Source organism: Sphingobium mellinum (assembly GCF_037860795.1).
GTDB classification, from domain to species: Bacteria; Pseudomonadota; Alphaproteobacteria; order Sphingomonadales; family Sphingomonadaceae; genus Sphingobium; species Sphingobium mellinum.
On sequence record NZ_JBANRK010000012.1, the window covers coordinates 1 to 56,742 of the forward strand.

At 63.2% G+C, this 56,742-nt stretch carries 53 protein-coding genes, 1 tRNA gene and 2 pseudogenes (1 of these 56 only partly in view); 24 read left to right on the forward strand and 32 right to left on the reverse strand.

From position 1 onward, the window contains the following. The first annotated feature begins 110 nt into the window (after positions 1 to 110). Positions 111 to 581: a nickel-responsive transcriptional regulator NikR gene (nikR, locus tag AAC640_RS12665; RefSeq protein WP_340266810.1), complete on the forward strand. Its 471-nt coding sequence runs from the start codon at positions 111 to 113 to the stop codon at positions 579 to 581. A 208-nt stretch (positions 582 to 789) separates the two neighbouring features. Here nikR and AAC640_RS12670 read toward each other — a convergent pair whose 3' ends face one another. Further along, the gene (locus tag AAC640_RS12670) at positions 790 to 1,818 is read right to left on the reverse strand and encodes an IS110 family RNA-guided transposase (protein ID WP_340266813.1); all 1,029 of its coding nucleotides are present in this window, start codon (positions 1,816 to 1,818) and stop codon (positions 790 to 792) included. Positions 1,819 to 2,514: 696 nt separating this feature from the next. On the opposite strand from AAC640_RS12670, the gene AAC640_RS12675 reads away from it, so the two are divergent. The 3 genes from AAC640_RS12675 to AAC640_RS12685 are packed head-to-tail and all read left to right on the forward strand — an operon-like array spanning position 2,515 to position 4,353. Then, the gene (locus AAC640_RS12675; protein WP_340266815.1) at positions 2,515 to 2,982 is read left to right on the forward strand and encodes a reverse transcriptase domain-containing protein; all 468 of its coding nucleotides are present in this window, start codon (positions 2,515 to 2,517) and stop codon (positions 2,980 to 2,982) included. Beyond that, on the forward strand, positions 2,973 to 4,061 hold the full coding sequence (locus AAC640_RS12680) for a reverse transcriptase/maturase family protein (protein WP_340266817.1): 1,089 nt from the start codon (positions 2,973 to 2,975) through the stop codon (positions 4,059 to 4,061). Before AAC640_RS12675 ends, AAC640_RS12680 begins: the two co-directional genes overlap by 10 nt. Positions 4,062 to 4,071: 10 nt before the next feature. Continuing rightward, complete coding sequence (locus AAC640_RS12685; RefSeq protein WP_340266819.1) at positions 4,072 to 4,353, forward strand: HNH endonuclease; 282 nt, start codon at positions 4,072 to 4,074, stop codon at positions 4,351 to 4,353. Positions 4,354 to 4,509: 156 nt separating this feature from the next. Here AAC640_RS12685 and AAC640_RS12690 read toward each other — a convergent pair whose 3' ends face one another. Further along, positions 4,510 to 4,797, reverse strand: a complete 288-nt coding sequence (locus AAC640_RS12690) for a hypothetical protein (RefSeq protein WP_340266821.1) — start codon at positions 4,795 to 4,797, stop codon at positions 4,510 to 4,512. 78 nt (positions 4,798 to 4,875) lie between these two features. On the opposite strand from AAC640_RS12690, the gene AAC640_RS12695 reads away from it, so the two are divergent. After that, positions 4,876 to 5,085 carry a helix-turn-helix domain-containing protein gene (locus AAC640_RS12695; RefSeq protein ID WP_243451920.1) on the forward strand — a complete coding sequence of 70 codons (210 nt, stop codon included), beginning with the start codon at positions 4,876 to 4,878 and terminating at the stop codon, positions 5,083 to 5,085. On the opposite strand, the gene AAC640_RS12700 is transcribed toward AAC640_RS12695, so the two are convergent. The 8 genes and pseudogenes from AAC640_RS12700 to AAC640_RS12735 form a co-directional block, all read right to left on the reverse strand. Continuing rightward, complete coding sequence (locus AAC640_RS12700; protein WP_340266825.1) at positions 5,034 to 5,531, reverse strand: DNA -binding domain-containing protein; 498 nt, start codon at positions 5,529 to 5,531, stop codon at positions 5,034 to 5,036. The two genes, AAC640_RS12695 and AAC640_RS12700, sit on opposite strands and share 52 nt — an antisense overlap. 94 nt (positions 5,532 to 5,625) lie before the next feature. Beyond that, complete coding sequence (locus AAC640_RS12705; protein WP_340266827.1) at positions 5,626 to 5,811, reverse strand: transcriptional regulator domain-containing protein; 186 nt, start codon at positions 5,809 to 5,811, stop codon at positions 5,626 to 5,628. 11 nt (positions 5,812 to 5,822) lie between these two features. Then, the gene (locus AAC640_RS12710) at positions 5,823 to 6,689 is read right to left on the reverse strand and encodes a phytanoyl-CoA dioxygenase family protein (protein WP_340266829.1); all 867 of its coding nucleotides are present in this window, start codon (positions 6,687 to 6,689) and stop codon (positions 5,823 to 5,825) included. After that, on the reverse strand, positions 6,686 to 7,291 hold the full coding sequence (locus tag AAC640_RS12715) for an acyl-homoserine-lactone synthase (protein WP_340266831.1): 606 nt from the start codon (positions 7,289 to 7,291) through the stop codon (positions 6,686 to 6,688). The genes AAC640_RS12710 and AAC640_RS12715 overlap by 4 nt, the downstream gene beginning before the upstream one ends. Before the next feature lie 70 nt (positions 7,292 to 7,361). Beyond that, positions 7,362 to 8,120 carry a LuxR family transcriptional regulator gene (locus AAC640_RS12720; RefSeq protein ID WP_340266833.1) on the reverse strand — a complete coding sequence of 253 codons (759 nt, stop codon included), beginning with the start codon at positions 8,118 to 8,120 and terminating at the stop codon, positions 7,362 to 7,364. Between the two features lie 53 nt (positions 8,121 to 8,173). Continuing rightward, positions 8,174 to 8,341: pseudogene (locus AAC640_RS12725) on the reverse strand (IS256 family transposase); the annotation flags it as partial. 225 nt (positions 8,342 to 8,566) lie between these two features. Beyond that, positions 8,567 to 10,909, reverse strand: a complete 2,343-nt coding sequence (locus tag AAC640_RS12730) for a TonB-dependent receptor (RefSeq protein ID WP_340266835.1) — start codon at positions 10,907 to 10,909, stop codon at positions 8,567 to 8,569. A 91-nt stretch (positions 10,910 to 11,000) separates the two neighbouring features. Next, a complete protein-coding gene (locus tag AAC640_RS12735; RefSeq protein WP_340266836.1) occupies positions 11,001 to 12,968 on the reverse strand; it encodes an oxidoreductase in 1,968 nt (655 codons plus the stop codon). 84 nt (positions 12,969 to 13,052) lie between these two features. On the opposite strand from AAC640_RS12735, the gene AAC640_RS12740 reads away from it, so the two are divergent. Beyond that, positions 13,053 to 13,670: a TetR/AcrR family transcriptional regulator gene (locus tag AAC640_RS12740; RefSeq protein WP_340266837.1), complete on the forward strand. Its 618-nt coding sequence runs from the start codon at positions 13,053 to 13,055 to the stop codon at positions 13,668 to 13,670. 214 nt (positions 13,671 to 13,884) lie between these two features. Here the strand turns inward: AAC640_RS12740 and AAC640_RS12745 are convergent, their stop codons facing one another. Next, positions 13,885 to 14,667 (reverse strand): nuclear transport factor 2 family protein, encoded by a 783-nt coding sequence (locus tag AAC640_RS12745; protein ID WP_340266838.1) that lies wholly within the window; start codon positions 14,665 to 14,667, stop codon positions 13,885 to 13,887. A gap of 14 nt (positions 14,668 to 14,681) precedes the next feature. Then, on the reverse strand, positions 14,682 to 16,649 hold the full coding sequence (locus AAC640_RS12750; RefSeq protein ID WP_340266839.1) for an oxidoreductase: 1,968 nt from the start codon (positions 16,647 to 16,649) through the stop codon (positions 14,682 to 14,684). A gap of 588 nt (positions 16,650 to 17,237) precedes the next feature. Here AAC640_RS12750 and rlxS point away from each other — a divergent pair. The 3 genes from rlxS to AAC640_RS12765 all read left to right on the forward strand — a co-directional run bounded on the left by rlxS (position 17,238) and on the right by AAC640_RS12765 (position 19,960). Beyond that, positions 17,238 to 19,163 carry a relaxase/mobilization nuclease RlxS gene (gene rlxS, locus AAC640_RS12755; RefSeq protein WP_340266840.1) on the forward strand — a complete coding sequence of 642 codons (1,926 nt, stop codon included), beginning with the start codon at positions 17,238 to 17,240 and terminating at the stop codon, positions 19,161 to 19,163. A gap of 153 nt (positions 19,164 to 19,316) precedes the next feature. Then, positions 19,317 to 19,736, forward strand: coding sequence for a hypothetical protein (locus tag AAC640_RS12760; RefSeq protein ID WP_340266841.1), 420 nt, complete (start codon positions 19,317 to 19,319; stop codon positions 19,734 to 19,736). After that, the gene (locus AAC640_RS12765; protein ID WP_340266843.1) at positions 19,733 to 19,960 is read left to right on the forward strand and encodes a helix-turn-helix domain-containing protein; all 228 of its coding nucleotides are present in this window, start codon (positions 19,733 to 19,735) and stop codon (positions 19,958 to 19,960) included. Before AAC640_RS12760 ends, AAC640_RS12765 begins: the two co-directional genes overlap by 4 nt. Positions 19,961 to 20,136: 176 nt before the next feature. Here the strand turns inward: AAC640_RS12765 and AAC640_RS12770 are convergent. The 3 genes and pseudogenes from AAC640_RS12770 to AAC640_RS12780 form a co-directional block, all read right to left on the reverse strand. After that, positions 20,137 to 20,304, reverse strand: a pseudogene (locus tag AAC640_RS12770) (IS481 family transposase); the annotation flags it as partial. A gap of 239 nt (positions 20,305 to 20,543) precedes the next feature. Further along, positions 20,544 to 21,689, reverse strand: a complete 1,146-nt coding sequence (locus AAC640_RS12775; RefSeq protein ID WP_340266845.1) for a tyrosine-type recombinase/integrase — start codon at positions 21,687 to 21,689, stop codon at positions 20,544 to 20,546. A gap of 144 nt (positions 21,690 to 21,833) precedes the next feature. Next, positions 21,834 to 21,923, reverse strand: a tRNA-Ser gene (locus AAC640_RS12780). 135 nt (positions 21,924 to 22,058) lie between these two features. Here AAC640_RS12780 and hspQ point away from each other — a divergent pair. From hspQ to AAC640_RS12795, 3 genes are all read left to right on the forward strand, one after another. Beyond that, entirely contained in the window at positions 22,059 to 22,430 is a 372-nt protein-coding gene (gene hspQ / locus AAC640_RS12785) for a heat shock protein HspQ (RefSeq protein WP_340266847.1), read from the forward strand. Next, positions 22,387 to 23,187, forward strand: coding sequence for a GDSL-type esterase/lipase family protein (locus AAC640_RS12790; RefSeq protein ID WP_340266849.1), 801 nt, complete (start codon positions 22,387 to 22,389; stop codon positions 23,185 to 23,187). The genes hspQ and AAC640_RS12790 overlap by 44 nt, the downstream gene beginning before the upstream one ends. 106 nt (positions 23,188 to 23,293) lie before the next feature. Then, entirely contained in the window at positions 23,294 to 25,264 is a 1,971-nt protein-coding gene (locus AAC640_RS12795; RefSeq protein WP_340266851.1) for an OPT family oligopeptide transporter, read from the forward strand. Between the two features lie 54 nt (positions 25,265 to 25,318). On the opposite strand, the gene AAC640_RS12800 is transcribed toward AAC640_RS12795, so the two are convergent. Then, positions 25,319 to 27,949: a M1 family metallopeptidase gene (locus AAC640_RS12800; protein WP_340266853.1), complete on the reverse strand. Its 2,631-nt coding sequence runs from the start codon at positions 27,947 to 27,949 to the stop codon at positions 25,319 to 25,321. A gap of 214 nt (positions 27,950 to 28,163) precedes the next feature. Next, positions 28,164 to 28,631, reverse strand: coding sequence for a preQ(1) synthase (gene queF, locus AAC640_RS12805; RefSeq protein ID WP_340266855.1), 468 nt, complete (start codon positions 28,629 to 28,631; stop codon positions 28,164 to 28,166). 101 nt (positions 28,632 to 28,732) lie between these two features. Here queF and AAC640_RS12810 point away from each other — a divergent pair, with 101 nt between their 5' ends. From AAC640_RS12810 to AAC640_RS12835, 6 genes are all read left to right on the forward strand, one after another. After that, the gene (locus tag AAC640_RS12810) at positions 28,733 to 30,001 is read left to right on the forward strand and encodes a hypothetical protein (protein WP_340266856.1); all 1,269 of its coding nucleotides are present in this window, start codon (positions 28,733 to 28,735) and stop codon (positions 29,999 to 30,001) included. Between the two features lie 120 nt (positions 30,002 to 30,121). Beyond that, positions 30,122 to 30,967, forward strand: coding sequence for a 3-mercaptopyruvate sulfurtransferase (gene sseA / locus AAC640_RS12815; RefSeq protein WP_340266857.1), 846 nt, complete (start codon positions 30,122 to 30,124; stop codon positions 30,965 to 30,967). After that, entirely contained in the window at positions 30,964 to 32,190 is a 1,227-nt protein-coding gene (gene metC / locus AAC640_RS12820; protein WP_340266859.1) for a cystathionine beta-lyase, read from the forward strand. Before sseA ends, metC begins: the two co-directional genes overlap by 4 nt. Then, positions 32,187 to 33,443, forward strand: coding sequence for a mechanosensitive ion channel family protein (locus tag AAC640_RS12825; protein ID WP_340266861.1), 1,257 nt, complete (start codon positions 32,187 to 32,189; stop codon positions 33,441 to 33,443). The genes metC and AAC640_RS12825 overlap by 4 nt, the downstream gene beginning before the upstream one ends. A 251-nt stretch (positions 33,444 to 33,694) precedes the next feature. Further along, positions 33,695 to 34,465: a TorF family putative porin gene (locus AAC640_RS12830; RefSeq protein ID WP_340266863.1), complete on the forward strand. Its 771-nt coding sequence runs from the start codon at positions 33,695 to 33,697 to the stop codon at positions 34,463 to 34,465. Positions 34,466 to 34,585: 120 nt separating this feature from the next. Continuing rightward, positions 34,586 to 35,095, forward strand: a complete 510-nt coding sequence (locus tag AAC640_RS12835) for a sterol desaturase family protein (RefSeq protein ID WP_340266865.1) — start codon at positions 34,586 to 34,588, stop codon at positions 35,093 to 35,095. A 30-nt stretch (positions 35,096 to 35,125) separates the two neighbouring features. On the opposite strand, the gene AAC640_RS12840 is transcribed toward AAC640_RS12835, so the two are convergent. Next, positions 35,126 to 35,542: a BLUF domain-containing protein gene (locus tag AAC640_RS12840; protein WP_340266866.1), complete on the reverse strand. Its 417-nt coding sequence runs from the start codon at positions 35,540 to 35,542 to the stop codon at positions 35,126 to 35,128. Positions 35,543 to 35,789: 247 nt separating this feature from the next. Between AAC640_RS12840 and AAC640_RS12845 the strand changes: the two genes are divergently transcribed. Both AAC640_RS12845 and AAC640_RS12850 read left to right on the forward strand, forming a co-directional pair. Then, positions 35,790 to 36,359, forward strand: a complete 570-nt coding sequence (locus tag AAC640_RS12845) for a PilZ domain-containing protein (protein ID WP_340266868.1) — start codon at positions 35,790 to 35,792, stop codon at positions 36,357 to 36,359. A 65-nt stretch (positions 36,360 to 36,424) separates the two neighbouring features. Then, complete coding sequence (locus AAC640_RS12850) at positions 36,425 to 37,054, forward strand: response regulator transcription factor (RefSeq protein WP_340266870.1); 630 nt, start codon at positions 36,425 to 36,427, stop codon at positions 37,052 to 37,054. Positions 37,055 to 37,244: 190 nt separating this feature from the next. Here the strand turns inward: AAC640_RS12850 and recA are convergent, their stop codons facing one another. The 6 genes from recA to dapA form a co-directional block, all read right to left on the reverse strand. Next, positions 37,245 to 38,318 (reverse strand): recombinase RecA, encoded by a 1,074-nt coding sequence (gene recA / locus AAC640_RS12855; protein ID WP_340266872.1) that lies wholly within the window; start codon positions 38,316 to 38,318, stop codon positions 37,245 to 37,247. Positions 38,319 to 38,417: 99 nt separating this feature from the next. After that, a complete protein-coding gene (locus tag AAC640_RS12860) occupies positions 38,418 to 38,777 on the reverse strand; it encodes a response regulator (protein ID WP_340266873.1) in 360 nt (119 codons plus the stop codon). 82 nt (positions 38,778 to 38,859) lie between these two features. Then, entirely contained in the window at positions 38,860 to 41,250 is a 2,391-nt protein-coding gene (locus AAC640_RS12865; RefSeq protein WP_340266875.1) for an ATP-binding protein, read from the reverse strand. 184 nt (positions 41,251 to 41,434) lie between these two features. Beyond that, positions 41,435 to 42,028, reverse strand: a complete 594-nt coding sequence (locus AAC640_RS12870) for a DUF2062 domain-containing protein (protein WP_340266877.1) — start codon at positions 42,026 to 42,028, stop codon at positions 41,435 to 41,437. After that, positions 42,028 to 42,510 (reverse strand): SsrA-binding protein SmpB, encoded by a 483-nt coding sequence (smpB, locus tag AAC640_RS12875; RefSeq protein WP_340266879.1) that lies wholly within the window; start codon positions 42,508 to 42,510, stop codon positions 42,028 to 42,030. Before smpB ends, AAC640_RS12870 begins: the two co-directional genes overlap by 1 nt. 43 nt (positions 42,511 to 42,553) lie before the next feature. Continuing rightward, positions 42,554 to 43,432, reverse strand: a complete 879-nt coding sequence (gene dapA / locus AAC640_RS12880) for a 4-hydroxy-tetrahydrodipicolinate synthase (protein WP_340266881.1) — start codon at positions 43,430 to 43,432, stop codon at positions 42,554 to 42,556. Between the two features lie 107 nt (positions 43,433 to 43,539). Here dapA and AAC640_RS12885 point away from each other — a divergent pair, with 107 nt between their 5' ends. Together AAC640_RS12885 and greB are read left to right on the forward strand one after the other, a co-directional pair. Continuing rightward, positions 43,540 to 45,642, forward strand: a complete 2,103-nt coding sequence (locus tag AAC640_RS12885; protein WP_340266976.1) for a lytic transglycosylase domain-containing protein — start codon at positions 43,540 to 43,542, stop codon at positions 45,640 to 45,642. A 20-nt stretch (positions 45,643 to 45,662) separates the two neighbouring features. Further along, positions 45,663 to 46,148, forward strand: coding sequence for a transcription elongation factor GreB (greB, locus tag AAC640_RS12890; protein WP_340266883.1), 486 nt, complete (start codon positions 45,663 to 45,665; stop codon positions 46,146 to 46,148). 9 nt (positions 46,149 to 46,157) lie between these two features. Here greB and AAC640_RS12895 read toward each other — a convergent pair whose 3' ends face one another. The 4 genes from AAC640_RS12895 to aspS form a co-directional block, all read right to left on the reverse strand. After that, positions 46,158 to 46,343 carry a hypothetical protein gene (locus AAC640_RS12895; protein ID WP_340266885.1) on the reverse strand — a complete coding sequence of 62 codons (186 nt, stop codon included), beginning with the start codon at positions 46,341 to 46,343 and terminating at the stop codon, positions 46,158 to 46,160. 78 nt (positions 46,344 to 46,421) lie between these two features. After that, the gene (locus AAC640_RS12900) at positions 46,422 to 47,744 is read right to left on the reverse strand and encodes a methyl-accepting chemotaxis protein (protein ID WP_340266887.1); all 1,323 of its coding nucleotides are present in this window, start codon (positions 47,742 to 47,744) and stop codon (positions 46,422 to 46,424) included. Positions 47,745 to 47,827: 83 nt separating this feature from the next. Then, positions 47,828 to 48,610, reverse strand: coding sequence for a polyphosphate kinase 2 family protein (locus tag AAC640_RS12905; protein ID WP_340266889.1), 783 nt, complete (start codon positions 48,608 to 48,610; stop codon positions 47,828 to 47,830). Between the two features lie 91 nt (positions 48,611 to 48,701). Further along, entirely contained in the window at positions 48,702 to 50,486 is a 1,785-nt protein-coding gene (gene aspS / locus AAC640_RS12910; protein WP_340266890.1) for an aspartate--tRNA ligase, read from the reverse strand. A gap of 128 nt (positions 50,487 to 50,614) precedes the next feature. Between aspS and rnd the strand changes: the two genes are divergently transcribed. After that, positions 50,615 to 51,781, forward strand: coding sequence for a ribonuclease D (gene rnd, locus AAC640_RS12915; protein WP_340266892.1), 1,167 nt, complete (start codon positions 50,615 to 50,617; stop codon positions 51,779 to 51,781). A gap of 171 nt (positions 51,782 to 51,952) precedes the next feature. Here rnd and AAC640_RS12920 read toward each other — a convergent pair whose 3' ends face one another. The 3 genes from AAC640_RS12920 to lepA all read right to left on the reverse strand — a co-directional run bounded on the left by AAC640_RS12920 (position 51,953) and on the right by lepA (position 55,144). Beyond that, positions 51,953 to 52,651: a hypothetical protein gene (locus AAC640_RS12920; RefSeq protein ID WP_422794993.1), complete on the reverse strand. Its 699-nt coding sequence runs from the start codon at positions 52,649 to 52,651 to the stop codon at positions 51,953 to 51,955. 151 nt (positions 52,652 to 52,802) lie between these two features. Next, on the reverse strand, positions 52,803 to 53,189 hold the full coding sequence (locus AAC640_RS12925; RefSeq protein WP_340266893.1) for a PH domain-containing protein: 387 nt from the start codon (positions 53,187 to 53,189) through the stop codon (positions 52,803 to 52,805). Positions 53,190 to 53,338: 149 nt separating this feature from the next. Further along, positions 53,339 to 55,144: a translation elongation factor 4 gene (gene lepA / locus AAC640_RS12930; RefSeq protein ID WP_340266895.1), complete on the reverse strand. Its 1,806-nt coding sequence runs from the start codon at positions 55,142 to 55,144 to the stop codon at positions 53,339 to 53,341. 184 nt (positions 55,145 to 55,328) lie between these two features. Here lepA and AAC640_RS12935 point away from each other — a divergent pair, with 184 nt between their 5' ends. After that, positions 55,329 to 56,099 carry a CsgG/HfaB family protein gene (locus tag AAC640_RS12935; RefSeq protein ID WP_340266896.1) on the forward strand — a complete coding sequence of 257 codons (771 nt, stop codon included), beginning with the start codon at positions 55,329 to 55,331 and terminating at the stop codon, positions 56,097 to 56,099. A gap of 52 nt (positions 56,100 to 56,151) precedes the next feature. On the opposite strand, the gene AAC640_RS12940 is transcribed toward AAC640_RS12935, so the two are convergent. Then, positions 56,152 to 56,742, reverse strand: the 3' portion of a protein-coding gene (locus AAC640_RS12940; protein WP_340266897.1) for an acyltransferase family protein. Its footprint extends 447 nt past the window's final position; the window shows 591 of its 1,038 coding nt (coding positions 448-1,038); its start codon lies off the right edge, out of view; it ends in the stop codon at positions 56,152 to 56,154.

Below are 56,742 nucleotides of genomic sequence, written 5' to 3' on the forward strand. Positions count from 1 at the left end.
CAAACCTCCACGCTTGCACTCGCGCTAACTCCGACGCCGGACACTTCAGAACAAGGCGGCCCCTATCGGATGCGTACTTATCAAATCACCGAACATGGCTTGAGGATCTGATGCAGAGAGTAACGATCTCGATCGATGACACGTTGAGCAACGCGCTCGATGAAATCGCGCGCGAGCGGCTTTACGGTAGCCGATCCGAAGCGGTGCGTGATCTGGTCCGCGACGGCATCGAGAGATGGCGCGCCGACGCCAGCGGTGATGGCCATTGCGTCGCCAATCTTTCCTACATGTTCGATCGACGCGTCAGAGCATTACCGCAGCGGATCGCCGAGATGCAGCACGCTCATCACGATATTGTCGGGGCGAGCACCGTCCTTCGCCTCGATCATTTCCACTCGTTCGAGACGATCATCCTGAAAGGCGCCGTTTCCGACGTCCGGTCATTTGCGAACCGCATCTGCGCCGAACGAGGAGTCCGATTTGGATCGCTCAACATGCTATCGGTTTCGCCAACCGACGAGCACACCGAAGACGACCAGCACGTCCACGAGGGTCATCAGCATTTCTCCCCGCTCGCGTAATTCCCCCTGCGCTACGCGGCGAATTGTCTAGCCAGGCTCATCGTTCTTTCCGAGGTCGGCATAGCCGCCTCATCATGGGCTTCGTCGGATAGGCGCCTCAGTGTTACCGGCGCGGTGCAGAGCCCGCTACGATCGCTGCAAGGTTACCGTCCCCATCGTCCTGGCCGGACGATCCGTTCGCGTGAACGGAGCTGCTGAACCTAGAGACTTAGGCCGTGACCGGATCGGTCCATTCAAACTCGGTGCCGTCGACCCAGATACAATGAAGAATGATCGCCATTTTTCGAGCCACTGCGATCCGTGCCTTGCCATGACCGGACGCTTTCGCAAGTCGGACGCCCCATTCCTTCAGCTTCGACCAGCGTGTAATTTTGCTGATGAGCACGGACGCAGCTTCATAGAGATAGGTTCGCACCAGGCCATCACCCTGCTTTGATATTCGACCCGACCAATCCATTTCTCCAGACTGATGGCGACGCGGGGTCAGGCCGAGAAATGCTCCAACATCGGATGACCTTCTGAAACGGGTAGGATCGTCGATGGTGCTGATGAATGCCAACGCCGTCATTACACCGACACCGGGAACCGTCATCATGCGACGAGCCGTCAGGTCTTGGCGGGCCAGAGAACGAAGCAGCCGGTCATATTCGGCGGCCTGCGCGCGAGCGGTCGCGATGACCGTCATCAAGGGCCGGCAGATAAGCTCAAGTGAAGGATCCTTTTCGCAGGCAGCTTCAACTTTTTTCAAAAGGCCGCGACCGGCCGTACTGCCCAATATTGCGCCCGCCGTTTTGATGATGTTGCGCAACTGATTTTCCATGTGCCGGCGGATGTCGATCAGACGTTTGCGCGATAGAAGCGCAGATCGCAGGCGGTGGCTCTCGGCGGTTTTGGCATGTGCTGGCTTAAACCAGCCGACGCGCATCAAGTCGGCGAGGCCCCGGGCATCGTTCCGGTCCGTCTTGTTGATGCGCATCGACAATGCTCGATGCGCATGGCGCGCTTCCATATGGATGACGGGCAACCCCGCATCGGCGAGCTCTCGGCAGAGCCAGTTACTCGCCCCGCCGGCCTTCAGGCCGACGCGTCTCGCGTCCGGCGCATGTTTCCTCACGGCACCGGCTATCGCGGCCGGCGTCGAGCGAACCTTCGATTCATGCAGTACGTTCCCAGCATCGTCGACGACGCAAACGCTCGTCTCTCTCACCGACACATCTAGACCTACGAATTGTCCCATTCCTGCCTCCTTACCAGACAGGGCGAGATTATCCGAGGCGATCGAATCAGCGACCCCGCTGTTACCCCATGTCACCGTGAGGCGTGCGCCGCTGTGGCGCGAAGAAGGAAGAAGGAGTGTTCGTATGAACTGAGCTTGCTGACGTAGCTTATGCCCAACCGACTTACCGGTGCCGGTGATGAACCGGCTGAGATTCCGAAAGGGAAACGGGACCATAGCATGTCGGGGAATGGATCGAAGTCGGGCGCCGCAGCCCGGCAGTTGACCAACGGGCAAGGTGCGCATGGTGAAGACTGGATGGTCTGAATCCCAGGTTCCAGTGGCCAATAGGTGGGCGATGGTGAATGCGGCTGTCACACCATCCCGAGCGGAGCGAGGAGCACGGCCGAGCGAATCGCTGTCAGTCCGCGCGGCACAGCCCCGGTAAGGGGATCAAGGAAACGAACGGGGCACCTACACCCACCGCGACTCCTCACTCGCGCAACTGCGGGATCGCCTAAACAGGACGGCTTGTTCGGACCTGCATGGCGACGGAGCCGTCATAGTAGTCGAATGCCCGGTGTAATGGCCGGGACAGCCGCCGCGAGGCGGACGGGACAGCGGTATAAGCGGGAGCGATCCTCGTCGAAATCCGCTGCATCCGGGCGAAGGACGGCAGTTCTGTGAACTCGATGGATCAACGGAAAGGGACTGCTGATGCAGACCGCTACTATCCTGAGACGGATCGAGAAGCTTCCGGCCCTGTCGCGGGCGGGCAAGCGGATCAATGGTCTCCACCGCCTCATGCGGACCCGCTGCCTCTATGAGCGGGCCTATAACAGGGTATCCCGGAACCGGGGTGCCATGACGCCGGGAGTGGACGGTCAGACCTTCGACGGCATGACGCTGGCGAGGCTTGATCGTTTGGTCGAACGCGTGGCGGAAGGCCGTTACCGCCCTCGTCCGGTGCGGCGGGTCTATATCCCCAAGGGTAATGGTAAGATGCGCCCATTGGGCATTCCTACGGCGGATGATCGTATCGTTCAGGAGGCGGCGAGAATGATCCTCGCGGCGATCTATGAGCCTGTGTTCTCGCAGCACAGCCATGGGTTCCTCGCGGGTCGCTCCTGCCACACGGCTCTCGAAGAGATCCGCAATACCTGGACGGGCGTGAAATGGCTCTGATCGAAGTGGATGTTCGCGGGTTCTTCGATAACATCGACCATGACATCCTGCTCAGCCTCTTGGCCCGGCGGATCGATGATCCAGTGTTCATCGGTCTGATCGGGACGATGCTCAAGGCAGGCTGCATGGACGACTGGAAGTTCGAGCGAACCTACAGCGGCACGCCACAGGGCGGGGTCATCTCGCCTCTGCTCGCCAACATCTATCTTCATGAGCTGGACCTGTTCATGGAGGAAATGCGGGCGGGCTTCGACAAGGGCGGCAAACGGCGGGCCAACCCCGCCTATGTCGCCCGATCCAACCAGATCGCCGTTCTTCGCAAGAAGATCGATGCAATCCGTGCCAATGGTGCGGATGAGGCGGAGGTCCGGGCCTGTCTGGCTCGGATCGAAGCCATCAAAGAAGATCGACGGAAGCTACCGTCCGTCGATAACATGGACCCCGACTTCCGCCGCCTGCGCTATTGCCGTTATGCCGACGACTTCCTCATCGGTGTGATCGGCAGCAAGGCGGACGCCGTCCGGATCATGGCCGATATACAGCACTTCCTCGCTGAGCGGCTTAATCTGGCGGTGTCACCGGAGAAAACCGGGGTTCGTGATGCGTCGAAGGGATCGCCGTTCCTTGGCTTCCATGTATGCGCCTTCACGTTGCGTTCCGCCGGCACGCTGGCGGGACGTCCGAAGGTCGGGGGTGGGACGCGTCGCGTCCTTCGTCGGCCGAGGCGGGGGAATATCAAGCTGTGGGTGCCACGGGATCGGGTCTATGCGTTCTGCAGGCGGAAAAAGCTCGGCAACCTCGACAAGAGGAATGGCCGGGCGCGTCCGCAGTTCCTCGACTCCAGTGTCGCGGAGATCATCATTGCCTACAACTCGGAGTTCTGTGGCTTCGCCAACTATTATGCGATCGCCGATGGCGTAAAATCGTCGCTCGACAAGCTTGAGCTGGTCATTCTGAGAAGCTTGTTGGCGACAGTAGCGTCCCGGCGGCGCACAAGCCGAAGGCGCCCTGAAATATCTGAAAATGGGATCGGACTATGGCGTCACAACCGTGGTCCGGGGCGAACCGCGCGTCCATAGGATGTGGAAGTTGAAGCATCTGGTCGTGAAGACATGGGACAATCCCATCGTCGATACCATGACGATCGGCTCGCGCATCGCGCAAAGTCCAGAAGAATGCGAGGCGTGCGGGGATACCGAGGGTCCGTTCGAGATGCATCATCCCAACCGCCTGAAAGACAAACGGCGCGACCAGTTGACATCGTGGAAGCAATCGGCGCGGCGACGCAGGACAATCGTCCTTTGCCGCAAATGCCATGTTGCTCATCACGGTGGTCGGATGCCCGGCAGGATGGAGAGCCGTGTGCATTGAAAGGTGCAAGCACGGTTCGGGGGGAGGCGCTGGGGCGTCCTCGAAAGAGGCATCTCGCGCCCACCCTACCGAGACCCATCAGGGGCTCGGCGGAGACCGGCGCGTCAGCGATGGTCGGAGTAGAGCGCGGTCGCACGAACGTGCGAGGCGCCCGCTCTATTCTGCTATGATTGCGGACCTGCGCTCGCTGAACGCATCAATCGCGATACCGAGACCGTCACCGACGATCCAGCGCCCCCGCTCGAGATGCGAACGCCAGCAGGCCTCGGCGTCGGAGTCGGTGACATCAAGCTGCATCAACGAGGACGCGGCGTCCCGCCAGTCGCCGCCGGCATCATCGGCTTCGAGCAATGCGGCATAAAGCGCCAGATGGTGTCGATCATAGTCGACGGCCATATCGCCAGACGGCGCCAAACGATCAATTGTCCCCATCTCGCTACTCACGCAGGTCGTCGTCTCCAGGAATATTAAATATAATGAATAACCGGCGGAAGGCAATTCCTCGACCGTAGGTCGATGGACATGCGGAAGGTGATTGGGAGCAATTTCGCTCGACTGAGGAAGAGCAAAGGGCTGACTCAGGAAGCCGTCGCCGAGAAATCAGGATTTTCGCAGAGCTATATCGGTTGGCTCGAGCGCGGACAGCGCAACCCAACCGCCATTTCGATCTGGATGCTGGCTCAGTCGGTCGATGCGATGCCCGCTGATCTGGTGCAGCCGATCACGGAATAGCGGTCGGATCCTGAAAGGATCGCACGCGGCCCCGCGCGGACCATCTTTTCGCCGGTGATGATCAGTCGCCGCACATGTGATTTTCGATGTTCACCCTCTCCAGGCCAGTCGCCAGGTCCGAGCAGAAAATCGGCCGTCTCTTTCAGGCTTATGCCCGCATTGCGGGCATCCACCGCCTGCAGGGCGAACAGCCTTCGGGCCAGTCGCATATGCCGGGGGCCGGCCGGCGCCGTAGCGCGAAGCGCGCGGATCGCGGCGACCCGAGCATCGAGACGGTCGTCATTGGCGAGATCGAAGTGAAGCTTGACCGGCCCCGCCGCCGTTGTGCCATCGACCACGTCCAGCCGAATAAATTCGCCGCCACGGTCAATCAGCAAATGTTCCCCGCCGGGTCCCTTCAACATCCACGTGTCGGCTGATAGTGCGTCGAAGAGCGGTGCACCCATGCCATCAGGCTTCACAGCACGCACCGCGAGCACGCGCGGGTCAACGGCCGCCGACCATATCGGCAGCACGGAGGCGCACGTCCGGGCCGGATCCTCAGGGAAAGTGCAGCCCCCAGTGCGCGACGAAGTCGGCATCGGCCGCCGCCCCGGTCGGCGGCAGGGCCGGCAGACCGGCGTAGGCCGCACGGTAGGCCGGGTCGCGCCGAAGCACTTCCCAGGCCAGCGCGCCGCGTCCCCTTCGGAGAATGGCCTCATGGGCGGCGGGATCGGACAGGCTCACCCCCAACGACCTCAGCCGAGCTCGCCCATCTGCGACCGGACGAACATCGCCGCCGCGTCGGCCTGGTCAGGCCGAAGCGCATCGATCGCCGGAAGATGGTCGGGCACATGGTCGCCGAGCAGGATGGACGGGCATTGCCCTTCCACATTACCAAGGTTGGGCCGATGCTGTGAGTAGCCGACAAGCGCGGCCAGTTCCGGCGAGAAGTGGCGTGCCACCTCTGGCGGATAGACTAGCCATTGCAGCTCGAAGGGCTTCAGCCAGCCGAGACAATAGCTGATGACGATACCGCGCCTTGGCTCAGTGCTGGCGTTGCCGCCGCCACCGTGAAGGGTCGAGCCGAGGAAAATCAATGCGTCACCCGGCAGCACGGTCGGCACGACCGATTCTTCTTCAGGAAGGGCAGGAACGTCCTGGTCGAACTGGCTTCCGGCCCATAGCCGGGTGCCGCCATTTGCCCCCGTAAACGCAGTCAACGGCCACATGACGTTCACGAGATATTCGAGACCGCCCTTCGGACCCTGCCACATATCCTGGTCGCGATGTGGCAGCTGTGGCAGCGCGCCGGGATGGATCTCGATAGCCTGGGTGAGATTGAGCGCGATCCGCTCGCACCATGGCAGGAGCATCTGCTCGACGATCTCGAGTATCAGCGGATGTATCGCCAGGCGTTCGATCGCGGGCGAGCGGGTCAGCAACGACCCGAAGCGCTTCGTCCGCTCGCCATAGAAGACACCCTGGCACAGCGGCGTCGCCGCGAAGCGGGGGTTCAGATCCACCTCGATACCGGTGATCAGGGCTGGCTCGACGGCGCGCCCGAACACGCACCAGCCATCGCGCGCCAGCATCGCGGCGTGGCGATCGACCGCGGCGCTCACGCCGGCATCCGATCGGCGGCGTCCGCATAGACCCCCGTCCAGCGAAGCCGCTCGGGCGTGTCCGGACGGATGTGGATGAGGAAGGCGCCGATCGGTCCGCCCGGAATGCGCACGGCGGGTCCGAGAGGCTCGGCCTGCCAGCCCATTGCGAGCACTTCCTTGCGGAACGGGTCCGGGATGACGCCGGTATAGCGCTCGATGCCGCGATCGAGCGCGACGTCGACCATCGCGGAGAAGAGCATGTTGCGCAGCTCGCGACGACGCTCCGCCCCATGCCGCTGGGGCAGGCACAGCCGCGTGCTTTCCCAGGTCGCTTCGTTGACCGGCACGCCGAACGGGCAGAGATGCGGAAAGAGCGTGCCGAGCATATGCGGTCGGGTGCTCGGAAACAGACGGATCGACGCCGCGTGCCCGCCGTCGTCGTCGGCGACGATCAGGTAGATCGTATCGGCGTTGTCGAACTGGTCGATTTCATACTGGCCGTCGACGACGGGTACATCCCAGCCGAACAGGTCGACGAAGAGACGCTTGCGGTCGGCGAACATGGATTGGAGCAGCGGCCGGTTCTCGGCCGCCAAGTGGTTGTCGATGACGTGGATCATGTCGTGCTCCTGTTCGTGAATTCCGAGCACGAAGGGAGCAGCGACCGAGACGTGGAAATAGACCGAGCGATTACTCGGGTTGACGACGCGCGAGTTCGTGGAGGCCGACCTCGCCGGCAAGCACCGCGCCGACGACCAGTTCGGTGCGATCGTGGGCGTCGAAGAGGCGTCGCGCTTCGGTGAGATAGCCGTCAACCGTGCGCGGCGTCAGGCAAAGTGCTCGAGCGATTTCCTTGTTTGAATAGCCGCGGCCGGCAAGGACGACGCAGTCCCGAGGTCTAGGGTGCAGCTTGAGCGACGTCGTGGCCATCGATCGCGCGCCGGACACCAGCTTGCATGCGGCTTGGAAGGCGAAGATGCCGATCATCTGCGCGGCGCCAAGAAATTGATGTGCCTGTTCGGGGCGTTGCGTACCCGCGAACGTGCAAGATCCCATGCGATCGCCAAGCCGAACATAGGGAACGGTGATGCCCTCGTTGAGTCCCTCGGCGGCGCCCATTTCAAAACTCGCGCGATCGTGACGATCCAGATGGATGAACCGCGATAGATCAGACCAGAGGAAGGCGCCGTCGGCGAAAATGCAACCGCGTATGACGGGATCACGCCGATATCGGTGCTGGCCAAAGAGCCGCTCGGCGATGCGTAGCGGATAGTCCTTCAGATCGACGAGATTGGGCTGCGGCGTCCTGAGATCATCGTGATGAACAAGCGCATAATAGCGGAATTTCATCTCGCGCGTGACGGACGCCATGAGGCGCGCCAGTTCATCCCGCGTGGCGGCGGTTCGCAGCGCATCTACAACCGCGCCTGTCAGCGCAAGACACGACAAGCCTCGCGCAAAGGCGAGGCAAGGGGGACTGTCAGGAGGCGCGCGGTTAGACATTACGCCGCCATGGCCTTGATGAAGTACTCGCCGAAGATGACGGCCTGAGCCTTGGCCATGGCCGCTCACGGGGCGGTATTTTCCACTCTTTCTCCGACCGGTTCACAATCAGATAGCGCAGCTGGGCGGCGGCATCGTCGCTGAGGAAAGTGTCCCCTGGCACGAATTTCATAGTGGCTGGCCACGCGCTCCATCGAATCCGCGATGGCATCGAGCCGCCGTCGCTTGCCGAAATCCATAACCTATTCTCTAGTTTCGGTGCGTAAGCGGACACCGCGCCGGGTGTGGTGTAGACCTGACTTCGTTGAAAGCGGCTCTGCCGCACGAGAGGCCATGGCGTGGAACGGTTGCCAAACGAACGACCGCCGCCCACGTCTAAAGCCCTTCAAATATTAAAACGCATATTCGAGACGCAAACCATATGTCCGTGGCCTGGCGGCGTTATAGTAGACCCCATAGGGCTGAGCGGTTTGCACATAGGCCGGATAGGCCTTGTTGAACACGTTGTTGGCATAGAAGCCCACGCGCAGATTCTCGCCCGGAGGGCTGACATAGCCCGACGCATTCACGAGAAAGAGCTGGTTGTCGTGGTCGGCGCGCAGCTGACCGCCAGCCCCTGGCAGGAAGTCGATCGCCGAACGATAGGTAGCCAGACCCGCAAGCTGGGCCGTCCATGACCCAACGGCGAAATTGTAGCTTGCATTGACCGAACCCGACCATTCCGCAGCGAATGGCGGCACCGTGCCCGACAGATCGATCGGACATGGGAACAGCGTCGCGCCGGGTGCCGTAGGAGTGTTCAGGGCCGGATTATAGCAGACGAGCGCGGCGTTGTGGAACGGTTTGTAGCGTGCATGCTGCCACGAACCGCTGAGGCCAAGTTTCAGGCCGTTTATGGGGGTGATCTGCGCCTCTGCCTCGACACCGTAATTCTCCATCGCGCCGGCGTTGCCGGTTAGCGTGCCGCCCGAGTTCAAATCGAGCGTCTGAACCTGCTGATTCTTGTTCTTGGCATAAAACACCGCGGTGTTCAGGTGAGCCCGATTGTTGAGAAACGACTGCTTGATACCGATTTCATGGCTGAAGATCTTTTCAGGCTGAACGGGCGCAACCGGTGCGGCATATGGTCCGGGAAAACCGCCGGCCTTGAAGCCGCGCGTAAAGCTGTAATAGATATTGGTCGGCCCATTGTCCCATGCCAGCACGAACCGTGGAGTGAACGCCCGCTGCGACGTGTGCAGGTCGAAGCTGAACGCGCCGGGAAGGCCGAATGCGGCCGCAAGCTTCGCATTCGTTTCGCCCCGTCCGCTGCGATCTTCATAGGTATAGCGCCCGCCGACCGTGACCTTCAACTCATCGGTCAGGTTATAATAGCCTTCGAGGAAGGCCGCGTAGGACTTGGTCGTTGCAGTATTCTTGAATCCTGCGGCCGTCGCGGGATTGAAGTCGCCGCCAAAGAAATTGCCGAGGAAGGCCGGGTTGAAAAAGCCTTTGTCATGCAGATAGCTCAGGCCGAAAAGATAGTTGAACTTTCCTTCGAGTTTCGATGAGACCTGAAGGTCCTGCGTGTAGGATTTACCGCCGGACCGTGGCACCGCGAATTCGAAGAGCGGCAGTGGCGTATAATCCTGATCGGACGAACTGTCTGCTGTCTTTTGTTGACGGAATGTCGTCACGCTAGACAGGGTGAAATTGCCCATGTCGAAAGTCATGCTCAGATTGGCACCGTAATATCTCGTGCGCACCGGCTGAATGGTGGAGACCGCCTGAGTCTCGTAGAAACCGACCGAAGGCCGCACGACGCCGGGCGCCAGATTGCAGGCGAAGCAGGTGTCATCATTGCGGGCCAATGCCACGAGCGAGCTCAGATAGGCGCGCGTGTCATAAAATTGACCGCCCAGGATGATGTCCGCGTTACCGGGTTTCCAGCGCAGCTTGCCACGAATATTGTATGTGCGTGATCCACCGGCAACCTTGTCGCCGGTTATGAGATTGCGGACGAAACCACCGTCGTGCTTGTAGCCACCGGTGACGCGCAGGGCGAGGTCTTCGCCAATTGGCATGTTTATCACGCCGGCCAACTGGCGATGCTTGAGATTGCCAATCTCGCCGCGCACGCGGCCTTCAACCTTGTCGGTGGGATCTGCGCTGTTGATTATGATCACGCCACCCGTGGCGTTGCGACCGTAGAGCGTGCCCTGGGGACCGCGAAGTACCTGGATGCTCCCGATGTCGAAATTGTCTATGATCTCGTTTACGGAAAGCGTGCGCGTGAGATACGCGCCGTCCTCATACACCGCGACCGGAGTTTCGATGCCGACCGACACGAAATCAGCGCCGATGCCGCGAATATGCGGGGCAAAAAAACCTAGCGTCGTTGTAAAGCTGGCACCGGGCGTAATCGCTGCGATATCGACGACACGGGTCAGTCCCAGCGTTTGAACGGCTTCAGCCGTCACGGCGGTCACCGCCATCGTCGTATTCTGCAGGCTTTCAGACTTCCGCTGCGCGGTGACGATGATGTCTCCCGTTTCTGCGCCTTCATTCGCTCCGCCCGCAACGGAATCGGGCTGTGAGGATCGAGCGTCAGTCCGCACCGGCTGAGCAAGCGAGGGTGTGGCCATCCAAACGCTGCCGATGAGCAGCGAAAATCGAATACTCTTGAAGCTTTTCATTTTATCTCCCCAGTTAAATTTTTCGTGTTGGCGACTTGAGTAATGCTGCGCTTGCCACACCCAATAGTTCAGCCAAGATGGGTGTTCGGCGCATCACTGGAATTGGATGTTTTCGGCTGTCGCCGCGTGCGTGGCACAGCGGAACCGCCGTTCAACCCACGGCACGCCCCGCGGCATGACCTTCGCGAATGGCCGTTTGCAGGGTCCGAGACGATTTAGCGTCGCCGACGAGATGGATATCTTTCACCCGCTCGCGCAGTTCGCGCCAAAGCGTGTTGGCCGATGACCGGAAATCGACCCTGATCACGACATCGGCGGGGATGACGTCGGCCCGCTCGCCTATAAGGGTCTGCACGGTGGCCCATCCCGGCTCGGCGGCAGCGAGGAAAGCCTGCGTCACTATGTTGAACTTACCCAGCTTGTATAGCCGCTTGAGCGCGCTTGTGTCACGCATCGTGGCTTGGACGAGTGGTGCGAAGCTGCCGTGGCGGGTGACGTATATGACATCCATCCCGCGGTTCAAAAGCTCCTCGCAACAGCCAATAGCTTCATAGTGGCCAACATCGTCGACAACCACTGCGCTTCTGCCGAGATCGTTTCGCTTGCTATCGAGCAGATCTATCGCATCCATCACGATTGCACCGGGCGCGACCCGCACCTCGGTCGCCGGATGCGCGACCTGCCTTATGGGCCCCTCGAGTTTGCTCGCGCCAGTCGCGACGACAACGGCGTCGGGCACTTCGCTCAGCACCTCATCCGCATCCGGATAGGTCGATAGCCGGACGTCAACCCCCAGCCTGTAGACTTCCGCCTCCAGCCAGTTGGTAATGTCGCCGATCGCCTGCTGTTTGGGCAACCGGCGCGCATGATTAATCATTCCGCCGAGCGAAGGCGTTGCCTCGAACAGGATGACTTCATGCCCGCGCAACGCCGCAACCCTGGCGGCCTCCATTCCTGCGGGGCCGCCACCCACGATGACGACCTTGCGCCGTGGTGTCGATCGATCAAGCAGGCTTTCCGCCAACGTGCCTTCACGTCCGGCCGCTGGATTGACGACACAGCCGATCCGCCCCTCCGCCATCACGCCCCCGACGCACCCTTGATTGCACGCGATGCAGGGCCGGACCTCGGTCGCGCGGCCTTCCCGTGATTTTTTGATGAGGTCAGGATCTGCAATTGCCGCGCGAACGATACCGACGAGGTCGGCGTCGCCCGCGCGGATCGCCTGCTCGGCATCGTCCAGCGTCCCGAACCGGCCGGAGACCAGGCGCGGAACCTTCAGGCCGTGACCGATACGTCGCGCAGTGGGGAGCTGGTATCCTACAGGACTTTCCATCCCCGCGATGACTTCAATCGTGTCGTAATAGTCGCTATGCGAGATGTTGATGTAGTCGATCAGCCCTTCATCCTCGACGAGCCTGCAGACGGCATTGGCCTCCTCGATTGGAAACACAGCCGGATCGCCGCTCTCGCTGATCCTCATTCCCACCGGGAAACCCGCGCTTGTTTGCGCACGGATCTCCCGCAAAGTCTCGAGCAGGAAGCGTCGCCGGTTTTCAATCGACCCACCGTAGCGGTCGTTACGCTGGTTCAGAACCGGCGAGAGGAATTGCGCCACGAGATAACCGTGGCCCGCGTGAAGCTCAATGCCGTCGAGGCCGCCAGCCTCGACGCGTCGCGCGGCGGCGCCGAACGCCACCACCAGTTCTTCAATCTGATCAGTCGTCATCTCCAGCGGTGGGCACGTCGAGTGGCGGGCCGTCACTTCGGATGGCGCCCAGGGCGGATTCCCGTCAGCCGGTGCAAGGATATGGCCGCCATGCCAGAGTTGCTGAAACAGTTTCATGCCAGTGGGAGCGATGGCGCTCGCCAACTTGCGATAGTGCGGGATGACCGAATCGTCCCAATTGATCAGCGACTGGTACGACGATGGGTGGACAGAGCAGGCTTCAAGGATAGAGAGACCGACACCACCACGCGCACGCTCCAGATGATAGGCAATAAGATCGTCGGTGACAGGCTCGCGCGTGGCCAGCATCGTTACATGCGCGGGACGGACAATGCGGTTTGGCACCTCGACCGAGCGAATTTTGAGCGGCGAGAAAACCCGATCGTACATCCAATTCTCCTTGTTGGTTATCGTTGGTCATTTGGGCTATGGTGCCCGGGATGGGACATGCTATGAGGAGGCGCCGTCCGTTTAATGGATACGGAGGAATCCTCCGATTCGCAAGTGGAAACCGCTTTGGTCGATAGAAAGTTAGCCCCCCGCAAGCCGCGCGCCGATGCAGAGCGCAATCGTCTCCGCCTGATGACAGTAGCCAAAGAGGCATTTGCCGAAAAAGGCATCTCGGCCAGCCTCGAGGATATCGCGCGTGCGGCGGGCGTGGGTATCGGCACACTCTATCGTCACTTCGCAACGCGCGAGGCGCTGGTCGGTCAGCTTTATGAAAATGAAGGCGAACAGCTTGCGGAAGCGGCGGAGCGGCTTGCGCAGGCCGAGCTTCCCATTGAAGCTCTGCGTCAATGGTTGTTGCTGTTCGTCGATTATGTGTCGACCAAGCGGATCATTATCGACGTTCTCAGCATGCCGGGCAGCGGCGCGGACATAATATGCGCGGTCGCGCGCGACAAGCTGATCGATGGATGTGGCAAGCTTCTAGAGAATGTCAAACGCACCGGGCGGATTCGGCGCGACGTGGAACCAATTGATTTACTGGTGGCAATCGGCGGCGGCGCGACTCTTGGTTACGTATCCGACTGGGAAAAGGGCGCCGCACGCCTGACCGACATACTGATAGCTGGCCTTACTTGCGAATAATACTGCTTTCTGCAGTAGCTATCGTTCATCAATCCCCGTGTCGTGTGGCTGACGGAACAGAAATGAGGTCAGGGCTAGACGGTAGCGGCGAGAGCGAAGGCGGATAGGACAACGTTTAGGCACGTCCGGCGACTTGGCGCGACACCCTCCCATAGTGATCGAACGTGCCGCGCCTTACTTCCACGCCAGTATTCATGACCGTCCAAAGAGCGACTTACCGTTTCACCGTCCGCTGATGCTCCGGTCGTGCCGTCAGCTGACTGCCAGACCAGTCCTGGTAAATAGGATCGTCGGGATAGCGGGCGCCCCAGTTGGACATCTCGGGCACATCAACGCTCAGCGGCCAGTCGGTCTGCAGCTTCTTCACATCACCCCAGTCCCAGATGCAGGTGCGCCGCAAAACCTTCCATACGCCATCGCGTTTTTCGCACAGATCGCGGTAACGGTTGCCAAAGATGCAGCTGACATCCGGCTCCTTATACGTAACGACGCAAAGAACCATGCTCTCGCGCTTGGCTCGGTGGCCTTGTATTTCGGATATCACGTTGCTGATGTGATGGCTGCACGAGTATAGTCGGTCCCGATATGTTTCAACTGCGTCCGCCCATTTCGCGCCGTCGCCCATATAACCGCCGTGATCGTCGTACGAGTCCGGCCAATACGTGTCCCGGATTCTATCAATATCCATTCTGTCTGCGGCGCGACCATACATCATAATATTATCATACAGCAGTTTCTCGTCATATAATTCTTCCATTTGTGACTCGGTCAGCGGCATATCCTTCTCCTTCTTTCTTAAATCGTTGATCATATCGTAATAAGGGCGATACGGTTTGACACTTCGACCGAACAGATCTTGGGCGGCGAGAAAACTCGATCGTACATTCAATTCACGTTGTTGGTTACCGTTGGTGATTTGGTCTTGCGGGGTTCCGGTGATCGGTAACTGTGTATTGCTCCCCAATGACAGATTATGCTGTTGTGGGGCGCGTGGCACAGTCGAACCGCAATTCAAATCACGGCACGGCCGGCCGCATGGCCTTCGTGGATGGCGGCCTGTAGGGTCCGAGCCGATTTCGCGTCGCCGACGAGATGGAGGTTCTCCACCCGGCCGCGCAGCTCGCGCCAAAGCGTGTTGGCGGACTGCCGGAAATCGACTCTGACCACCACATCGGCGGAAACAACATCGATTTGTTCGCCATGCAGGGGCCGAATAGTGGCCCGTCCCGGCTCGACTGCGACCAGGAGCGCCTGCGTCACGATGTTGAACTTGCCCAGTTTGTATAGCCGCTTGAGCGCGGCTGCGTCACGCATCGCGGCTTGCACGAGTGGTGCGAAGCTGCCGTGTCGGGTGACGTACGTGACATCCATCCCGCGACTCAAAAGCTCCTCGCAACAGCCAATAGCCTCATAGTGGCCGACATCGTCAACGACCACCGCGCTCCTGCCGAGATCTTTTCGCCCGCTATCAAGCAGATCGATCGTATCCATAATGATCGCACCGGGCGCGGCCCGCACCTCACCGGCCGGATTCGCGACCTGCCTTATGGGGCCCGCGAGTTTGTTTGTGCCGGTCGCGACGATGACAGCGTCAGGCACCTCGTTCAGCACCTCATCCGCATCCAGATAGGTCGATAGCCGGACGTCCACGCCCAGCCTGTGGACTTCGGCCTCCAGCCAGTTGGTAATGTCGCCGATCGCCTGAAGCTTTGGCGCGCGGCGGGCATGGTTGATCATGCCGCCGAGCGAAGGCGTTGCCTCGAACAGGATCACCTCATGCGCGCGCAACGCCGCGACCCTGGCGGCCTCCATCCCTGCGGGTCCGCCACCCACGATGACGACCCGGCGCCGTTGGGTTGATTGATCGAGCAAGCTTTCCGCCAACGTGCTTTCACGTCCGGCCGCTACATTGACGACACAGCCGATCCGTCCCTCCGCCATCACTCCGCCGACGCACCCTTGATTGCACGCGATGCACGGCCGCACTTCGGCTGCGCGATCCTCTCGTGACTTCCTGATGAGGTCAGGATCCGCGATCGTCGCGCGAACCATGCCGACGAGGTCGGCGTCGCCCGCCCGGATCGCCTGCTCGGCGTCGTCCAGCGTCCCGAACCGGCCCGAGACCAGGCGCGGCAGCTTCAGGCCGTGGCCGATCCGTCGCGCGGTGGGGAGCTCATATCCCGCAGGACGGTCCATCCCCGCGATGACTTCGCTCTTGTCGTAGTGGTCGCTATGCGAAATGTTGACATAGTCGATCAGGCCTTCATCCTCAACGAGCCTGCAGACGGCGTTGGCTTCCTCGATCGACAACACAGCCGGATCGCCGCTCTCGCTGATCCTCATCCCCACGGGGAAGCCAGCGCTTGTGTGCGCACGAATCTCCCGCAGACACTCCAGCAGGAAGCGCCGCCGGTTCTCAACCGATCCGCCGTAGCGGTCGTCACGCCGGTTCAGCACCGGCGACAGGAATTGCGACACCAGATAACCGTGGCCCGCGTGAAGCTCGATGCCGTCGAGGCCGCCAGCCTCGACGCGCCGGGCCGCGGCGCCGAACGCCACCACCAGTTCTTCGATCTGATCGGTCGTCATCTCCAGCGGTGGGCACGTCGAGTGGCGAGCCGTTATCGCGGATGGCGCCCAGGGCGGGCTCCCGTCAGCCGGCGTAACGACATTGCCGGCATGCGAGAATTGCTGAAACAGCTTCATGCCAGTGGGCGCGATCGCGCTCGCTAACTTGCGGTAGCGCGGGATAACCGAGTCGTCCCAGTTGATCAGGGACAAATAAAACGATGGGTGGACCGAGCAGGCTTCGATGATGGAGAGGCCGACGCCACCACGCGCACGCTCCAGATGATAGGCGATAAGATCGTCCGTGACGGCTTCGCGCCTAGCCAGCATCGTCACATGCGCGGGACGGACAATGCGGTTTGGCACTTCGACCGAACCGATCTTGAGCGGCGAGAAAACCCGATCGTACATCCAATGCTCCTTTTGGGTTATCGTTGGTCATTTGGGTTTGCGGGGTTGCGGCTAGCGGCGACTATGTATTTTGAAGCCCCTCGCGGCGCTTGATCGCGTAGCGATCCCGATGGTCCACCCGCACCATGGCAGGCGGCGGAAAGGATTTGATAACAGCCCGCCATCCACAGCCGACCGAGATGCCTTGCACAGCCCCTTCTGAGATTGTGGCAATCTCCGCCATGGCCTTTTCCAACCCTTTGAGCGTTTTCGCCGGATGTGCTTGCAAGGCAAAATTTTATGAGGAGGCAACATCCGCTTAGCATAACGGAGGATTCCTCCGTTACACAAGTGGAAATAGTTTGGACTGAAAGAAATTTAGATCCCCGCAAGCGGCACCGCTTTAACAGCTCGCGGAGTGGCATGCGGCGTAAGCCGCCGCAGTATGAAAAAACAGATCTGCGCCCTTGCACACCCTCCATCGGTTAGCATGACAGTGCCCGTTCGCCTGTCCGTGGACGTCCACCCTTTTCCAGATGATGTGTTGGTGCTATTGATGGTTCCGGTGATTTCCCACTGCCTATTTGCGCGGGAGAATCAGCCGTTTGGGTGCCCGATGGGAGTCCTGGTTCTGGGCCTCGCACCGGCCGCTTCAATGCGCGGGGCCGTGGCGCCCGGATCGCAGCCGCCGTGCCGCGCGGCTCGGGCTGGTCCTTCGACCGGGGCAGCGGCATGCGCGTGCGGCCCCGGCGGGTGACGGTGAAGGCGCGGGTGGTGAAGCTGGCTGGCAAGGCCGGCGCGGTAGGGGTGCATCTGCGCTATCTCGAACGCGACGGCGTCAGCCGCGAAGGGGATCGCGGGCGCTTCTACTCGACCTTCGCCGATGAAGCCGATGCTCGTGCCTTTGCCGAGCGGGGTCTGGACGACCGCCACCAGTTCCGCCTGATCGTCGCGCCCGAGGATGGTCCGGCCTTCGACCATCTGCGCGATTTCACCCGCGACCTGATGGCGAAGATGGAAGAGGATCTGGGCACCACTCTTGACTGGGTGGCGGTCGATCATTTCGACACGGGGCACCCCCACAGCCATATCCTGATCCGGGGAGTCACCGAGGACGGCAAGACCCTCAATATTGCGGGTGACTATATCGCCCATGCCATCCGCTATCGGGCATCGGAGATCATGACCCGGGCACTGGGTCCGCAGAGCGAAATAGAAGTGCGCCAGCAGCTCGAACGCGAGGTCGATGCCGAACGGCTCACCCGGCTTGACCGGATGATGCTGGCGCAGGCGAAAGATCATGTCATCGACCTGCGCCAGATGGAGAGACAAGCCGCGCTCGATCCCGGCCACCAGCAACTGCTGGTTGCCCGCGCGCGGGTGCTGGAACGGATGGAACTGGCAGAGCAGGCTGGGCCGCTTTCCTGGACGCTGTCCCCGCATATGGAAAAGACGCTGACCGATATGGGCATGCGCGGCGACATCATCCGCCTCATGCACCAAGAGATGACGAGGGAGAAAGAGGCGCCCCACATCGATGCCCAACGTTATGTCGTCCATGGCGTCGACGGTGTAGCCGCACAGATGACAGGACCGGTCATCGGCAAGGTGGTGAAGCGGGGCGCTGCCGATGACGATCATGAGCGCCGTTATCTCATCGTCGACGGCATCGACGGGCGCAGCCATTATGTCGATATCGGCGCCAGCGCCGAGTCCACGCCGGTCGGCGGCATGGTGAGTCTGACGCCGAGGCAGGCCGAACCCCGCGCCGTAGATCGCACCGTCGTTCAGATCGCGCAGGGCCATGGCGGGCGCTATGGTCTGGGCATTCACCTCAACCATGATCCCGATGCCAGCGAGGCTTTTGTGGAAAGCCATGTGCGGCGGCTGGAGGCGATCCGCAAGACGACCGGTAAGCCCGAGCGCGACGCGGACGGGACATGGAAGATCGGTCCCGATCATCTCGATACCGTGCGGATCTATGAGCAGAGGAAGCTCAGGACCGAGCCGGTCAAGGTCGAGATGCTGTCGGCAGGGCCGATCCTCGATCAAGCAAACATCCATGCTGCCACCTGGCTGGACAAAGAACTGACGGCACCGGACAAAGCGCCCATCGCCAGCAATGGCTATGGCCAGGAGGTGCGCAAGGCATTGGCGCTGCGCCAGCAATGGCTGGTCGAGCAGCAACTGGCCGAGCGACAGGGCAATGATGTGATCTACCGCCGCAATCTGCTGCGTATCCTTCGGGAGCGCGAGGTGCGCGCCGTGGCCGGGCAGCTGTCGAAGGAACTGGGCCTGCCCTTTGCCGAAACCGTGCCGGGCGAACGAGTGGAGGGAACGCTCACGCGAAAAGTGAACATGACCTCCGGCCGGTTTGCCCTGATCGAGCGTAGCCATGAGTTCACCCTGGTTCCCTGGCGCGATGAGCTGGAACGGCATGTCGGCAAGCAGCTTTCCGGGCTGATGCGCGAGGACCGGCCGATCAGCTGGACTATCGGGCGGGGCCGCGGCGGTCCCAGCATCGGCGGCATGTGAGTCCAATCCGGGCCGATCTGGGCCGATCTGCTCCATCCCCAAACAGAAGCCGGACAGCGATACTCGTCCATGGCAGCGGATCGCTTCTGTGTCCCCCCTTGCGCCGGGCTGATCCGCTGCCACCGGACATCATCATGAACAGGCCAATGCCCGATGAAGAGCTACAAGACCCGGCATCAACTGTTCCTGCCCGAGGAAATGAGCAGGCGGCTTGAGCATCTAGCAAAGAACTCAGGCAGGGCACGGTCGGAGATCCTCGTCGAGGCGCTCGACGCCTGGTTCACCCGGCGGCAGGCGCCGAAGTCCAATGAGGCCATCGGCATTCGCCTCACCAAAATTGAGCGCAATACCGACTGGCTGCGGCGCAACCAGGCGCTGGTCTGGGAGGTGCTGGCACGCACGGTCCGGCATCAGCTCACCACTGGGGCGATGACCCCGGTGAACGAGGCGGCGCAGGCTAAAGGTGCCAAGCTGTTCGCCGAACTGATTGATGAGATTGCCGATCGGTTCGCGGGCAAGGCTGCGCCCGCCACCGACGATCCCACCACCCGTAAGCTGAGGAGTTTGCAATGAGCCGTGAGCATCGACCGCTGAAGAACACGGACCTGCCGCCGCAGGATAGGATCGAACCCATCACCGTGCGCATTCCCGACGCATGCCGGATGCTGGGGATCCGACGCAGCAAATTCTATGAGCTCATCGCCGAGGGGGAGATCAGGACGCTCAAGCTTGGAAGCGCGACCCTCGTGCCGGTCGAGGGCATCAAGGCGCTGGTGGCCCGGCTCAAAGAAGGTTGAGCTGGAAAGCAGTCGGACGGCAATGCCCCAATCCTTACCGTTTGACAGCGATTTTCCAGCGCCCCGAGGCGGACATCCAAATCTGACCGGGTCTGGCTGGCTCCATGACCAGAAGGTCGAATTCGAACACGCCACGCGCCAGGAACTGCGCCACCGAGGCGGACTCATCATGAAGACCGGCTTGAGCGATCCTGGACCGCCTGCTCGCCGCGTCTGCGCCACTTGCGGACCGTCTCGTCGCTGATGCCATAGCGCTTTGCCACGACACTGGCGGGCTCGGTCGAGCGGGCAATTTCCGCCCGCACAGCAGGCGTGATCCGGGCCTGGGGATGTATCTGCACCATCACGAAACCTCATCAGCAAGAGCGGCAAAGCGCCGCGCGTGATCCGCGATGGCGCTACTTACCATGTCCCAATGATGTGTCGCAACCAGACAGCTAAATCGGCGAATTCGGACGCGAGACGACCATGGAGGGTTCCATCGAACCGACCCAGCTCCGGATCGCACGCGATCTGATCGGAATAGAGGACCTCGTAATAGGCCATTTCAAAGGCCGGGATGACGCGGTCGGGTCGATATCAGTCATCGCTTCCTGCAGTAAGCCCCCCATTCGTCCATCAGCTTCCTCCTCTTTTCTAGCAGGTTACCTCGTCGATAGGCAGCTTCCGTCTTGTCCCGGACGCGATGCGCCAACGCCGCTTCCGCGATTTCGCGGGGATGGTTCGTTTCCTCGCTGACCCAGTCCCTGAAAGCAGAGCGAAATCCGTGGGCAGTTGCGTCCTCCTTCATCTCGCGAAGCAGCTTCGTGAGCGTCATGTCGCTCATCGGCATGTCTCCCCTGGCACCGGGAAACACGAGCGACCGCGACCCGATTCGCAGTTCGCGACACCGTTCGAGGATGGCGAGTGCCGGGGCTGACAAAGGAATGACATGCTCGCGCGCTGCCTTCATGCGCGCAGCTGGGATCGTCCAGAGCTTCTCCTCCAGGTCGAATTCTCCCCACACCGCTCCGCGCACCTCACCCGATCGCACGGCGGTCAGGATGGCAAAACGCAGAGCCAAGCGGCTGAAGGATTCCCGCTCGGCTAGCTTGAGCATGAAGGCCGGCACCTTCGCATAGGGCATGGCAGCAAAATGCCCCTCCTTCTTGGGTTGGCGAGGGAGCCCCTTGGTGATCGCCCGCATCGGCGCCTCGCTCTCGCGGTAGCCTGAAGCATAGGCCCAATCGAGTACGGTGCCGATCCGCTGACGGACCCGCCGCGCCGTCTCCGGCTTGGCAAGCCAAATCTCGGAGAGCAGATTGCGGATCATCGGGCCGGTGATCTCGTGGACCTGGACATGGCCAATATGCGGGAACACGTAGGCATCGAGTGTCTGGAGCCATTGCTTCTCATGCTTCTCATTGCGCCATGTCTTGCTGTGGGCTGCGATCACCCGGGCTGCAGCCTGCCTGAAGGTGGGAATTCCCTGGGACTTACGCCGCTCGAAGATGGGATCCAGTCCAAGCTCGACCCAAGTGCGGATTTCTCGCGCCCGCTCGCGGGCAGTCGCCAGCGAGACTTTGGACGCGCTGCCCAGACCAAAGTCGCGGCGGTTGCCATTTTTCTGCACCCGGCAGACCCAACTCTTGCCACCCGCGGGCTGGACCACGAGGAACAGGCCATCGCCATCCCCGATCCGCCCGGGACGAGTTGCTGCCTTCACGGCGCTGGCGGAGAGCTTTCCCATGCCACCAAATCTCCCACATTCTTTCCCACATTTCCAATCGGTCACCGGTGGACTGGCAGGGATGAACGTGGATACGAATCACGCTGAAAGCCGCAGAAAAGCTTGGCTTTAGTGATTCGGAACGGATGTGAAAGGACAGGGTAGTGGCGGAGAGGGAGGGATTCGAACCCTCGGTACCGTTGCCGGCACGCCGCATTTCGAGTGCGGTGCATTCGACCACTCTGCCACCTCTCCGCAGAAGGCCGGGGCGCCAGGATTTCTGGCGCCGGCCGGGTCGAGGGGCGGCCATTAGCGAATGATGATCCGCTTGCCAAGCGCCGGCCGCGCTATTTTTCTTGTGTCGACACACAGGCTTCCTAAATATGTCGCATGAACGACACGATTCAGATTTTCGGACCTGGCATCAGCGCCCCTGCCATCGTCCATGCGCTGTTCAGCATCGGCGACGTGGTCAAGCATCGGCGCTTCGGCTTTCGCGGCGTCGTGTTCGACATCGATCCCGTCTTTGCCAACACGGAGGAATGGTATCAGGCCATTCCCGAGGAAGCACGGCCGGACAAGCACCAGCCCTTCTACCATCTGCTCGCTGAAAATGGTGAATCCAGCTATGTCGCTTATGTAAGCCAGCAGAATTTGCTGGCGGATGATACAGACGAGCCGGTGGACCATCCGGCGATCGCCGGCATGTTCGGCACCTATGCGAATGGCAAATATCAACTGCGCCCGCTTCACCGCCATTAAGGCGTCCGCTTCGCGAGCCGGCCTGGCCAGCCGTGCGATCATCGTCGGGGCGATGCTGTGCGCGCTCTGCTTGAGCGCGCAAGCGTCCGAGGCCCCGGCGGTCGACCACCAGGCGCCACTGGCCGACCGCGTAAATGCCGACCCCGCCTTTCCCTTCTCCAACGAAATCGCCGCCTTCGCCAAAGCGGACGCCGGGGACCCGGCCCCGTCCGGCGGCATCCTGTTCCTGGGCAGTTCCAGCATCCGCCTGTGGAATATCGGGGGGAGCTTCCCCGATCGTCCTGTCGTCAATCGCGGCTTCGGCGGAGCCACCACGGCTGACGTGCTACATTATTATGCCCGCCTCCTTCCCCGCGCCAAGCCTGGCGCCATCATCGTCTATGTGGGGGAAAATGACCTGGCTGGAGGCGCCACTCCCGCCGACGTGTCGCGCAATGTGCTCAGGCTGCTGAAGCGGCTGCGCGAGGATTATCCCAAGGCCCGCATCGCCTATCTGTCCCTGAAGCCCAGTCCGATCCGCTGGACGCTCTGGCCCCGCCTGGCGGCGGTCAACATGACCGTCGCGGCGCGCAGTCGGGCTGTCGGGTTCGACTATCTCGATGTCGGCACCAGCCTGCTGGCGCGCGACGGCTTGCCTGATGCGTCCCTGTTCCGGCCGGACGGGCTGCACATGAATGCCCGGGGCTATGGCCGCTGGACTCGTCTCGTCGACGGCTGGCTGCACTGGGGGAAAGGTGCCGCACCCTCGCCCTCCTGATCCCGACCCGATCCAGGGGTGAGCGTACCGCACTTTCCGATTGATCCAAGGTCAAGCAACATTATTACCGGACATTCGTACAAGTGGCAGGCGAGGGGGAAAGCGGGTGACAAGTGATTCGGCCAAGGCGGCGCCAGTCGCGGAACTGACGGTGCGCGGCGTCGTGCTGGGCGCGCTCATCACGCTGATCTTCACCGCCGCCAACGTCTATCTCGGGCTGAAGATCGGCCTTACCTTTGCCACCTCGATCCCGGCGGCCGTCATCTCGATGGCCGTCCTGCGCCTGTTTGCCACCGGCACGATCCTGGAAAACAATATCGTCCAGACCATCGCCTCTGCGGCGGGCACCTTGTCGGCCATCATCTTCGTCTTGCCGGGCCTGGTCATCATCGGCTGGTGGCACGGCTTTCCCTACTGGCTCTCCGCCTTCACCATCGCCCTGGGCGGCATATTGGGCGTCATGTATTCCGTGCCGCTGCGCCGTGCGCTGGTGACCGGGTCGGACCTTCCCTATCCCGAAGGCGTTGCCGCGGCCGAAGTGCTGAAGGTCGGTGCCGGATCGCGCGAGGGGCTGGAGGAAAACAGGCGCGGCCTGTCCGCCATCCTCATGAGCGCGCTGGCGGCGGCGGCCTTTTCGATCCTGGCCAAGACGCGGCTGATCGCCGAGGAAGCGGCGACCTTCCTTCGCTTCGGCACGGGCGCCACGTCCGTGTCGACCAGCTTTTCCATGGCGTTGATCGGCGTCGGCCACCTGGTCGGCCTGTCAGTGGGCGTCGCCATGTTCGTCGGCCTGCTGATTAGCTGGGTAGGGCTGGTGCCTTGGCTCACCTCGCCGCTTCCGGCCGGCGCAGACCTGTCTGCGGTCGTCGGCACCGCCTTTCGCATGAAGGCCCGCTTCATCGGCGCGGGCACGATCGGCGTGGCGGCGATCTGGACGCTGCTCAAGATCCTGGGCCCCATCGTCAGCGGCATCCGCTCCGCGCTCGCGGCCAATGCGACGCGCCGCGCGGGCAACGCGGCGAGCCTCGACATCACTGAGCGCGACCTGCCCATCGGCATTGTCGGTGGCACCATCCTGTTGACACTCCTCCCCATCGGCATGCTGCTCTGGGTCTTCGCGCAGGGGGGGCCGATCGCGGCCAATCCCGTACCGGTGATCGGCCTGACGCTCGCCTATGTGCTGGTGGCGGGCATCGTCATCGCATCGGTGTGCGGCTATATGGCGGGCCTGATCGGCGCGTCGAACAGCCCGATCTCGGGCGTCGGCATCCTGGCCGTGCTGGGCGCCTCGCTGCTGCTGGCGGCCCTGTATGGCTCGGGGGGCGACCCGAAGCAGACGCAGGCGCTGATCGCCTATGCGCTATTCACCACCGCCATCGTGTTCGGCATCGCGACCATCTCCAACGACAATCTGCAGGATCTCAAGACCGGACAGCTGGTGGGTGCGACGCCGTGGAAGCAGCAGGTCGCACTGGTGCTGGGCGTCATCTTCGGATCGCTGGTCATTCCGCCGGTGCTCGACCTGCTCAACAGCGCCTTTGGCTTTGCCGGCGCGAGTGGCGTGGGGGCCAATGCCCTGCCCGCCCCTCAGGCGGCGCTGATCTCCGCGCTGGCGAAGGGCGTCCTGGGCGGGGACCTCGACTGGGGCCTGATCGGCGTGGGCGCGGGGATCGGCGCCGCCGTCATCGCCATCGACGAATGGCTGGGCAAGGCCGGCAAGCTGCGCCTGCCCCCCCTTGCGGTCGGCATGGGCATCTACCTGCCGATGGCGCTCACGCTGCTGATCCCGGTCGGCGCGGTGATCGGCCATTTCTATAACCGCTGGGCGCTGCGTCGGGCCAATCCCGACTTTGCCGAGCGGATGGGCGTGCTGATGGCGACCGGCTTCATCGTCGGCGAAAGCCTGTTCGGCGTCGCCTTTGCCGGCATCGTGGCGGCGACAGACAGCGACGCGCCGCTGGCGCTGGTGGCGGAAAATGACTGGGCGGTGCCGCTCGCGCTGCTGATCTTCGCCGGCGTCGTGGTGGGGCTCTACATCCGCCTGCGCCATTGGGCGAGCGCACCGCTCAATCCCTGACCCTCAAGCCTCGTCTCCTCCCCATGCCAGGCACGGGGAGGAGAAGGGCACGGCCTATTTCCTCCCGAACCAGCTTACCAGCGCGGGCTTCAGCCGCGCCCGCGTCTCGATCCGCGTCCGGATCGCCGCGATCGACCGATCGACCACCTTGCGCGATTCAGGCGTCAGATACTGGCTCGCATAGGCGTCGAGCTTCGTCGCCATCCCGGGGTCGGCCGATCCGCCGCCCAGCCGCGCGATCGCCTGGCTGCGCGCCGATACATCGATCATCGCCTCATATTGCCGCCGGTGGGCCAGCACATAGTCGACCGCGAGCATCGGATGCTCGCCGCCCACCGCCGCGATGATCGCCGCGCTCGTGGTCTTGCCCGGCTCGTCGGTCATGGCAAGGTCCAGCGCCCTGCGCCCCAGCGCTTCATTCTTGGCCGCCCCCAGCAGCGCGAACAACGTGCTCTTTTCGAGGTCGCTCCTGGCACGGTGGGCCATGGCGCGCAGCTTGTCCCACGTCGCTGCGTCGGCATTCTGGGCAATGATGCGCAACCACAGGTTACGCAGCGGACCGTCGAGCAGGGCCGGATCGGCGAAACGGCGGTTCGCTTCGGCGACGACCCTCTTGTCGCCCGTCGCGCCCAGCGTCGAAACGAGCGCGGATCGCAGTACCGGGACCTGCGGCCCCTCGCCGGCCTTCGCGTCGAAGCCGACGCCGGCCAGCACCGGGCCAAGCTTGCGCGAGGCATAGGCGGCCACCCTGGCCTGCGCCGCCCTGTCGCTTTCCAGCATGGTATAGGCGCTTTCGAGATAGTCGGGCACCTCTGCCAATACGGCCGGGCTGGCGTCGCGGGGGACAGCATCGACCATGTCGAGCGCGAGCCCGATCGGTTGGTAGCCGCCCAGTCCCAGCTGGAAATTGTCCGCCATCAGGCCAATCTGGTCCATCGACGACAGGCGAGTGAAATCCTTCACCAGCGCCTTGAGATTGGCCTGCGGGTAGAGCGAACGATAATAGCCGGTCTGCCCCGCGTTGATGAGATAGGCGCCGCATCCAGGCAACGTGACCTGCGCCTTGCCATCGAGGATCAGTTGCTGCGGCGCGCCGCCGATGGTCTGCGCCATCACCGGCACATGCCAGCCGAGCGGCGCCTTGTCCTTGCGGTCGCGGCTGAATTCACCCTGCGAAAGGGACAGCAGGGTCGATCCGCCCTCGCACTGCGCGCTGTCGACCTTTACCAGCGGGATGCCGGGCTGGCTGGTGAAGTCATGCGCGATGCCGACCAGGCCCTTTGCCCCCGCGCCCTCGACGGCCTTCCACAGATCGTCGGTGACGGTGTTGCCATAGGCATGCGCCTTCATATAGGCGCGGATGCCCTGCCGCCACGCATCCTCGCCGGCATAGCCTTCCAGCATGGTGATGACCGCCTCGCCCTTTTCATAGGTGATGTCGTCGAAGGCCTGGTTCACCTCATCGACGGTGCGGATCGTCTGCACGATGGGATGGGTCGTCGCGAGCGCGTCGAGCGCCATGGCCCGCTCCCGCCCGCCCACGCGGGTCAGCAGCATTTCCCAGCTCGGCTGCAACTTGTCGGTCACCTTGGTCGCCATCCAGCTGGCAAAGCCTTCGTTCAGCCACAGATCGTCCCACCAGGCCATGGTGACGAGGTCGCCGAACCATTGATGCGCCATCTCATGGGCGACGATCGAATAGATGGTGCGCCGCGTCCCTTCCGACGTGAAGCGGGGATCGACCAGCAGCGCGCGTTCGAAGGTGAAGATCGCGCCCCAATTTTCCATCGCGGAAAAAAACTGGCTCTGGCCTGGCCCGGCCACATTGTCGAGCTTGGGCAGCGGGAAGGGAACGCCGAAATAATCGTTGTACCAGGGCAGGATCGCCGCCGATGCGTCCAGCGCCAGTTGCGCCTTGCCGGTATTCCCCTTGCCGGTGATGACGCCCACCTCGGTCGCGCCGGCCATCTTGGTGGCGCGGTCGAGGTCGCCGAGGCCGAAGAACAGCAGGTAGGAGGACATTTTCGGGCTGGTGCCGAACGTCACCTGCGTCTTGCCGCCGCCCAGGTCCTTTGAGGCCCTGACCGGCATGTTGCTGACCGCCAGCTGGCCGGTCGGGATGATCGCCGCCAGATCGAAGGTCGCCTTGTAGCTCGGCTCGTCGAAGCTCGGCACGAAGCGGCGCGCATCGGGGGCCTCGAACTGGGTGAAGAGCGCGCGCTGCGCCTTGCCGTCATTGTCCGTATAGTCGAGCGCGAACAGCCCGTTCGCCTGCGTGTTGATAACGCCCGCATAGCTGATGGCGAGCCGATAGCTGCCCGGCTGGACCGGCTTGCCGAAATCGAAGCTGACCGTCTGCGCCTCCGCATCGATCGTGGCGGTGCCCTTGACGGGCTTGCCTTTGTCGGGGGTCAGCGTCACCGCGCTCACCTGGAGGTCGGCGGCGTTCAGCACCAGTGCCGGCATCGCCTGCGCGACATCAACGTCGATTGTCACCTCGCCGGTGAAGGCAAGGCGGGCTGCATCGGGCGTAACGGTGATCGCATAATGGCTGGGCACGGCGCCGCGCGGCAACTGGGTCGTGATGCCGGGCGCAGGGCCGCCGATCGTCTGGGCGAGGGCAGGTTGAACGAGCGCCACCGGCGCGGTCGCCAGCATCAGCGGCATAATCTTCTTGAACAACATCAGGTTCACAACTCCGACACGTTGGAACGGCGCCGCGCTTGAACGGCGCGACGCCGGAATAGTTGCGGGATCGAGCCTTTCCGGGCGCCCGTCAAGCCGCCACGACCGCTCCCGATGTCGTTGGTTGAGCCTTGTTGTTTATTTGTCAAACAATGGCACCCGTCCCCTTATCCCGAAGGCCGGGGCCTTGGGCCGCTGCGGCCGGCGCCAGCGCCTATCCCCGCCCGCGATAGCCGGGCACATCCTGCGCCGGCAGCCACAAGCCCGCCGGCGGTTCGCCCGACTGCCAGAAGACATCGATGGGAATGCCCCCGCGCGGATACCAGTAACCGCCGATCCGCAGCCAAAGCGGCTGCATCTCGTCGAACAGCCGCTCGCCGATGCCCACGGTGCAATCCTCGTGGAAAGCGGCATGATTGCGGAAGGAGCCCAGGAACAGCTTCAGCGACTTCGATTCGACGATCGTCGCGGCCGGCGCATAGTCGATCACCAGATGGGCGAAGTCCGGCTGCCCCGTCACCGGGCAGAGCGAGGTGAATTCCGGCGCGGTGAAACGCACCAGATAGGGCTTGCCCGGCCTGGGATTGGGCACATAGTCGAGCACGGCCTCTTCCGGGCGCGCGGGCAGCGCGCTGGACTGCCCCAGGTGGATCGGTCTGGTCATGTCAGGCATATCAGTCATGACGGGCCATCTACGCCATTGCACACACAATGTCATCGCCGCCTCACATAGCGCCGTCGTTCACCTGCCGTTCAGCCGGGACCGTGCCTTGGCTGCTGACCATGGGATTGCGTCCTGCCGCATTGACTTTCCTGCTGCTGTTGCTGGCACCCTCTGCCTTTGCGCAGGATCAGCAAAATGGCGGCGAGCCAGTGTTCAACCTGCCCCGCACGACGCAGAACCCACCCGCCGAGCCCAACCGTCAAGGGCCGGAACTCGACGTGTTCCGTGGCGCGCCGACGACGGTGACGCCGCCGCCGCCGATTGTCGTGCCGCCGACGGTCACCGCGCCCGCTCCCGCCCAGCCGCAAACCACGCCGGAGCCTCAGCCGCGTCCAACGGATCGGACGCCGCGTCCCGCCGTCCCGGCGCCTCGGTCGCAGGCCGCGCCCGCGCCGGGGCGGGATTCGCCTCCCCCACCCGCTTCGCCCGAGCAGCCGGCGCAGACGCAGGTCCAGCCCGCCCCGTCTCCACCTGCCCCATCTCAGCCCGCCCCATCTCAGCCTGTCCCGTCTCAGCCTGCCCCGGCGCGGCCCGCCGCTTCCCCCCCGCCGGCAGCGGCAGCGCCCGCGACCCGGTCCAACCCCTTGCCGTGGATCGTCGCGGGGCTGCTCGCGCTCGTTGCCGCACTGGGCGCGCTTTGGCTGCTTCGCCGCCGCCCGCCACGCGACGTAGAGGTGGAACGCGCAGCCGACGAGCCGGCGCCGACGCCGACCCCCGCCGCCCCGACACCCCGCGCCGCGCCTGTCAGGCCACAGCCGGCCGCTCCACGCCCTTCGCCCGCGTCACTCCCGGTCGCGCCTGCCGCGACTGAACGCCCGTGGATCGATCTGGAGATGGAGGTGCGCGGCGCCAGGCTCTCGCTGATGGGCGCGACGATCAACTATGTCCTGACGCTGCACAATCGCGGCAGCCGCACGGCCGAAGATGTACTGGTCCGTGGCCTCATCGGCAACACGGACGCCGGCCAGCAGGCGCTCATGCAGCAATTCTTCGCCGGATCGGCCGGACTGCCGATCCATTCGGTCGTATCCGTTGCCCCCGGTGATCGGCATAGCCTGACCGGCGAATTGCGCCTGCTGCCTGACCAGATCGCGCCGGTGCAGGTGCAAGGACGCGCGCTGCTGATCCCGCTGGTCGCCTTCGATGCACAATATCGCTGGAGCGAGGGGGGCGATCCCGTCGGCACCGGCCGCACCGGCAAGGCGTTCATCGTCGGCCAGGAACAGAGCCCGCCCGCTGATCGCCTGTCGCCCTTCCGCCTTGACCTTGGCCCGCGCCAGTATCGCACGCCCGGCAGCCGGGCCACGGCGCTCGAACTCGCAAGCTGATCTTTACGCGCGCCGACCGCGCCCTGACCTGTCTCTGCCGCATCCTTTTATGCGGAAAACCTGTTCCCACTTTTCCGCGCGCTGCTTAGAAAGGCACGAACGATATCGAAGAGAGGCGGCATGGACATTCTCGTTTCCACCGAATGGCTCGCGCACGAGCTGGGCAATCCCGATCTGGTGATCCTCGACGCCACTCTGTTTCTGCCGGGCACGCCGCGCGACCCCCGCGCGGAATATGAAGGCGCGCATATTCCGGGCGCGGCCTTCCTCGACCTGCCGACCCTTGCCGATGCGGATGATCCGCGCCCCGGCATGCTGCCCGGCGACGCCTTAATGACCGAACGCTGCCGGGCCCTGGGGATCAACAGCGACAGCCGCATCGTCGTCTATGACAACAGCCCCACGCACAGCGCCGCGCGCGGCTGGTGGATGATGCGCCTCTATGGCGTGGGCGCATCGGCCGCGATCCTGGACGGCGGCCTGCCCAAATGGCTGGCCGAAGGGCGGCCGACCGAGACGGGCTGGCCGGTCATCGCGAGCGGCGATGTCACGGCGCGTCGCGATCAGCGGCAGGTCAGGACCAAGCAGGATCTGCTCGCCAATCTGGAAAGCGGCGAGGCACAGGTTCTCGACGCGCGCGGCGCCGCCCGTTTCACGGGTGAGGAAAAGGAGCCGCGGCCCGGCATGGCGTCCGGCCATATTCCCGGATCGCGCAACATCCCCTCTTCCTCCCTGTACCGCGCCGACAACAGCATGAAGACCGGGGCTGAACTGCGTGCGCTGTTCGACGCGGCCGGCACTGATTTTTCCGGCCCGATCATCACCAGCTGCGGCAGCGGCGTCACTGCCGCCATCCTGCTCGCGGGGCTGGAGCTGCTCGGCAAGACCGACGTGACTCTCTATGACGGCAGCTGGTCGGAATGGGGGCTGGACCCGGCGACGCCCAAGGCGACCGGCCCGGCATGAACCGAAAGGACGGCAAGGAAGATTCGCGCGGGCCGCTGACGAAGCTGGCGCAGGCCGGCCGCAAACGTGAATGGACTGGCATACCCGGCCAACCCGGCGGCATTGTCAGCCCGCCCGTCTGGCGTGCGTCGACCATCCTCTATGACGATGTCGCGCATCTGCGCCGCGCGGCCGGGTCCAGCACCCATGAACGGCTTTTCTACGGCCGCAAGGGCACGCCGACGGCCTGGAGCCTCGCCGACGCGCTCACCGAAATGGAGCCGGGGGCGGAAGGCACGATGCTCTTTCCTTCGGGGGTGGCCGCCATCGCCTGCGCGCTGATGGCGGTGCTGAAACCCGGCGACCAACTGTTGATGGTCGACAGCGCCTATGACCCCACCCGCAATTTCTGCGACAAAATGCTGAAAAGTTACGGTATCGAAACGATATATTATGATCCGCGTCTCGAAATCGACTCTTTTCGCGACCTCGTTCATGCAAATACCCGCGCCATCTTCCTAGAAAGCCCTGGCAGCCTCACCTTCGAAGTGCAGGACGTGCCGGCGATCACCGCCCTGGCGCGGGAGCGCGGGATCGTGACGCTGATCGACAATACCTGGGCAACGCCGCTCTTCTTTCCCGCGATGGCCCATGGCGTCGACATCGCGATCCTCGCCTGCACCAAATATATAGTCGGCCATAGCGATGTGATGCTGGGGTCGGTAACCGCCACCCCGCCGCTGTTCCCCGCGATCCGTCAGGCGGCCTATCTGTTCGGCCAGATGACCAGCCCCGACGACGCTTGGCTGGCGACGAGAGGCCTGCGCACGCTCGGGGTCCGCTTGAAGCAGCATCAGGACAGCGCGCTCGCCATCGCCCAATGGCTTGAGCAGCAGCCCGACGTGGCGCGGGTGCTGCATCCCGCGCTGCCGTCCTGCCCCGGCCATGACCTCTGGCGGCGCGACTTCACGGGGTCCAGCGGCCTGTTCAGCTTTGTGCTGCGGGGCGGCGATGAGCAGGCGCGCGCGGCGCTGATCGACGGCCTTGTGCATTTCGGGATCGGCTACAGCTGGGGCGGCTTCGAAAGCCTTGCCCTGCCGGTCGACCCCGCCCGCTATCGCACCGCGACCCGATGGCAGGCCGAAGGACCGCTGGTCCGATTGCAGATCGGGCTGGAAGATCCCGCCGACCTCATCGCCGACCTCGAAGCCGGTCTCGCCCGCTTCGGCGCGGCGCGGGGATGAGGCAGCTTTTCCCGCAAATGCTGGGACTGCTGCTAGGCGATCCGGCGATCGTCCACCCGTTGGCCGCGCTCGCGCTCGCGGCGCTCATCTTTCTAGCCGCGGACGCGATCGCGCATATCACAGGGCCGCGCCTGCGTCGGCGCGCGCGTCCGCTTGGCGACGCGCTCGCGGGTCATTTGCGGCCGATCCTCCGGCACGCAACGGCCAGCGGACTGCTTGCGCTGGCGGTCGCGCTCTGGCCGGTCGGCGTACCGGCGCATCTGGCGCTGGGCGGCGCACTCGCGCTGGCGCTCGCCCTGCTCGCCACCCACATATTGCGCAGCCTCGCCATTCCCCGCTGGGCCGTCGTGCCCCTGGCCCTGCTGATCTTCGTTATGGTCCTGTCGGGCAGCAGCGGTGGCTTTGCCCCGGTTGCCGACATGCTGGACGGCGTCGGTATCGATCTTGGCAAGCGGCGCGTGACCCTGCTCGGCCTGTTCGGCATGGCCGCGACCTGCGTCGCGCTGTTCGCGATGGTGCGCCTTGCCAACCGCATCGTCTCGCGCAGCATTGAGCGGGCCAAGGGCCTGGACGCCACGCAGAAGCTGCTTGCGCAGAAGCTGGCGGCGATCACCGCTGTGGTTGTCGCCTTTTTCGTCGGCATCGACCTGCTGGGCATCGACCTGACCGCCTTCGCGGTCTTTTCAGGCGCGCTTGGCCTTGCGGTCGGCTTCGGTCTGCAAAAGACGTTCGGCAACCTGATCGCCGGCATCATCCTGCTGATGGACCGGTCGATCAAGCCGGGCGATGTCATCGTCGTGGGTGAAAGCTTCGGCTGGGTGAACAAGATCGGGGTGCGCGCGGTGTCGGTCATCACCCGCGACGGCAAGGAACATCTGATCCCCAACGAGAAGCTGATGACGCAGGAGGTCGAAAACTGGTCCTATTCCGATCGCAACGTCCGCGTCCGCATTCCGGTGGGGGTCAGCTATGACAGCGACCTCAAGCTCGCGCAGGACCTGATGCTGCGGGCGGCGCAGGAAAGCCCCCGGGTGCTGCGCAATCCCAAGCCCAATGTCTGGCTGACCGGCTTTGGCGACAGTCGCGTCGAACATGATATTCTGGTGTGGATCAGTGATCCCGAAGCCGGGCTGGGCAGCGTGAAATCCGATGTCCTCAATCGCGTCTGGATACTGCTTCGCGACAACGGCATCACCATCCCCTACCCGCAGCGCGTGCTGCACCAGGCGGACACTGCTGCGCCGCGACAATAGGCTGCTTCTTTTCCCAATTGCGGCAAAATTGAGAATGGGCGGCGCGCTCTGCCGCATTAGTGCCGGCTTTTGTTGCAGAGTGGCAACATATCCGAAGCAAACGTCACGCTTTGGCAATAATATCTTGTGCAGCGCAGCGGCGCCCGGCATTTGTCCGCTGTCCAGGCGACCCGGCCCGCCCGTTGGGGAAGAGAGTTCGGAACCCTGACGCAGGTGGGACCATCGCAGACCAAAAACCCAAGGGGAATTCTATGCGTAAGTCCATTCTCGGCCTCTCGGCCGTCGCTCTCGTCGCGCTCTCGGCTCCGGCTTTTGCCCAGGACCAGGCCGCGCCCGAACTTACCGTCACCGGCAATGCCGCCGTTGTCACCGACTATCGCTTCCGCGGCATTTCGCAGACCGACAAGCGTTTCGCGCTGCAAGGCGGCATCACCGTCACCCATGCTTCGGGCTTCTATGTCTCGACCTGGGGTTCCTCGATCGATGAGTATGTCGCCAATGGCAGCGACCAGGAACTCGACCTGATCGCCGGCTATTCCAAGACGATCGGCGCTGCTACCTTCGATGCCGGCGTGCTGTATTACTACTATCCGAATTCGGGCGGCGTGAACTCCGACTTCGTCGAGCCCTACGCCTCGATCAAGGGCACCTTCGGCCCGGCGACCGCCAAGTTGACCGCAAACTATTCGCCCAAGCAGCACGCGCTGTCCTATGGCGTCAATGCGCGCGAAGACAATCTGTATGTCGCGGGCGACCTGTCGGCCAGCATCCCGAAGACGCCGCTCGGCGTGTCGGCCCATCTCGGTCACAATTTCAGCCGCAGCTACCTCTCCTTCGGCGAGAAATATACCGACTGGAACGTCGGCGCCACCTACACATGGAGCCATCTGACCTTCGGCGTGAGCTATGTCGACACCGACAAGGACTTCCGTTCGACCTACACGACGGCCGGTGGCGCACTGCGGACGACCCGTAATCTGTCCAAGGCTGGCATCGTCGGTTCGATCACCGCCTCTTTCTGAGGCATCCGGAATAACAGGAGGGGATGGGCCGCGATCCACAGGATCGCGGCCCGTCTTCTTGTGGCGGCCATCCCGTCATAATAGGTCGCCTGTTCCGATGAGCCTGCGTATATAGCATCCATGTCCGCCCCGATGCTGTTCCTGATCTTCCTGGCCACGGTCGCCGCGATGGAAGGCTTTGCCTATGTCATGCACCGCTGGGTCATGCATGGTCCGGGCTGGTTCCTCCATGCCAGCCATCATCGCCCCCGCATCGGCCGGTGGGAAGCGAACGACCTCTATTTCGTGATCTTCGCCATGCCGTCCATCCTGCTGCTGCTGGGGGGCGTGCAATGGGGCTGGGGGAATTGGGCGACTGCCTGCGGAGCGGGCATCGCGGCCTATGGCATGATCTATCTCGGCTTCCACGACATCATCGTTCATCGCCGCATCGCACACCGCTATGTTCCGCGCTCGACCTATATGAAGCGCATCGTGCAGGCGCATCGGCTGCATCACGCGGTGGAAAGTCGCCGACACTGCGTCAGCTTTGGGTTCCTGGTCGCGCCACGACCTGACCTCTTGAAGCAGCAGCTTGCCAATAGAGAAGGCGGTGCATTGCGTGCGTCTGCGGGCAGAAAGGGCCGCTGACCGCGGCGCCCGGCCGGCGATCGCCAGCGCTCAGCCGTTTCCCTCGGTAGCGAAATCGGCCAACATTTCGGCAAGTGCCTCCGCGCCGTCGTCGCTGCCCGCCAATGCCGCCGTGAGGGCATCCTGGACCTTCGAAGCCACGAACCGCGACGGCCCCGCATAAGCGAGCGACCATGTCAAAAAGCGGCGATGGTCATACGGGCCTTGGGCTATGGTGCGAATGTCATGATGGCGCGGGTCGCGCATTATACTTTGCTTGAGGGCGGCGATGCCCCCGGCAGGGCCTTCAAGATGCTGGGCGAAGCGCTGGCCTGTGAAAAGAAGCGCGCCTGTGACACCCAGGGCCGCGTTGCGCGTTACCGAAATGTCAATGATCGCTCGTATAATGTTGGCAGCGTCTGCCTGAGGCAGATCTGCCGAGCTGATATACATCCATCTTTCTAGCATGAGCACTTATTATAAGTGCGTACAAGAAGAGTAAAGGCGGGACGCAGGTGGGACCGTTTCCGGCGCCCCGCCTTTCCTTCCTGCCGGTCCCCGGGGGAGGAGTCCGGCTGATCGAAGAGCGTTTGTTCTAGCACGGCATGGTTAAGCGGCAATTAGGCTGTTTATCGTATAAACACGACATCGCATTGACCTTTTCATTAAGCTGTGCGCGCTAGAGCGGCGCTCCGGTTTCAATGGAGGTCAACCTATGTTTACCCCCGAGTGCGCAACATCCGATGTTCAGGAAGTAGGCGGCGACAAGCGCAGGCACCCTCGCAAGACGGTGTTCAAGTCCGCGCTCCTTTATCCGGTCCTGAAGGAAGCGAGCCTCACCATCGCCAACGTTTCCAGTCATGGGGTCAGCGGCCGCAGCGCGCTGGACTTGAACCTGCGAGAACATGTCCATATCAGCTTCAATTCGGAAGATTATCTCACCGCGGAAGTGCGTTGGACGCAAGGCGAGCGATGCGGGCTGCTGCTGGAAGATCCACTATTGTGGCTTGCCGACCAGCCCACCCTGATGGAGCAATTGGCAGCCGATCAGCTGCCACGGGAATCGCGCATGTCGGTGGACATGCAGGCGAGAGTGGTGACTTCGGCGCCAGTCATGGTCGGGACGATCCGAAACATGTCGGCAGAGGGCATGATGGTGGAAACGCACGGGCTGAGGGAAGGGACGCGACTTCTGGTGAAAAGCCGGGACCGCCGGATTCGCATGGGCCGCGTTCGATGGTCAAGCAGCGGCATGGTCGGTCTGTTCTTTGAGGGCGGAATCTGACATCAGAACGCAATCGCAACTAAATGCGTTGTCGCACGTTCAGGGCTGTGGAAGAGGAATGGCGATTGGCCTCATGCCTGAAATACCCTGTCTTCGTCGTGCTGGGCGATTCCGAGGTGCGCCGGCTGCTGGTCAAGACGCTCTCTGCCACTGGCTATGAGCCCACTCCGTTCGTCAATGGCAGCGACTTCATCCAGTCTCTCGAATTCCTGCCTTCGGGCGTGGCGATCGTCGATTTGCAGCTGCCGGACATGACGGGACTCGCGGTTCTCGAGGGCGTGCTTTCCCGGCGGAGGGATATCCCGCTCATCATGACGGCATCGGCGACGGACCTGAGGACCGTGGTTCAGGTCATCAAGAAGGGCGCCGACGATTTTGTCGAGCAGCCATTTGCCAGAGAGGCGTTGTTCGCGACGATCGCGCATGCATGCGCCCTGGTTCCCGGCCGCTCGGAGGATCACAAGCGCAGGGTTGCCGCTGAGAAATGCGTGCGGAGCTTGACTGCGCGGGAACGGGAAATCCTTCAGGCCGCGCAAGTGGAACCGGACAGCAAGGCCATCGCCGATCGCTTCCATCTCAGCCTGAGGACTGTTGAAACTTATCGGACACGCATCATGAAAAAGTGCGGCGTCAGGCGGTTTGCGGACGCTATTTCTCTGTGCAGCTTGGTGCAGGACAATCTTCCACGGCCCTAGAGACATGCCGCTCGGCAACTATGCGCAACAGGCCGGTATTCCGTCCGGCGCTTGGGGATAGCGCATCTTCCCCGGGCAAAAAGCCCGCCGCGGCTATCCGCGAGCAGGCCTTTGATTCCTTGACGCTGGCTAAGGGCGGGAACCGCGTTGTCGTACGGCAATCGACCCGGTCGGCCAGACAGATCAGCCCTTATTCGCCATCATCTTCCGCTTCGGGGCCGGCCATCATACCTTCGGCGACCTCTTCAGTCTTGCCGCGGATCGCGCGCTCCAGACGTTCTGCCATTTCGGGATTTTCCTTGAGGAAGGTCTTGGCATTTTCGCGACCCTGGCCGATGCGGACGGAGTCGTAGGAAAACCAGGCACCCGACTTTTCGACCACGCCGGCCTTGACGCCCAGGTCCAGGATCTCGCCGATCTTCGAGATGCCCTCACCATACATGATGTCGAATTCGACCTGCTTGAATGGCGGCGCGACCTTGTTCTTGACCACCTTCACGCGGGTTGCGTTGCCAACGATGTCGTCGCGATCCTTGATCTGGCCGGTGCGGCGAATGTCGAGGCGCACCGAAGCGTAGAATTTGAGCGCGTTGCCACCGGTCGTTGTTTCCGGATTGCCATACATGACGCCGATCTTCATGCGGACCTGGTTGATGAAGATCACCAGGCATTTCGAGCGCGAAATCGATCCGGTGAGTTTGCGCAGCGCCTGGCTCATCAGGCGCGCCTGCAGGCCGACATGACTGTCGCCCATCTCGCCTTCGATTTCCGCGCGCGGCACCAGCGCCGCGACCGAGTCCACCACCAGCACGTCGATGGCGTTCGAACGGACCAGTGTGTCGACGATCTCCAGCGCCTGCTCGCCCGTGTCCGGCTGCGACACGATCAGCTCGTCGATGTCCACGCCCAGCTTTTTGGCATAGGCAGGATCAAGCGCATGTTCCGCATCGACAAAGGCCGCGATGCCGCCGGTTTTCTGCGCCTCTGCGATTGCATGCAGGGCGAGCGTCGTCTTGCCCGAGCTTTCCGGCCCGTAAATCTCGATGATGCGGCCACGCGGCAATCCACCGATGCCAAGCGCGATATCGAGGCCCAGAGATCCGGTCGAAACCGCCTCGATCTCGATCTTCTCGCGACTGCCCAGCTTCATGGCCGAACCCTTGCCAAAGGCGCGGTCGATCTGGGAAAGGGCCGCTTCCAATGCTTTCTGTCTGTCCATTGTCCCTGTCTTCTTGGAATCGATGAGTGAGAGCATTGCTGTCATCGGCCTATCCCCTGTCAAGCGGAAGCGCCGATAAAAGGCGGCGCATGGCCACCGTGTATCCTTTTTGTTCCTTGGGAACAAGGGGTGAACGGAAATTTCCTATTCGGCTGCAAGCACCTTGTTGAGCGCCCGTTCCACCGCACCGATCGTATAGGGCTTGGCCAGGGTCGGCCGATCGGCATGGCTCGAGGGTACATCATCGGCCATGCCACCGGTTGCGAACACGAAGGGAATGTCGTTGTCCGCCAAAATGTCCGCGACCGGCCAGCTCTTTTCGCCATGCAGATTGCAATCGAGCAAGGCTGCGTCGAAGCCGCCCTTGCGCGCATGATCGCAGGCTTCGTCCAAAGAAGCAGCAATAGCATGAAGGCGGTATCCCAGCGTGTCGAGATAATCCTCGAGCATCATGCCGATCATCGCTTCATCCTCGACCACCAAAATGGTCTTGCCGTCCGACATGCTGCGTGTCCCCTTCGTTACGCGCACCGCTATATTATCATCGACGCGTCGACCAGCCCAAACGCCTGATCGCTGGAGAAGTTCATTCCGCCGCGGGCCGCATCGCCAGCGCATCGCGGGCTGCCTCCGCCAGCTGGCTGACGGAAAAGGGCTTTGGCAGGAAGGCGACGTTGGCGATGTCGATCGACTTGCGCAGCTGTTCCTCGGCATAGCCGGACATGAACAGCACGGGCAGGTCGGGATGGCTGTTCCGCGCCCGCGCCACCATGGATGGACCATCCATGTTCGGCATGACGACATCGGAAATCAGCAGGTCGATCTTCTCATCGCCGGCCAGCACCTCCAGCCCCTGCTCGCCATCATTGGCGGTCAGCACCTTGTAGCCCTGTCGCGACAAGGCCCGTTCGGCGACGGCGCGCACCATATCCTCATCCTCGACCAGCAGCACTGTGCCGCTTCCCCAAGTCTCGCTGCGCTTGACGGGAAGTTTGGGCTGCGCGGCCTGTTCTATGTCGGCGCCCTGATAGACGGGCAGGTAGATGACGAAGCTCGCGCCCCGGCCGACTTCCGATTCGGCGAAGATGTAGCCCCCCGACTGCTTGACGATGCCGTAGACCGTCGACAGACCAAGCCCGGTGCCTTTGCCCAGTTCCTTGGTGGTGAAGAAGGGCTCGAAGATTTTCGAGAGGATGTCGGGTGGAATTCCCAGGCCCGTGTCCGACACGCGCACGGCTGTGTAATCGGCGGCGGGCAGGATTTCCTGTCGCATCTCGCGCACCTTGCCGGCCGGCACGGCATAGGTCTGGATGTTGAGCGTGCCGCCTTCGGGCATGGCGTCGCGGGCGTTGACCGCCAGGTTGACGATCACTTGTTCCAGCTGCCCCGGATCCGCGCGCACCGCGCCCAGATTGCGGCCGTGGCTGACCTCCAGCCGAACGCTCTCGCCCAGCAGGCGCTTCAGCAGGTTCGATACGTCGGCGACAATGTCGGGCAGCTGCAGCACCTGCGGCCGCAGTGTCTGCTGGCGCGAAAAGGCGAGCAACTGGCGAGTGAGGCCCGCGGCGCGGTTGCTGTTCGACTTGATCTGCTGGATGTCGTCATAGTCGCTGTCGCCCGGCGTGTGGCGCATCAGCATCAGGTCGCAATGACCAATGATGGCAGTCAGGATGTTGTTGAAGTCATGCGCCACGCCGCCGGCGAGCTGGCCGATCGCCTGCATCTTCGTTGCCTGCGCTACCTGACGCTTGAGCTTGCTTTCCTCGCTATTGTCCTTGAGGCTGAGCAGCACGGCCGCTTCGCCGAGACCCCGGACGCCGGCCAGACTGAGCGCGGTGGGCTCGTCAGGCTCGCTGCGCATCCGCACGGCGATGTCGCCAGACATTTGCGGGCCCACGGCAAAGCGCCGCACGGCATCGGCCACCGCCGCCTGATCTTCCCGGACCACAAGGTCGCCGGGATAGCTCGGCTTCTCGCCGCGCCGGAGGCCCGCCGCACGGGCGAAGGCATTGTTGAGGAACAGCACGCGTCCGTCCCGGTCCGCCATGGCAAGGCCAAAGGGCAGCAGCGACAGCAGCGTCTCGATGTACGAGAGCGCCGATGTTCCGCCCGCGCTGCCCGCCGGCTCGTCGATCAGCAGCAGCAGCATCGGTCCGTCCTGGCCGCCACCGTGCGATCCGGCCATCTGCGGGGTCCGGCGGAGGGGCACCTGCAACAGCCGCAGTGGCAGGCCGCCCTGTTCCTCGCGCGCCAGGAACAGCCGCCCCTTGTCATCCACGCGCATATGGGCGGCGAAATCGCGACCCGTGATGTTGGCGTCGATCCGCCCGGCGGCGCGCAGCAGAAAGGCGCCATTGGCGGCGCGAATGCGGCCTTCACCGCCGATCATTGCCGCCATGATGCCGGCCTCGCCCATCTGCCGACCGGCCTCGCCGGTCAACAGACGATGGACATCGTCAAGCGCGCTCGGCTGGCGGACAGGCGTGAAGCGCCACAGCAGATAATCCTCCGACCGGCCGGTCCGACAAATATGAAGGTCAAGGCGCAGCGCCCCCTGCCCCATGCCATCGACCCGCGCCTCCCCGTCCCGCCAGGCGCCGCGCGCGGCAGCGGCCAGGCTTTCGGCCAGGCCCGGTTCGGCGTTCAGATTGGGCGGTGCCGGGAAGCCGGGGAACCACTCGCCGAACAGATCGCTGGCACAGACCAACCGCCCGGCCCTGTCCGTTACGGCAATGGCCATGCTGGACGCATCGGCCGCCGCGCGGGTGATGGTCCAGTCGGGCATCGTCTCACCATCGGCGATCTCGGCTGGATAGAGCCGGCGATACCAACTGAGCAACGCCGCCACCGCTATCACCGTCGCGGCAAAGCCGGCCCCCAGCGCCTTGTCGCCGACGACATAGATTACCAGCGCGGCCGACAGCAGCGCCGCAAGAATGAGCAGCGGCAGGGCAAGTCGCGGGGGCGAATTGCCCATCCACGCTTCTTCATCCCTTTTCGCGCGCGCGGCCATTACCGGCGTTCCCCTCAAACGACGTTGGACTGAAGACCGTTGCGTTAAATCAGACGCAGGCCGCACGCTCCAGTTTTTTGTTCCGCCCCGGTGCGAGCAAGAACCCGAAGCCGAGTTTGGCACAGCATGCTTCCAGGGTCGCCGGTCATCAGACGGAGGCGATTTCTTCCAATGCGCTGTTTTCGTGGGGCTTGCCAATCCTCAATTTGCGGGCATGCCATTTCCGACCCATGCGATGGCGCCAGACCCAGTCGGCAAGGAAATAGCCGATCACCGCCACGACAACGGAAATGATCGCGAGGCCGAAAAGCATCGCGGGCGCGGCTTCGGAAAAGAGCCAGGCGAACCACTGACGCATCGACGCATGATCGTTCACCAGCGCCATGAATGTGGACGCATCTGCGGTGCGCCCCAGCATCCAGTTGCCGACATAGACCGACGCCATGAGGATCAGCGGCGTCGTCGCCGGATTGGACAGGAATGTCATCGCCGCGGCGATGGGGATATTGGCACGGAAAGGAAGCGCCAACAGCGCAGCTCCGGCAATCTGGATGCCGGGAATCATCAGGAAAATGCCCACCAGCAATCCGAGCGCGACGCCGCGGGGCACCGACCGGCGGGTGAAGCGCCAGAGCGAAGGTTCCAGCACGCGGTGGGCCACGGGCGCAATGAAGCGGTTATGTTCCAGCGATTCGCGCGTCGGAGCGTTGGCGTGCCACCAGCGTGTCAGCCTGTTGTCCATCAGCGGTGCGCCTTCATGATGCGCTGCTGGTCGCGCTTCCAGTCGCGTTCCTTGATCGTGTCGCGCTTGTCATGGGTCTTCTTGCCCTTGGCGAGCGCCAGTTCGACCTTCGCCTTGCCCCGGCTGTTGAAATAGATGGATAGCGGCACCAGCGTCATGCCCTTGCGCTCCACCGCGCCATGCATCCGCGCAATCTCCCGTTCGTGCAGCAGCAGCTTGCGGGGACGCTTGGGCTCATGATTATAGCGGTTGCCGTGGCTGAATTCGGGGATGTTGCTGTTGACCAGCCAGACCTGGTCACCCTTCACCTCGGCATAGCTTTCCGCGATATTCCCCTCGCCGAAACGGAGCGATTTTACCTCCGTGCCCTGGAGCGCGATGCCGGCCTCGAACACGTCCTCCAGAAAATATTCGAAGCGTGCGCGCCGGTTTTCGGCGACGATCTTCTTCTTGTCGAACAGTTCGGGACGGGGGCGGGCCATGGACTTAGACTAACTCACTTTATTAGATAGTACCGCCGGCCCTTTAGACCAGTCCCGCAATTTCCAGCGCCCGGTCCACCGCTGCGCGGCTCGATTCCGACGGCCAGGTAATTGGCAGACGAAGCTCGCCCGGCATGTCGGCGCGCACACGGGTTAGCGCATATTTGACAGGGCCGGGTGAAGAATCGCTGAACAGCGCATCATGCAGCGGATAGAGACGATCCTGCAGCGCAAGCGCGCCATTCCAGTCGCCCGAAGCGCAGGCCGCCTGGAAATTGGCGCACAGCTTGGGCGCGACATTGGCCGTGACGGAGATGCAGCCCTTGCCCCCCATGGCATTGAATCCCAGCGCGGTTTCGTCATTGCCGGACAGCTGGCAGAAATCGCCCCGGGTAGCGAGGCGTTGCGCGGTGACACGCCCCAGATTTCCGGTGGCGTCCTTTATCCCGACGATCGTTTGATATTCCTCGACCAGCCGGTGGATGACGGGCACGCCAATGTCGGTGATGGTGCGGCTCGGAACATTGTACAGGACAATGGGCAGCTCGCACCGCTCCGCCAGATAGGCGAAATGCTGATAAACCCCTTCCTGGTTGGGCTTGTTGTAATAGGGCGCGACGACCAGCGCCGCATCCGCCCCGGCAGCCTGCGCCGCATACATATGTTCGAGCGCGATCCGCGTATCATTGGAACCGCAACCGGCGATCACGGGAACGCGGCCCGCCGCTTGGTTGACGCAGATAGCGACGACGCGATTATGCTCTTCCACCGTCATGGTGGCGCTTTCGCCGGTTGTGCCACACGGGACCAGCGCGCTCGAACCTTCCGCAATCTGCCAGTCGACCAGCGACCGGAACGCCGCCTCGTCCACCGCGCCGTTGCGGAAGGGGGTGATCAGCGCCGGAATCGACCCGGAAAACATGCAAAAACTCCTTCAATTCACCGGGAATCCGGGGCACACTGTCGAGATCAGGACGACGGCGCGCTATAGCGCGTCATTCAGGGCCTGATAAGGATGGATTTACGATGATGTCCAGTCCGCTGTCGCCGCGCCGCCTCGAAACAGCCATGGGTCATATGCCTTTGATCGCCTTTCTTCTTTTGACTGCCAGCGCGAGCGCGCAAACTGGGGCAGAGCTGGCTCCGGCCACGGCGCCCACACTTTCTGGCGCCATGGTGCAGCCGCTGCCTGGCGCGACTCAGATCGGCCAGGCCGGCCAGCCGAGCCAATGGAATCAGATCAGCGGCCGCATCGGCATGCCGAGCGATCCGACGATCGCCGCGACGATCAGCCAGTGGCGCGCCCTGCAGCAGAGCGATGGCCTGGGCTTTTCCACCTATGCAAGCTTCATCCTTGCCAATCCCGGCTGGCCCGGGGAGGACAGGATGCGGCGGCTGGCCGAAACCAGCATCAATCCCAACAGCTATGACCCGCGTCAGCTCACGGCCTTCTTCGCCCGATTCCCCGCGCGCACCGCGACGGGCCACGCCCGCAACGCCATGGCGCTGATGCAGATGGGCAGGATGAACGAGGCGCGAGTGGCCGCGCGCCAGGCCTGGGTCGGCGGCAGCCTTGCGCCTGACGACGAGGCGCGGCTGTTATCGCTCTTCGGCTCGGGCTGGACCAGCGCCGATCATGACCAGCGCGCCGACATGCTGCTATGGGGCAACGACATCGCCGGGGCGCAGCGCATGCTGGCCTATGTCACGCCAGCGCGCCGGCCGATCTATGAAGCGCGGATCGCGTTCCGGCAGAAGGCCCCCGACGCCGACGCGCGGATGCAACTCGCCGAAGGGATGGGCGCGACCGACGCCGGCTTCATCGCCGACAAGGCGACCTGGCTGCTCAACACCGGAAACTGGGTTGGCGCGCGTCAGTATCTCGCCAATCGCCCCGCGCTGACATTCCGGCCCGGCAACGCTGAAAAATGGTATGAGACGCTGCTGACCCACGCGAAGGCGGCAGCGAACGATAGCCAGTGGACCTTCGCTTATGGCATCGCCAGCAAACTGGACGATGCCTACGCACCCGGCACCGATGTCAGCAGCCGGCCGATTGGCGAGCGCGACGATTATACCAGCCTCGCCTGGCTGGCCGGTTCGACCGCCTTCTACAATCTCAACCGGCCCAGCGACGCAGCCGGGATGTTCCGCCGCTACGCGGCCGCGGCCAAATCGCCCCAGACGCAGTCGAAGGGCTACTACTGGGCTGGCCGCGCCTCATTGGCGGCCGGCGACCCCGCGACCGCCAACAGCTATTTCGCCCAGGCGTCGGTCTTCCCCGACCAATTTTACGGCCAGCTCGCCCTCGAACGGCTCAGCCGCCCCGTCCCCGCCCCCGCCGCCATCGAACGGCCGAGCGAAATATCGGTCGCCACCCGTGCCGAATTCAACAACCGCTCGGTCGTCCGGGCGGTCCGCGCGCTTGGCCAGATGGGCTATTGGGAGGATCAGAGCAAGTTCGCCCGTGCCATCGCCAACAATGCCGACAGCGACAGCGATCATTTCCTCGCCGCCGAACTGGCGAAGAGCATCGGACGGCCGGACATGGGGGTTATGGTCGGAAGGCGCGCCGTATCCAGCGGCCTCACGGGCTACGGGGAAAGCGCCTTTCCGCGTGTGCCGGTGCCGCCATCGGCGCAGTCCAACTGGACGATGGTCCATGCCATCGCCCGGCAGGAAAGCCAGTTCGACAAGCAGATCGTCAGCCATGCCGGCGCGCGCGGTCTGATGCAGCTAATGCCCGGCACGGCGCGCGAACAGGCAGGCAAGCTTGGCCTGGGCTATGATGCCGGCTCGCTCAATGACCCGAGCTACAACATCATGCTGGGATCGGCCTATTTCCAGCGGCTGCTGGACTATTATGGCGGCAGCTATCCGCTGGCGGTCGCCGCCTATAATGCCGGCATGGGCAATGTAAACCGTTGGCTGGCAACCAATGGCGATCCCCGCATGCCGGGCGCGGACGTGCTGCGCTGGATCGAGCAGATCCCGATCTTCGAGACTCGCAACTATGTGCAGCGGGTGCTGGAAAATGCGGTGGTCTATGAGGCGATGAACCCGGAGCGCGCCCGATTCCGTGGCACGACCACGCCGCTTTCCAAATATCTGGGCAAGCAGACACCTGGCTAGGATGTGGCTATGGATAGGGCATGAATATGCCTTATCCCAACTATATCACGCCCGAGGGCTTTGCGAGGCTGCGCGCCGAATATGACCAGTTGCTGGGCGTCGAGCGCCCACGCATTGTCGAGATCGTCAGTTGGGCGGCGGGCAATGGCGACCGCAGTGAGAATGGCGACTATCTCTATGGCCGCAAGCGCATGCGCGAAATCGACGGCCAGTTGCGGCGCCTGTCGAAGAAGATGAAGGACGCCAAGGTCGTCGACCCGCGCCAGCAGCCTGACCGAAGCAAGGTCTTTTTCGGCGCCACCGTCACAATAGCGGACGAGGAGGATCATCATCGCACAGTCACCATTGTCGGCAATGACGAGGCGGACGCCAGCGCGGGGCGCATCGGATGGGGTTCGCCGATCGCCCGCGCGCTGCGTGGCGCGGTTGTGGGCGATCTGCGCCGCGTAACGCTGCCGGTGGGGGAAAAGGAATATGAGGTGACGGCGATCAGCTATCCCGATTAGGAAAGCGCGTTATTCATGGGGGCGCATCGCCCGGTTCAGACTTTCCATCACCTCGCCGATCGGCTCCACCACCGTGACGCTGCGCCCCTCGCCAAAGCGGATGCGCGTCCCATCATTGACCGAAGAGACGAAGGTGACCTGCGCGGCGTTGATGGCGGTTTCGGTCCGGTCGGCGCCCACGAACATGACGAGCATGGCAGTCCTCTCCTTATCTTGTAGGAAGGGGAGCCTAGCGCCCTTTTCGGCGGAATCCAGCCGTTTGTGCGAGGCCGCTCAGTCGATCTGGATCGACCGGATGAAGAGGCCGGCGCGCGCGTCCAGCCTGTGCGCTTCCTCCGCCAGCCGGCTGGCGGCTTGACGCATGTCACGCGCGCTATCGACCGCGGCCCCCGCGTCGTCGCTGATCCGCGCGGCGCTGACGCGGACATGCTCGGTCGATTGCCCCGCTTCGGCGACACTGCCGGCGACTGCGCGGCTGAAGGCGCCGTGCCGCGCCACGGCGTCGAACACCGAAGCTGACAGCCGGTCCGCCGTAGCGATCGCCGCGTCCATATGGGCTTGTCCTTGTGCGACCTGACCGACGGTTGCTCGGATATGCTCAATCCGGCCGGCGATTTCCGCCGCCGCCTCGCGGGTCTGGCCGGCAAGCGACTTGACCTCGCGCGCGACCACGGCAAAGCCCTGCCCCGCCGCTCCCGCACGCGCGGCCTCAATCCCGGCGTTAAGCGCCAGCGTCGATGTCGCACGGGCAATCGCGTCGATAAGCGCCGTGACTTCTCCGATGCCGTTCGCCTGTACGCTCAATGCCTGGGTATGGACCGTTCCAAGGCGCGCCTGCTCGACCGCCGATCCGATTGCGGCGCCGGCAGCGCGCACCTCCTCCTCGATCGATTCGAACAGTCGGGCCAGTTCCGTGGCCGACGCGGCGATGCCGCCCAGATTATCGGCGGTCTGCGCCGCCGCCACCGCCATGCCGGCCGATGCCTGGCCATTGTGGCCCGCACGTTCCCCCGCTTCCTGCGCCAGGCGCGAAAGCATGTCCGCGACCCCCACCAGGCTGGCGATCAGCGCTTCGATGTCGCGGCGGAAGCTGGCGCTTTCCCGCGTCACCCGTTCCAGCCGTTCGAGCCGGGCGGCCGCCACCAGCGCATCCCGCTCCGCTGTCAACTTCAGCAGCAGCTGGCCCCCGACAACCCCAGCATAAAGACCCGCCTCCACCACGATCAGCCCCTCGCATCCCTGGCCCTGCGCGGCGTAAAGGTCGATGAGCGCCTCGATGGACGCACTGCGCTCGACCGACGCGCAAGGGCGGACATGGCCGTCCAGCCGCCCGCCGAAGCTGGGATTGCGCAGCAGCGCGTGACCGAAGGGATTGAACAGGATCTGGCGCATGTCCCGCTCGTAGATCGCGCCGACCGGCCGACCTTCATGGTCGATGACCGGCAGCATCCGCAGCGTGGCGTCCAATTGGAACTGATCCACCGCCTCGCTCAATGGCCTGCCCAGCCTGATGACCGGGCTGTCAGCGACGAAGGGCAGACCCTCCAGCGCGCAAGGGCGGGATGGAGAGCGGGCGATGGACCGAAAGGCGTTCATGACCGCCGATTAGAACAAGAGTGGTAAACGCGCCGTTAGGCTTTTGTGACACTTTGATGAAAAACGGCTGATTTCCAACGTTGTCAGACGTCCCTATAGCCAAAAGCCTGTGCGGCCAGCTTCACGACTTCGGGGTCAGGATCGGGAAAATCCATCGGCACCATCTTTTCCAGCCGCTTGGCGACATATTTGAGCGCGGCGATGCGCCCCGCCTTGCGGTGGTTGTTGTCGATGACATGCCAGGGCGCCGCCTTGCTGTCGGTTTTGTCGAACATATCCTCCATGGCGTCGAGATACTCCGCCCGTCGCGCGCGATTGCGATAGTCTTCCGATCCGGTCTTCCACCGCTTCCAGGGCGTGTCCAGCCGCTGGGCCAGTTGCTCGTCCTGCGTGTCCTGGGTGATATGGACGAACAGCTTGACGATGTTGGTGCCCGCGTCGACCTGCTGCCTTTCGAAGGCGTTGATCTCGTCATAGGCGCGCTTCCATTCGTCCTTGGAACAGAAGCTCTCGACACGCTCCACCAGCACGCGGCCGTACCAGCTGCGATCGAATATCGCGATATGCTTGCCAGCAGGCAGGCGCGTCCAGAACCGCCAGAGGAAATGATGGTCCCGTTCCTCTTCGCTGGGCGCGGCGATCGGCCAGACGCGATAATAGCGCGGGTCCCATTCAGCGGTCATCCGCTTGATGATGCCGCCCTTGCCCGCCGCGTCCCATCCTTCCAGCAGGATGACGCTGCGCCGGTCATGGATGATATGCGCCACCTGGATCTTGGCGAGACGGAGCTGGAGCGCTGCCAGTTCCGCGTCATAGTCGCCCTTGAACTTCGCACCCTTTTCGTAGTCGGCCAGGTCGATCGACATCCGACTCTCCCGCACAACAAAGCCCTGACCCGGTGTAGGCGCCGGGACAGGGCTTTAACAAGCGTGTAGGCAAAGGATCAGCGCCGCGAGGTCAGACCTTCGCCTGCGGCTCCACCACGCGGATATGCAGTTCGCGCAATTGTTTGAGTTCGGCCGGGCTGGGCGCGCCCATCAGCAGATCCTCCGCGCGCTGGTTCATCGGGAACAGGGTGATCTCACGCAGGTTCTGCGCTCCGCAAAGCAGCATGACGATGCGGTCAACGCCGGCGGCCATGCCGCCATGCGGCGGCGCGCCATATTGGAACGCGCGGTAGAGACCGCCGAACCGCTCCTCCACATCCTGCTGCGACAGGCCGACCTTCTCGAACGCCTTGACCATCAGTTCGGGCGACTGGTTGCGGATCGATCCCGACGCGATCTCATAACCGTTGCAGACCATGTCATATTGATAGGCGTTGATGGTCAGCGGGTCCTGATGGTTAAGCGCATCCAGCCCGCCCTGCGGCATGGAGAAGGGATTGTGCGCAAAGTCGATCGACTTGGTTTCCTCATCATATTCATAGAAGGGGAAATCGACGATCCAGCATAGTTCGAACCGATCCTTGTCGATCAGGTCAAGCTGCTCACCCACGCGGATGCGCGCCAGACCCGCCAGCTTGGCCGCCTGGCTTTCCTTGCCCGCCGCGAAGAACACGCCGTCATTCTGACCAAGCCCCAGCGCCTCGATCAGCTTCGCGGTACGATCCTCGCCATGATTCTTCGCGATGGGGCCGCCGGGCACGCCATCCTTGATGTTGATATAGCCCAAGCCCGAATAGCCCTCGGCCCGCGCCCAGTTGTTCATTTCGTCGAAGAATTTGCGGCTGCCCGCGCCCGCGCCGGGCGCCGGGATCGCGCGGATCACGCTGCCGCTCTCCACCAGCGACGCGAAGATGCCGAAGCCGCTCTCGTGGAAATGCTCGGTCACGTCGGTGATGACGACCGGGTTGCGCAGGTCGGGCTTGTCGCTGCCATATTTCAGCATCGCTTCGGCATGGGGGATGCGCGGAAAGCTGCCCGCCGGTGTCACCGGCTTGCCGTCGGCGAATGCTTCGAACACCTGCGCGATCACCGGCTCCATCGTACTCCACACATCTTCCTGCGTGACGAAGCTCATCTCCAGGTCGAGCTGGTAGAATTCGCCCGGGAGGCGGTCGGCGCGCGGGTCCTCGTCGCGGAAGCAGGGGGCGATCTGGAAATAACGATCGAAACCCGCAACCATCAGCAGTTGCTTATATTGCTGCGGCGCCTGTGGGAGGGCGTAGAATTTGCCGGCATGGATACGGCTCGGCACCAGGAAGTCGCGCGCGCCTTCCGGGCTGCTCGCAGTCAGGATGGGGGTCGAATATTCGGTGAAGCCCGCCCCTTCCATGCGGCGGCGCATGTCCGAGATGATCTTCGTCCGCTTCACGATATTGGCGTGCAACGTCTCGCGGCGCAGGTCCAGGAAGCGGTAGCGCAGGCGGATGTCCTCGGGATAGTCCTGCTCGCCCGCGACCGGCAGCGGCAGGTCGGCGGCGGCGGACAGCACGACCGCGTCGTCCGCGCGAATTTCGATCTCTCCGGTAGGCAGATTGGGATTCACCGCCTCCTTCGCGCGCGCCACGACCTTGCCTGTCACGGTCACCACGCTTTCCGCGCGCAGCGATTCGATCACCTTGAACACCGGGCCGTCCACTTCGGTGACGATCTGCACCATGCCATAATGGTCGCGCAGGTCGATGAAGACCAGGTCGCCATGATCGCGCTTGCGATGAACCCACCCGGACACACGCACCACATCGCCCACCTCTGCCGTCGTAAGGGCGCCGCAAGTGTGGGTGCGATAGGCGTGCATGGCGTTTCGATCTTTCAGCTTCGTTTTACGGAAATGACAAAGTGCTGCGGCCCCGCTATGGGCGAGCATGTCAAGCATTGACGAGCCCGCCGAGGCGCGGGCCTGCCCATAATAAGATCGAAGACCATATGCAAATCCATCCGCTGATTACCGACAGCAAGACTCTCGCTTCATTTTGTGCCCGTATCGCCCAATCGCCCTATATCGCCATCGATACGGAGTTCATGCGCGAAAACAGCTACTGGCCCGACCTCTGCCTGGTGCAGGTCGCCGATGATAACGAAGCGGCCGCCATCGACCCGAAGGCTCCGGGCATCGACCTTACTCCCCTCCTCGACCTGATGGTCGATAATGAGGATGTGCTGAAGGTCTTCCACGCTGGCGGGCAGGACCTGGAAATCATCTACAATCTGACCGGCAAGACGCCGCACCCGCTGTTCGATACGCAGATCGCGGCGATGGCGCTCGGCCTTGGCGAACAGATCGGCTACGGCAACCTGGTTGACGCGTGGCTCGGCGTGCAGCTCGACAAGGGCGCGCGCTTCACCGACTGGGCACGCCGCCCGCTCGACAAGCGGCAGATCGATTATGCGATCGGCGATGTCACCTATCTGATCCAGATCTTCCCCAAGATGCTCGAAGAGTTACGCCGCACCGGCCGGGGCGACTGGCTGGACCAGGAAATGGAGCGGATCAGCGACCCTTCCAATTACGAAAACAAGCCCGAGGAAGCGTGGCAGCGGGTTCGGATCGCCAGCCGCAAGGCCGATGTGCTGGGGCGTTTAAAGGCGCTAGCCGCTTGGCGCGAGATCGAGGCGCAGGACAAGAACCTGCCGCGTGGGCGCATCGTGAAGGATGAGACGCTGGCCGACATCGCCAGCCATCCGCCCCGCGCGCAGGAAGATCTGGGCAAGGTGCGCGGCCTGTCCGCCACCTGGAAGACGAACGATATCGGCGCCCGCCTCATGGCGGCGCTGGGCAAGCACACGCCGCTCGGCAAGGACGAAATGCCCGAGCGCGACCCCAAGCGACCGGGACTTGGCAAGGATGGCGCGCTGGTTGCCGATCTGCTCAAGCTGCTGCTCAAGATCAGGTCGCGCGACATCAACGTGGCAGCCCGGTTGCTCGCCCGCAGCGACGATATCGACGCGCTCGCCGCCGGCGTTCGCGATGGCCTCTCCATCCTCGAAGGCTGGCGCTACGAACAGTTCGGCCGCGATGCCGTCGATCTGGTTGAAGGCCGCCTCGCCTTCGCGGTCAAAAATGGCCGTCTCAAGATGACCCGGACGGAATAGGGGCCATCGCGACACGCGCCGACGCCTGCGTGGCCGAAGGCGCCGACCCCGCCACGCCCCCCGTGTCGACAAGCCCACGAAACAGGGGCGCAGCTGCTCGCTTCTTCCCGCGGCTCTACTCCGCGCCCCTGATTCGGCGCTGGGACGGGCCGGGAAGCGCATGCCTCCCCTTCAACATTCCAGCCCGACCAGCGTCCCGCTGCCGATCCGGCCGACATGGCGCTTGCCGTCGATCTCCAGCCAGTCCGGTGTGACTTCCAGCCGCCGGCCCCTGATCGTGGTGCGCAGATGCTCCACGGCGATGCGGTTCCGTGCGACGATGCGCAGGACCGCCATGCCATCGCCGCGTGTCGCCATGACGCTGTAGCGATCACCCCGCAGCAGGAAATGCCAGCTGCCGTTGCTCGGCAGCCATTCATTGCCATCGATGATCTGCACCGGCTGTTCGTCCAGCCCGCCCATACGCAGGCTGATGCGCGTGGCTCCGTTACTGCGTCGCGGCGGCGCGAAGATGAGGATGGGCTCGCCTTCCAGCATCAGCGGAATGGGCGTGTCGCGCAGCTGCCGCGATCCGCCCAGGATCAGCGTCGGCAGTTCCGCTGAAAAAGGGAGGCGATCACGCGCGAAATGCCGCTGGCGCACGACCGGATTGGTGTGGAAGCCATGCACCTGCGTCGTCGTCAGCCGCCCTTCCTCGACCAGCCCGTGGCAGGTCGGGCACAGCAGCGTTGCGCCCGGTCCGTCCGGCAGCCGGAGATAGCGATAGATGGTCACGCCGCATCGGACACAGGCAAATCCGCATGCCTGTCGAATGTCCTCGCGTTGCTGCACGGACAGGTCCCGCAGCGCCGTCATCACTGGCAAGGCCATGAACGACAACCCCTTGCAAGCGCCGTCCCGCGTCATTGCGGTCGGCGTTACCTTAAGAGGCGTCCTTCCCAAGGAGTGGGCTCCTGCAGGGCCCATTTGCTACACTATCGTTAAATTGCTTCGGCGCCGTCAAGGGGGCGGGCAAAATCTCTCAGCGCTGGGGCAGCAGGTCGAGGTTGCGGGAAGCGGCGATATGACGGATCCGCCCGGGCCGGGGCATCGACTTGATCGCGATTTCCGCCATGTCGCCTGCGCTGAACAGCTCGATATTGCCGACATCGAAGATGCGCTGGCCCAGTGTCTGGGTGATGCGCACGCTGCGGATGCTGGACAGCGCGATTTCGGTGCGTTGCTTTGCCAGGATGCCGCGCTCCATCAACACTTCGCGGTCGCTCAATGCCAGCCGCTCGCCCCTGGTCCTGATCCACCAGACCGCGATGGCCAGCATGCCGACCACCGACACCAGCAGCAGGATGAACAGGAAGGGATGCGCCCGGAACATCGCGGGATGTTCGTCATACAGCCAGGTCTCGGTCATCAATGCCCTCTTGCCGGTTGGGCGGACAACATCATGGATGGTGCGGCCTAGTCAATCCTTGCGCGAGACTGTCGTCGGCCTCGGGTTCCTGCTTCGCCGCCTGTCCTCCTTGAAAGAGGGGCAGAACGCCGACGGTCAGCGGGTGGGCCTCAGCTTTCGTCCCCCATACGCAGCGCGGCGATGAAGGCTTCCTGGGGAATCTGGACGCTGCCATATTCGCGCATCCGCTTTTTGCCCTCTTTCTGCTTCTCCAGCAGCTTCTTCTTGCGGGTGATGTCGCCGCCATAGCATTTGGCGGTCACGTCCTTGCGCATCGCGGCGATGGTCTCTCGCGCGATCACCTTGCCGCCGATCGCCGCCTGAATCGGGATCTTGAACAGGTGGCGAGGGATGAGGTCCTTCAACCGCTCGCACATATGCCGCCCGCGCGCTTCCGCCGCGCTGCGGTGCACGATCATGCTAAGCGCGTCGACCGGCTCGTTGTTGACAAGGATGCTCATCTTCACAAGGTCGCCCTCGCGCGTGCCGATCTGATGATAGTCGAAGCTGGCATAGCCGCGACTGATCGACTTCAGCCGATCGTAGAAATCGAACACCACTTCGTTCAAGGGCAGCTCATAGGTCACCTGCGCGCGCCCGCCGACATAGGTCAGGTTCTTCTGGATGCCGCGCCGGTCCTGGCAGAGCTTCAGGATGCTGCCCAGATATTCGTCGGGGCAGTAGATCACGGCTTCGATCCACGGCTCCTCGATCATCTCGATATGGTTGGGATCGGGCATGTCGGCCGGGTTGTGCAGGTGGCGCACCGTCCCGTCCTTCATGTGCATTTCATAGACCACCGACGGCGCCGTGGTGATGAGGTCGAGATCATATTCGCGGGTCAGTCGCTCCTGGATGATCTCCAGGTGCAGGAGGCCCAGGAAGCCGCAGCGGAAGCCGAAGCCCAGCGCCGCCGACGTCTCCATCTCGAACGAGAAGCTGGCGTCGTTGAGCCGCAGTTTGGAAATGCTGTCGCGCAATTTCTCGAAATCATTGGCATCGACCGGGAACAGGCCGCAGAAGACGACCGGTTGCACTTCCTTGAAACCCGGCAGCGGCGCCCTGGCGGGGTTCTTGACCGTGGTGATCGTGTCGCCGACGCGGGTCTGGCTGATATCCTTGATCTGCGCGGTGATGAAGCCGATCTCTCCGGGCCCAAGTTCCGGCAGCGTCTCGATCTTGGGCCGCATGCATCCGACGCGGTCGATCAGATGTTCGGTGCCGCCGATCATGAACTTGATGTTCTGGCCCTTCTTGATGACGCCGTTGACGACGCGGACCAGAATGACGACGCCCAGATAGGGGTCGTACCAGCTATCGACCAGCATCGCTTCCAGCGGGGCGTCGCGATCGCCCTTGGGCGGCGGGATCTTGGCAACGATCGCTTCCAGCACCTCGTCGATGCCGATGCCGGACTTGGCGCTTGCCAGCACCGCTTCCGACGCGTCGAGGCCGATCACCTCCTCGATCTCGGCGCGCACCTTTTCCGGTTCGGCGGCGGGCAGGTCGATCTTGTTGAGGACGGGCACGATCTCATGGTCATGCTCGATCGACTGGTAGACGTTGGCCAGCGTCTGCGCTTCCACGCCCTGCGCCGCGTCGACGACCAGCAACGCGCCCTCGCAGGCGGCCAGCGACCGGCTCACTTCATAGGCGAAGTCGACGTGGCCCGGCGTGTCCATGAGGTTGAGTTCATAGGTCTCGCCATTTTTCGCGACATAGTCGAGGCGCACCGTCTGCGCCTTGATCGTGATGCCGCGCTCCTTCTCGATATCCATATTGTCGAGCACCTGCGCGCTCATCTCGCGGTCGGTGAGACCTCCGGTGCGCTGGATCAGCCGGTCGGCCAGGGTCGATTTGCCATGGTCGATATGGGCGATGATCGAAAAATTGCGGATATGCGAAAGGTCGGTCATGGCTGCGCGCCCTAGCAGCCATTTACCGGCCTGTCAGCAGCATCGCGTACCTGCCCGGCCTGCCCACTATAGCAGCCAAGCCTGATGCTCGCTTGAACCGCGCCATTCTTGTGGTAGAGCTTGGGCCAACACAGGGTGGCCAGACAACAAAGCAGACATCAGCAACTTTCAGGGGGTGCATGCCATGCGCACGTTCACGTCTTTCATCGCCGCGGCGGCCGTTCTCGCCGCCACGGCTTCGCCGGCCGCCGCTGCGGACAAGGGCTCTTCCGCCCGTCAGCAGCAGTCCAAGAAAACCGCGGAAATCCCGCATTGCACCCGTCGGCTGGGCACGGTCGCCATCGTCGAACCCGATAATCAGTGGTGGCGCGAGCTGAACCTGGGCAGCCCGGAGGCCATCCTCAAGGTCTTCATCCAGCAGTCGGGCTGCTTCGGCATCGTCAATCGCGGTCGCGCCATGGCCAGCCGCAACCTGGAGCGCGCGATGGCGGACTCCGGCGAATTGCAGGCCGGATCGAATCTGGGCAAGGGCCAGGTCAAGGCGGCTGATTATTATCTGCAGCCCGACATCGTGTCGTCCAACAAGAATTCGGGCGGCAACGCGCTCGGCGGCATGCTTGGCGGCTTCCTGGGCGGCCGCACCCTTGGCGCGCTGGCCGGCGGCATCTCGATCAAGAAGAGCGAGGCCAATGTGACGCTTTCTATCGTCAACGCCCGCACCACCGAGGAAGAGGCGCTGACCGAGGGCTATGCGCGCAAATCGGACCTCAGCTTCGGCGCGGGCGGCGGCGCCGGCTGGTGGGGCGGTTTCGCCGCGGCCGGTGGTGGCGGCTACCAGAATACAGAGATCGGGCAAGTGATCGTGCTCGCCTATCTCGACGCCTATACCAAGCTGGTGACGCAGCTGGGCGGCCTGCCCGCCAACCCGGCGGCCGCTGCCCCGCGCGCGCAGTAAGGGAACGGTTCAGGGAAGGGGCGCCGCCGATTTGTCGGCGGCGCCCCTTTTTTCATGTCCGCAGCGTGGCGATGTCCGCCTCACGCCGCTGATCGCGCCGACGCTGCCACCAGGCCAATATCGCTTCGCCCGCAGGTCGCTCCACCAGCCGGTGGATCGCGGTGCCGAGCACTAGCGCCACCAGGAAAGCGGCCGCGAAGCCTGTCCACGGGCTGTAGCCGGCCTGCGCCATTTTCAGCATGACCACAAAGCCGACATGTTGGTGGATGAGGTAGAAGGAGTAGCTGATCCCGCCCATCCACAGGAGCGGGCGCAGCGCGATAAAACGCAGCCGTCCGCCGGTCAACGCAACGAAGGTCGCGATCAGGATGCAGGCAACCAGTGACACGTCCCAGCTTTCCATCGCCGCCACCGACAGCAGCGCCAGCGCCGCATAGGGTGCCTGCTGCCGCCAGTGGCGCTGCCCGGACCACACGCGATAGGCGAGGATGCCAATCATGAAGAAAGGGACATAACGCAGCACGAACAGCATCACGACACGCTCGGGCATGTCCGGCCAGAAGCCGTAGAGCGCTCGCAACGCCAGCCATATCAGCAGGAAGGGCTCGACCCGCTTGATACCGATCCATTTCCACAGGCCGAT

Coding starts and splice junctions, on each gene's coding strand:
- nikR (WP_340266810.1), top strand. CDS start 111: ATGCAGAGAGTAACGATCTCGATCGATGACACGTTGAGCAACGCGCTC.
- AAC640_RS12670 (WP_340266813.1), bottom strand. CDS start 1,818: ATGGGACAATTCGTAGGTCTAGATGTGTCGGTGAGAGAGACGAGCGTT.
- AAC640_RS12675 (WP_340266815.1), top strand. CDS start 2,515: ATGCAGACCGCTACTATCCTGAGACGGATCGAGAAGCTTCCGGCCCTG.
- AAC640_RS12680 (WP_340266817.1), top strand. CDS start 2,973: ATGGCTCTGATCGAAGTGGATGTTCGCGGGTTCTTCGATAACATCGAC.
- AAC640_RS12695 (WP_243451920.1), top strand. CDS start 4,876: ATGCGGAAGGTGATTGGGAGCAATTTCGCTCGACTGAGGAAGAGCAAA.
- AAC640_RS12700 (WP_340266825.1), bottom strand. CDS start 5,531: ATGGGTGCACCGCTCTTCGACGCACTATCAGCCGACACGTGGATGTTG.
- AAC640_RS12715 (WP_340266831.1), bottom strand. CDS start 7,291: ATGATCCACGTCATCGACAACCACTTGGCGGCCGAGAACCGGCCGCTG.
- AAC640_RS12735 (WP_340266836.1), bottom strand. CDS start 12,968: ATGTACGATCGGGTTTTCTCGCCGCTCAAAATTCGCTCGGTCGAGGTG.
- AAC640_RS12740 (WP_340266837.1), top strand. CDS start 13,053: ATGGATACGGAGGAATCCTCCGATTCGCAAGTGGAAACCGCTTTGGTC.
- AAC640_RS12750 (WP_340266839.1), bottom strand. CDS start 16,649: ATGTACGATCGGGTTTTCTCGCCGCTCAAGATCGGTTCGGTCGAAGTG.
- AAC640_RS12760 (WP_340266841.1), top strand. CDS start 19,317: ATGAAGAGCTACAAGACCCGGCATCAACTGTTCCTGCCCGAGGAAATG.
- AAC640_RS12765 (WP_340266843.1), top strand. CDS start 19,733: ATGAGCCGTGAGCATCGACCGCTGAAGAACACGGACCTGCCGCCGCAG.
- AAC640_RS12775 (WP_340266845.1), bottom strand. CDS start 21,689: ATGGGAAAGCTCTCCGCCAGCGCCGTGAAGGCAGCAACTCGTCCCGGG.
- hspQ (WP_340266847.1), top strand. CDS start 22,059: ATGAACGACACGATTCAGATTTTCGGACCTGGCATCAGCGCCCCTGCC.
- AAC640_RS12790 (WP_340266849.1), top strand. CDS start 22,387: ATGCGAATGGCAAATATCAACTGCGCCCGCTTCACCGCCATTAAGGCG.
- AAC640_RS12800 (WP_340266853.1), bottom strand. CDS start 27,949: ATGTTGTTCAAGAAGATTATGCCGCTGATGCTGGCGACCGCGCCGGTG.
- queF (WP_340266855.1), bottom strand. CDS start 28,631: ATGACTGATATGCCTGACATGACCAGACCGATCCACCTGGGGCAGTCC.
- AAC640_RS12810 (WP_340266856.1), top strand. CDS start 28,733: ATGGGATTGCGTCCTGCCGCATTGACTTTCCTGCTGCTGTTGCTGGCA.
- sseA (WP_340266857.1), top strand. CDS start 30,122: ATGGACATTCTCGTTTCCACCGAATGGCTCGCGCACGAGCTGGGCAAT.
- metC (WP_340266859.1), top strand. CDS start 30,964: ATGAACCGAAAGGACGGCAAGGAAGATTCGCGCGGGCCGCTGACGAAG.
- AAC640_RS12825 (WP_340266861.1), top strand. CDS start 32,187: ATGAGGCAGCTTTTCCCGCAAATGCTGGGACTGCTGCTAGGCGATCCG.
- AAC640_RS12830 (WP_340266863.1), top strand. CDS start 33,695: ATGCGTAAGTCCATTCTCGGCCTCTCGGCCGTCGCTCTCGTCGCGCTC.
- AAC640_RS12835 (WP_340266865.1), top strand. CDS start 34,586: ATGTCCGCCCCGATGCTGTTCCTGATCTTCCTGGCCACGGTCGCCGCG.
- AAC640_RS12840 (WP_340266866.1), bottom strand. CDS start 35,542: ATGCTAGAAAGATGGATGTATATCAGCTCGGCAGATCTGCCTCAGGCA.
- AAC640_RS12845 (WP_340266868.1), top strand. CDS start 35,790: ATGTTTACCCCCGAGTGCGCAACATCCGATGTTCAGGAAGTAGGCGGC.
- recA (WP_340266872.1), bottom strand. CDS start 38,318: ATGACAGCAATGCTCTCACTCATCGATTCCAAGAAGACAGGGACAATG.
- AAC640_RS12860 (WP_340266873.1), bottom strand. CDS start 38,777: ATGTCGGACGGCAAGACCATTTTGGTGGTCGAGGATGAAGCGATGATC.
- AAC640_RS12865 (WP_340266875.1), bottom strand. CDS start 41,250: ATGGGCAATTCGCCCCCGCGACTTGCCCTGCCGCTGCTCATTCTTGCG.
- AAC640_RS12870 (WP_340266877.1), bottom strand. CDS start 42,028: ATGGACAACAGGCTGACACGCTGGTGGCACGCCAACGCTCCGACGCGC.
- smpB (WP_340266879.1), bottom strand. CDS start 42,510: ATGGCCCGCCCCCGTCCCGAACTGTTCGACAAGAAGAAGATCGTCGCC.
- dapA (WP_340266881.1), bottom strand. CDS start 43,432: ATGTTTTCCGGGTCGATTCCGGCGCTGATCACCCCCTTCCGCAACGGC.
- AAC640_RS12885 (WP_340266976.1), top strand. CDS start 43,540: ATGTCCAGTCCGCTGTCGCCGCGCCGCCTCGAAACAGCCATGGGTCAT.
- greB (WP_340266883.1), top strand. CDS start 45,663: ATGAATATGCCTTATCCCAACTATATCACGCCCGAGGGCTTTGCGAGG.
- AAC640_RS12895 (WP_340266885.1), bottom strand. CDS start 46,343: ATGCTCGTCATGTTCGTGGGCGCCGACCGGACCGAAACCGCCATCAAC.
- AAC640_RS12900 (WP_340266887.1), bottom strand. CDS start 47,744: ATGAACGCCTTTCGGTCCATCGCCCGCTCTCCATCCCGCCCTTGCGCG.
- AAC640_RS12905 (WP_340266889.1), bottom strand. CDS start 48,610: ATGTCGATCGACCTGGCCGACTACGAAAAGGGTGCGAAGTTCAAGGGC.
- aspS (WP_340266890.1), bottom strand. CDS start 50,486: ATGCACGCCTATCGCACCCACACTTGCGGCGCCCTTACGACGGCAGAG.
- rnd (WP_340266892.1), top strand. CDS start 50,615: ATGCAAATCCATCCGCTGATTACCGACAGCAAGACTCTCGCTTCATTT.
- AAC640_RS12920 (WP_422794993.1), bottom strand. CDS start 52,651: ATGGCCTTGCCAGTGATGACGGCGCTGCGGGACCTGTCCGTGCAGCAA.
- AAC640_RS12925 (WP_340266893.1), bottom strand. CDS start 53,189: ATGACCGAGACCTGGCTGTATGACGAACATCCCGCGATGTTCCGGGCG.
- lepA (WP_340266895.1), bottom strand. CDS start 55,144: ATGACCGACCTTTCGCATATCCGCAATTTTTCGATCATCGCCCATATC.
- AAC640_RS12935 (WP_340266896.1), top strand. CDS start 55,329: ATGCGCACGTTCACGTCTTTCATCGCCGCGGCGGCCGTTCTCGCCGCC.